The following is a 57,671-nucleotide window of genomic DNA, read 5'->3' as shown; positions in this document are numbered from 1 at the left end:
ACCCGTTCGCACTGACCTTCCCGTCGGTGATGTCGCTGGTGAGCGGGTTCGACTTCCCCTTCGCCGCAATGGGATCCGTGCACGTGGAAAACGAGATCACCCAGTACCGTCCGATCAGGGTGACCGACACGGTCAACGTCGCGGTGCATGCGGAGAACCTGCGTGAGCACCGCAAGGGGCTACTGGTCGACGTCGTCACCGATGTCAGCGTCGGCAACGAGGCGGCCTGGCATCAGGTCACGACGTTCCTGCATCAGCAACGCACCAGCTTGTCCGACGAACCCAAGTCGCCACCGCAGAAACAGCCCAAGTTGCCTGCGCCCAAAGCGATCCTGCGGATCAGCCCCGGCCAGATCCGTCGCTATGCCGCCGTGGGCGGGGATCACAACCCGATCCACACCAGCTCGGTCGGGGCCAAGCTATTCGGCTTCCCCACCGCCATCGCGCACGGAATGTTCAGCGCGGCAGCGGTACTAGCCAACCTGGAGGCCAGCCTCCCCGACGCGGTGAGGTACTCGGTGCACTTCGGCAAGCCGGTGCTGCTGCCGGCCAGCGCCGGGTTGTACGTCGACCAGGTCCAGGACGGCTGGGACATCAGCCTGCGCAACATCGCCAACGGATATCCGCATCTGACCGGGCAACTCAGGGCACTGCAGCCCTAGATTTTGCACGCACGCCGCCACCACCCGCCAGCCAGCGGCGCAGGCCATCCGACGCGAAAGCGCTGGTCAAAAAGACCAGGTGCAACCAGATCGGCGGCCTGGCGATTTCCCAGACGAACATCGCGGCCCAAAGCGGCGCCTTCTGGGTGATCGCCAGCACGCCTGCAGCGCCGGCGAGCGCGATCGCCGGCACGTGCAGCTGCGTTCCTGTCAACGAATTCACAGTCAAGGCAACGATTGACCCCGTCGCCGCGCCGGTGGCTAGCGCCGGTGTGAGCAAGCCGCCCGTCGCGCCACTACGGAGATACAAGCCCGTCAGAGCAGGCTTGAGAACGAGAATCACCGCAGCTGCCAGGATCGTGATATTGGTGTCCAGGCTGACCGCGAGGACGCTTTTTCCGTTGCCAGGCAGTTCGGGCAACCACTGCGAACACAAACCCATCAGCGCACCTGTAGCGGCGATCGCCGGAATCAACCGCCATGATCGCCCGATTCGCGCGACAACTGCCGCGTTCATCAGGCGGTTGAATCCCGTTCCGACGGCTAATGTCAGCGGACTCAACAACAACGCGATGCCGATGAGGCTAAACGAGACATGCAGGCTGGGCCAATCCAGCACCGGCTTATAATGGGTGACCACAGATGACACGGCGGCCGCCAGACTGGACGAAATCAGCGCGGTACCCATCACCTTCGGGTTCCAGGTTTTCAGCATCACCCGAGCGGCGAAAAGTGCCCCGCCGATCGGGACCGCGTAGACCGCAGCGAGACCGGCGCCGGCAGCGCAGGCCAATAGGATTTCACGGTCACGGCGGGACAGTCTCTGCAACCACCCAATGCCGATATCGCCGAGAGCGGCGGCAAGTTGGCGGGGGGCCCCTTCTCGCCCGAGCGACGCACCCGAGCCGACGGCTACAATCTGCACAGCGGCGTCAATACCGAAGGGCGCCAGTGGTATTCGGTCACCACGGGCAATAGCCCCGGCCAGTGGCGGAACGTCTACCCGAGATCGCAGTAACCACCACCCCGAGCCGGCGATCGCACCACCGATCACCGGTCCGAGGGCTCGCCGGATCGGGCTGCTCGCGGCGACGCCCTCGAATAGAGATCCGAAGGCGTAGTGGTAGGTGAGGTGCTCGACGGAGCGCAAAAGCAGTGTCGTCGCCAAACCGGCGAGCCCGGCCAGCAGCCCGACAATCACCACCGCACAGAAGAAATCAGCGTTGCGGCTGCGCATTCAACTAGTCGATTTCGGCGACGGGTTCGGTGACGTCTTTGTCCATTGGTTTGCCCTTCAGGCCGCGCCAGAACAGGTTGATCATCACCTCGGCCGCGCCGTCGACGTCGGTGTCGCCGGTGCTGAGCCGGTTGGCGATCGCCTCACCGGCACCTACCAGCGCGGCCGCGGTCATCTCGAAGTCGGTGTCGGGCTCGGGATTGCGGGTACCGGCCTGCAGGACTCGCACTACCAGTGCAATGATTCGCTCACGCGCCTCCCGGACGGTGTGGGCGAATGCCTGCGAGTTGGTGGCCTGGGTGTACATCACGATCCAGGACGCGCGGTTGGCGTCGATGTAACGCATGAACGCGACAATTGTGTTGTGCAGCAGGTCTCTCGGGCTCTGGTTGAGGTCGATGTCCGCGCGCACCCCGTCGATGAATCGCGCCAGTTCGCGGTCCAGGCATGCACCGAACAGCTCCTCTTTGGAGCCGTAGTACAGGTAGAGCATCGGCTTGGAGATCTCGGCCTTTGCCGCAATGACATCCATCGAGGTGTCGTGGTAGCCGTTGATGGAGAACATTTCGACCGCGGCATCGAGCATCTGCTGCTCACGGACAGCGCGAGGCAGCCGCTTGGTACCACCTGCCATATTGTCCCCTTCTGGCCAACGCGCCCATTCAGACTAAGCAATCCGGGGTCGCGCCGCCGAATCACGGTCCGCAGTCCGACTTGGGGCCCTTGAACTTGGCGATCCGCTGCACCGATGCGTCGACGCCTGCGACCGTCAACTCCCCTGCGGCGACGGCCTTCTCCAGCCGATCCATAACCGCGGGCACCTCGTCGGTGGTGACCCACAGCGCGACGTCGGTGCCGGCCTGCAAGGTGCGCAGCACCGCGTCGGGCACGCTGTAGCGGTCCTTGATGGCGAGCATGCTGGACAGGTCGTCACTGAAGACCGGTCCGTCGAAGGCGGGCGCCCGGTAGCCGGTGCCGGTACGCAGCAACTGCACCGCGGCCCGGCTGACGCTGGCCGGCTCGTCGCCGGTGAGCCCGGGCACCTGCAGGTGGCCGACCATCACCCCGAGCGGGGCCTGAGTAACCAAGGTTCGATAGGGCACCAGATCGTCGGTCTGCAGCTTCGACAGCGGCGGCGTGGCGACCCCGCCGGTGTGTGAATCGCCGGACCCGTGGCCGTGACCGGGGAAATGCTTGATCACCGGCAGCAACCCGGCGTCCCGCAGGCCGCGGGCGTAGGCGGCGGCGTACTCGGTGACTGTCGCCGGTTCCGAGCTGAACGACCGGTCGCCGATCACGGTGTCGTCAGGGGCATCGGTGACGTCAACGTCCGGCGCAAAGTCGACGGTGATGCCGAGGCCGCGCATCTTGTGCCCGCGGTCGAGCGCCATACCGTAGACCTGGTCGGGGGAGTGCGTCTGGGCCAGCTCACGGGCCGACGGCGCCGGTCCGATCAGCTTGGACAGCCGCGCCACCCGGCCGCCCTCCTCGTCGACGCTGACCGCCAGCGGCAGGGCCGTGCTGACGCTGAGGTCCTTGACCAGGTTGGGGCCCAGCATCGACAGGTCGGTCCAGCTGCCGATGAAGATGCCCCCGACGTGGTAGGTCGTCACCACGGCTTTGGCGTCGTCTCCGTTGCGCACGCCCACCATCAACAGCTGAGCGAGCTTGTCGCGTAGCGGGATGGCCGTCGGATCGCCGCATGCCGGCTTGGCCGGCGGTTGCGCTGTGACTGCCGATGACGTCGTCGGCGCGGACTGTTGCGGGGCATGGCTACACCCCGTCATCAGTGCCGCGACGGCGGCGAGCACGGCCAGGATGCGCGGCAGACCCATCAGGCCATGTTGTCATGGGGTTGACCCGGCCGTGCGGCCGGCGACCTCAGTGGCTGCGACCTCGTCTTCGACGTCCTCTGCTAGTTTTGCAGCCATGAATCGCTTTGTTGCGCCCGCCGCCGCCAGTCTCGTGGTCGGCTTGCTGCTGGGTGCAGCCGCGATCTTCGGGATCACGTTGATGGTGCAGCAGGACACCAAGCCGCCGCTCCCCAGCGGCGACCCGCAGTCGTCAGTGCTCAACCGGGTCGAGTACGGCAACCGCAGCTAGCCGCGGCCGCCCGGTGACGATGCGGGCCGAGCAACGGCCCGTTGAGGAGCCGGGCAGTCGGGGGCGGACGATGCGGGCCGGGAAACGACCTGTCGAGGAGCCGGGCAATCAGACTTCCGCCGATGCAATGCCGTTGGCGCGACAGTGGCTGTGGTTGGTCAGCGCGGTCGCGCTGACCCTGAGCTTCGGCTCCGCCCCTGGCCGGATCTCTCCGGACACCAAGCTCGACCTCACCGCCAACCCGCTGCGCTTTCTGGCCCGCGCCACCAATCTGTGGAACAGCGAACTGCCGTTCGGGCAGGCGCAGAACCAGGCCTACGGCTACCTGTTTCCCCATGGCACGTTTTTTGTGGCCGGTCATCTGCTCGGGCTGCCGGGCTGGATCACCCAGCGGCTGTGGTGGGCGCTGCTGCTGACCGTCGGCTTCTGGGGGCTGCTGCGCGTGGCCGAGGCGCTGGGCATCGGCAGCCCGACGTCGCGGGTGGTCGCGGCCGCGGCGTTCGCGCTGTCGCCGCGGGTGCTGACCACGATGGGGTCGATCTCGTCGGAGACCCTGCCGATCGTGTTGGCTCCTTGGGTGTTGCTGCCGACGATCTTGGCATTGCGCAGCAACGATCCAAGCGGCCGCCCGGTGCGGCGGCTCGCCGGTCAAGCCGGGGTGGCGGTGGCGCTGATGGGTGCCGTCAATGCGATCGCGACGCTGGCGGGCTGTCTGCCCGCGGTGATCTGGTGGGCGTGTCATCGGCCCAACCGGCGGTGGTGGCGCTACACCGCGTGGTTGCTGCTCGCCATGACGTTGGCCATGACGTGGTGGCTGGTGGGTTTGATCCTGATGGCCCGGATCAGCCCGCCGTTCCTGGATTTCATCGAATCGTCCGGGGTGACGACGCAGTGGTCGTCGGTGGTCGAGGTGCTGCGCGGGACCGACAGCTGGACACCGTTCGTGGCGCCCACCGCCACCGCGGGCGCGCCGCTGGTCACCGGCCCGGTCGCGATCCTGGCCACCTGCCTGGTGGCGGCGGCCGGGCTGGCCGGCCTCGCGATGAGCGGAATGCCTGCCCGCGGCCGGCTGGTGACGATGCTGCTGCTCGGCATGGCGCTGCTGGGCGTCGGATACAGCGGGGGGCTGGGTTCGCCGGTGGCGCAGCAGGTGCAGGCGTTCCTGGACGCCGGCGGCGCACCGCTGCGCAACGTGCACAAGCTGGAGTCGCTGATCCGCATCCCGGTGGTGTTGGGGCTGGCTCAGCTGCTCGGCCGGGTTCCATTGCCCGGTTCAGCGCCGAAACCGGTGTGGCTGAACGCGTTTGCTCATCCGGAACGCGACAGGCGGGTCGCGGTCGGGCTCGTGGTGCTGACGTCGCTGGCGGCCGCGACGTCACTGGCGTGGACCGGTCGGATCACCCCGCCCGGCACGTTCACCGCGATTCCGCGGTATTGGCATGACACCGCCGACTGGCTGACGGCGCACAACACCGGCTCGCCGACCCCGGGCCGCGTGCTGGTGGTCCCGGGCGCGCCGTTCGCCACTCAACTCTGGGGCACCACCCACGACGAGCCGCTGCAAGTGCTCGGCGACAGCCCGTGGGGTGTGCGCGACTCCATTCCGTTGACGCCGCCGCAGACGATTCGCGCGCTGGACTCGGTGCAGCGCTTGTTTGCCGCCGGAACACCGTCTGCCGGACTCGCCGATACGCTTGCCCGTCAGGGGATTTCGTATCTGGTGGTACGCAACGACCTGGACCCGGACACGTCGCGATCGGCCCGCCCGATCCTGGTGCACCGGGCGATCACCGGATCGCCCGGGCTGCAGAAGGTCGCCGAGTTCGGCGGACCGGTCGGGCCTGCGCCGATGGCGGGCTTCGTCTTCGACAGCGGGCTGCGTCCGCGCTATCCCGCCGTCGAAATCTACCGCGTCGCTGCCATGTCCGGCGATCCCGCCGCTCCCTATCTGGCCGACGTCGACCAGTTGCCGCGCATCGACGGCGGCCCGGAGGCGCTGCTGCGGCTCGACGAGCGCCGCCGGCTGTCCGGTCAGCCGCCGCTGGGTCCGGCGCTGCTGACCGCTGATGCGGTGGCGGCAGGTCTGCCCGTACCGGTCGCCGTAGTCACCGATACCCCGCTGGCCCGGGAGACCGACTACGGCCGGGTCGACGACCATTCGTCGGCGATGCGGGCCGACGGCGACGCCCGGCGCACCTTCAACCGGGTGCCCGACTATCCGGCCCCGGGCAGCGAAACCGTCTACGGCGCTTGGACTGGCGGCCGGCTGACGGCGTCCAGCTCGTCGTCCGACTCGACGGTGCTTCCCGACGTCGCCACCGCCGCGTCGCCCGCCGCAGCCGTCGACGTCGATTCGGCGACCGCCTGGGTGTCCAACGCGCTGCAGTCGGCGGTCGGCCAATGGCTGCAGGTCGATTTCGACCAGCCGGTGACCAACAGCGTCATCACCATCACCCCCAGCGCGACCACCGTCGGCGCCCAAGTCCGCCGGGTCGAGATCGAAACTGCCACCGGAACAACGACACTACGGTTCGACGAGGCGGGCAAGCCGGTCACCGGCGCACTGCCCTACGGCGAAACCCCGTGGGTGCGTATCACGGCGATCGGCACCGACGACGGATCGCCCGGAGTGCAATTCGCGATCACCGACTTGTCGATAACCCAGTACGACGCCAAGGGCTTCGCGCATCCGATCAACATTCGCCACACCGCCCTGGTCCCTCCTCCCCCGCCGAATACCGCTGTCGCACAATGGGATCTGGGGTCCGAATTGCTAGGCAGGCCGGGCTGCGCCGAGGGGCCGGGGGACCCGGTGACCATGCGGTGCGCGCCGTCGATGGCGCTGACCGCCGAATCGCCGGCCACCTTCAGCCGCACCTTGAGCGTGCCCGCGGCGATGTCGGTAGTGCCGACGATCTGGGTGCGGGCCCGGTCCGGACCCAAGCTGGCCGACCTGGTCGCCGAGCCGGACACCACGCAGGCCCACGGCGATGCCGATTCCGTCGACATCCTCGGCGCGGCCTACGCCGCCACCGACGGCGATCCGGCCACCGCATGGACGGCGCCGCAGCGGGTCGTGCAACACAAGACAGCCCCGACGCTCACCCTCACCTTGCCGCGGCCGACCGAGGTGACCGGGCTACGACTGACACCCAGCTCGTCTCCGGTGCCCGCCCACCCGACCATGGTGGCCGTTGACCTCGGCGACGGCCCGCAAGCTCGAACGATGGAAATGTCTGGGCCACAGACCCTTTCGCTACGGCCCCGCGTCACCGACACCGTCACGATCAGCCTGCTGGACTGGCCGGACGTCATCGACCGGACCGCGGTCGGCTTCGACCAACTCAAACCACCGGGGCTCGCCGAGATCGCAGCGCTGGACACCGACGGCAGACCGATCGCCGCCGCCGACGCCGCCCGCAACCGGGGTCGTGCGATCGCCGTCGACTGCGACCACGGTCCGATCATGGCGATCGCCGGCCGATTCGTGCACACCGAAGTGCATACCACCGTCGGGGCGCTGCTCGACGGCGCTCCGGTCGCCGCCCAGCCGTGCGACACGCAGCCGATCGATCTGTCCGTCGGCCAGCAGGAGCTGGTGGTCAGCCCCGGAGCACAATTCGTCGTCGACGGCGCGGACCTGACCGGTCCTTTCACCACCCCGTCAGCCGGTGTCACCCCGGTGCGTACCGGTGCATGGGGCCCGGCCCGCCGCGAAGTGCAGGTGGCGGAGACGAAAACAGCGCAGATATTGGTCGTCCCGGAAAGCATCAACGCCGGCTGGGTAGCGCGCACCAGCACCGGAACTCGGTTGCAGCCGTTGGCCGTCAACGGATGGCAGCAGGCCTGGATAGTGCCGACCGGCACGTCCGGCACCGTCACACTGAGCTTTGCGCCGAACGCGCTGTACCGGATCGGCCTGGCCGGCGGCTTGGCGCTGCTACCGCTGTTGGCTGTGCTGGCGTGGTGGCCGCCGCGACGTCGCCCGGACGATCCCGCGCCGAACCCGTGGGCACCCGGACTCTGGGCCGTGATCCCGATCCTGGCCGTCGGCGCCGTGATCGCCGGGCCCGCGGGCATCGCGGTGTTCGGCGCCGCGCTGGGCTTGCGATGGGCGCTGCGCACACGTCCACACCGACGCGACGCCGTCACGCTGTGGCTGAGCGCCGGCGGACTGATCCTGGCCGGCGCGGCACTATCCCGCCACCCGTGGCGGTCGGTCGACGGTTACGCGGGCCATTCCGCCTGGGTACAGCTGCTGGCGCTGATTTCCCTTGCCGCGCTGACGGCCTCGACAGTTCAGCCAGCGTCGTGGCGTAAATCCGTCCGATAGGAAATTCGGTGAGCGGCGCAACGCCACCCCCGCCCGACCGCTCTCACAGCGTCTCGTCCAGTCGACCCAATCGGTCGGTCAGTCGCATGTTTTCCGAGTAATCAACCGGGCAGCAGATCAGCGTGACACCGTCATCTGCGAGAGCAGCCTTCAACGTGGGCAGCAGTTCGTCGGCGCTTTCGATCCGATAACCCTTGGCGCCAAAGCTTTCCGCATACTTCACGATGTCGGGATTGCCGAACTTCACATAGTGGTGCTCGCCGAGCTCGAGGTCCATCTTCCACTCGATCAGACCGTATCCGCCGTCTTCCCAAATCAGCACCACCAGCGGAATCTTCTCCCGGACCGCGGTCTCTATCTCCTGGGAGTTCATCAGGAACGCGCCGTCGCCGGCCACCGCCAGCACCTTCGACTCCGGTTGAGCCAACTTGACCCCCATCGCACCGGGTAGCGCGAAACTCATGGTGGACAAGCCATTTGAGAGTAGGCAGGTATTGCGCTGGTAGGTCGGGTAGAGCCGCGCCATCCACATCTTGGTGGCGCCGGTGTCGACCAGCACCACGTCGCTGCGGCCCAGCGCGGCACGGGTATCGGCGACCACCCGCGCCGGTGCCATCGGAAAACGCGAATCCTGTTGTCCCCGCTGGAATTCCTCGCTGAGCAGACCGGCGCCGGGGATGTCCGGGTCGGCGACGAAGACGTGATCGTCGAGAGCATCGGTAATTGCATCCAGCGAGGCGCTGATGTCACCGATGATTCCCACGTTGACCGAGTAGTGCGCGTCGACCTCGGCCGGAAACCGGTGGATGTGGATAATCTTCTTGTCGGCCTCGGGGTTGATCCGGACCGGGTCGAATTCCTGCAGTTCGTAGCCGACCGCAAGGACGACGTCGGCGTTGTCGAAGCCGAAGTTGACGTAGTCGTGCCGCATGAACCCCATTGCCCCGATGGAGTTGGGATGGTCGTCGGGCATGACGCCCTTGCCGTGGAACGTGTTGGCCACTGGGATGTCGAATTTCTCGGAGAACCGGACCAGGGCGTCGGTCGCGTCGGCGCGGGCGGCGCCGTGGCCGGCCAGTACCACCGGGCGCTTGGCTTGGCGCAGGATGTCGACGGCCCGTGCCACCTGACGAAAGGCCGGCGCATCGGCGTGAACAACATTGCGTGGCAACGGCTTTAAGTCATATTCGGCGACGTCTGCATCTATCTGCTCGGGCACCGCCAGGTACACCGCGGCCGGACGTTCGGTCTCGGCCAGCTTGAACGCTTTGCGGACCATCTCCGGTATCGCGTGTGCGGTCGGGATGTCGGCGGCCCATCGGGTGATCGGCGCGAACATCGACACCAGGTCGACGTACTGGTGCGATTCCTTGTATTCGCGGTCCTGGCCGACCTGAGCGGAGATCGCGACCAACGGCGTGCTGTTGGTGGTCGCGTCCGCGACGCCCAACTGCATGTTGATCGCTCCCGGGCCCAGCGTGGCCGATACCACTGCCGCCCGGCCGGTGACGCGGCCGTACATCTCGGCCATGAACGATGCCGCCTGCTCGTGGCGGGTGAGCACGTAGCGGATCTTGGACGCGGCGATCGCCTGCACGAAGCGGATGTTCTCCTCACCAGGCAGCCCGAAGACCACCTCGACGCCCTCGTTTTCCAGGCACTTGACTATCAGTTCGGCGGCTTTGCTCATCGGCCCCTCCCTTGTTGGGAACGTTAGTGGCAGGCTAGGTGCTGGAAGATCCAACAACTATCGCAACCGAAGGATGTCAGCGTGCCCATCGCCACCGTCAACCCGGCCACCGGCGAGACAGTCAAAACCTTCTCCCCCGCTAGCGACGCCGAGGTCGAAGCCGCGATCGCCCGTGCTCACGAACGATTCCTCGACTACCGCCGCAACACCACGTTTGCCCAGCGCGCGGAGTGGGCACACGCCACCGCCGATCTATTGGAGAAAGAGGCCGACGAGGTCGGCGCGATGATGACCCTCGAGATGGGCAAGACGCTGCGGTCGGCCAAGGCCGAAGCGCTCAAGTGCGCCACGGGTTTCCGCTACTACGCCGAATACGCCGAGAAGCTGCTGGCCGACGAGCCCGCCGAGGCGTCCAAGGTCGGCGCGAAGCGGGCCTACACCCGCTGGCAGCCACTCGGGGTGGTGCTGGCCGTGATGCCGTGGAACTTCCCGCTGTGGCAAGCCGTCCGGTTCGCCGCCCCGGCGCTGATGGCCGGCAACGTCGGCCTGCTCAAGCACGCCTCCAATGTGCCGCAGTCGGCGCTGTATCTGTCCGACGTGATCGCGCGCGGCGGCTTCCCGGAGAACTGTTTCCAGACGCTACTGGTGTCCTCCAGTGCGGTCGAGGCCATCCTGCGCGACCCCCGGGTCAAGGCGGCCACGCTGACCGGAAGTGAGCCGGCCGGCCAATCCGTCGCCGCCATCTGCGGCGACGAGATCAAGCCGACCGTGATGGAACTCGGTGGCAGCGACCCGTTCATCGTGATGCCCTCGGTCGACCTCGACGAGTCCGTCAAGACCGCGGTCACCGCCCGGGTGCAGAACAACGGCCAATCCTGCATCGCTGCCAAGCGGTTCATCGTTCACACCGACATCTACGACGCCTTCGTCGACAAGTTCGTCGAGAAGATGGCGGCGCTGCGGGTCGGCGACCCGACCGACCCGGACACCGACGTGGGCCCGCTGGCCACCGAGTCCGGCCGTGACGAAATCGCCAAGCAGGTCGATGACGCCGTCGCCGCAGGCGCGAAGGTTCGCCTGGGCGGTACGACGCCCGAGCGGCCGGGCTGGTACTACCCGCCGACGGTCGTCACCGACATCTCCAAGGACATGGCTCTCTATACCGAAGAGGTGTTCGGACCGGTCGCCTCGATGTACCGCGCCTCGGGCATCGACGAGGCGATCGAGATCGCCAACGCCACCACGTTCGGCCTGGGGTCCAACGCGTGGACCAACGACGAAGCCGAGCAGGAGCGCTTCATCGACGACATCGAGGCCGGGCAGGTCTTTATCAACGGGATGACGGTGTCCTACCCTGAACTCGGGTTCGGCGGTGTCAAGCGATCCGGCTACGGCCGCGAGCTCGCGGACCTCGGGATCAAGGCGTTCTGCAACGCCAAGACGGTCTGGGTGGGCTAGTTCTTGCTCTGCCGAGCAGACGCAAAATCGCCCAAAACCCCGTTGCTTCCGGTGATTTTGCGTCTGCTCGGCACACCTAGACCGCGGCCAACGCCCTGGCGTCCTCGTCGGCGAAGGTGTCTTCCAGCTGCACCGGCGAGAAGTCGAGGTCGATCTCGGCGGGCGGTCGCCCGCGGGCGCTGCTGATGGTGCCGAACCGCCGCATCCCCTTGTCCGCGGCGTACTGCATGAACTCGTCCGTCGAGAGGCCGAAGGGCATCGGATCGTACAGCGCGAAGCCCTCTTCGATCATCCGCAAGGCAAGCGGCATCAGCTCGTTCATCCGCGTTTCAAAGACGCCCCAGTTGGAGTCGTCGGCAGCGATGTGGCGCCGACAGGTGAAGGTGCCCCACGCCATGTGACGCCGCTCGTCGTCACCGATGCGCCGGACTAACTCCTGCATCCCGGGCAGGATGCCGCGTTCCACGCAGATCTTGTGCCAGCCGTAGTAGCCGGTCAGCGCCAACATGCCTTCGACCATGTGGTTGTAGGTGACCGACGCCCGGATTTGGGCGGCAGGCGATGGATCGCTCGATAAGGCGTTGAGCGACTCAGGCAACTCCTCGTAGAAGATCGTGCGGTAGGTGGGGACGTCGTCGAGATATTCGTGCAGATCCGCGGTCATGCCCACCGCGTCGAGCCACATGCGGAACACCTGGACGTGCTTGGCCTCCTCGAAGGCGAACTGGGTCAAGTACATCTCGTCGCCGAGCCGTCCTTCGGCCCGCATGGCGGACATGAATGGCTGGATGTCTTCCGTGACGGCTTCTTCGCCCGCGATGAACTCGGCACACAACCGGGTGGCGTAATGGCGCTCGTCGTCGGTGAGCCGCTCCCAGTCGGCGCGGTCGCGGGAGAAGTCGATGTCGGCCGGGTTCCAGAATTTGGCGTTGCCACCGGCGAACAGCTTGAGCGGCAAGCTGTCCCAATTGAGCCCGCCTGCGACCATGGAACGCGTACTCGTCCGTGTCATGTGACCTCCTCAGATCTCTTAGGCTTGAATCGTTGTGCTGTCGAAAGTGGTTCGGAGAAGGCTGCGGACAACACGGCGACCAGCCGACGGACCGCCAGCGCCGGCTGCTCCGGGCTGGGGTCGTCGAGGCCGAGGATCGGGTCGAGCCCGCGCATGTACGGCGCCAACGCCAGGTGCGGAAAGATCAACAGCAGCAACGACATCAACGCCTCGGTGTCGGCATCTTCGCGAAAATCGCCCCGCAGCCGGGCCTCGCGCACCAGCGGCCGCAGCACTTCCAGGTAGTGCCGGTGGATGACGCTGCGCACGCTGATCCGGGCATCGGTGTCGACTTCCAGGCTCGCCGCCGCGTGCAGGGCGCGCTCATGCGGGTGATCGGCGAAATAGGCGATCCACACGTCGAGCCAGTCGGTCAGGAATTCGAAGAACGGCCGAGTCGAATCGAGCTCACCGATCCGGGCCTCCATGTAGGCCCGCACCCGCTGGCTGGCGATGTCGGTGATGAACGCGTACAGGTCCCGTTTGTCGGCAAAGTATTGGAACAGGCTGCCTTTGGCCACGCCTGCCCGACGGGCGATCACATTGAGGCTGCCGCCGGAGAATCCGTGCGCACCGAACTCCGCCTCCGCAGCGTCTATTACGGCGGCGCGGCGCGCGGGGTCGACGCGAGCCCAGGTGACTGTCGGCATCGCCCTCCTCGACTGGATGACCACTGGTCACTTTACTGTGAGCCGCGTCACCATGCAAGGGTCTGGGTCGAACGATCTGGTCCGATGCTGCGGCAGCCACGGTGGCGGATATCGCGCCCGACCAACGGCTGAAGGTGCTTTGCATGCCGAAATCGCCTTGCGCGCATCGGATTGCGGCGCGGACGGTCAGGACAGGGGCTTATCCGAGGGCACGATCGCCGCGGCGCAGTTCTTCGCGGGCAACGTGCTGCCGGAGATCACGGCCAGCCGTGGGATTCTGGCCCGCACCTGGACGGCGCTGACGGACCTCGACGACGAGGCCTGCTGACCCGCAGATCCCACGAACTGCCCACGGCGGCCGATCGGGCGTCCTAGAGTCGGCTACGTGTCTTCGGTGAATACCGCTTCCGGACCTGTCAACACCACTGATCTCGGCGTCACGCTGATGCACGAGCACGTGTTCATCATGACTACCGAGATCGCGATGAACTACCCCGAAGCCTGGGGCGACGAAGACCAACGGGTGGCCGACGCCATCGCCCGGCTCAACGAACTGAAGTCGCGCGGCGTCGACACCATCGTCGACCTGACCGTGATCGGGTTGGGCCGCTACATCCCGCGCATCGCCCGGGTCGCCGCGGAAACCGAGCTGAACATCGTCGTCGCCACCGGCCTATATACCTACAACGACGTGCCGTTCCGCTTCCACTACGTGGGTCCCGGCGCCGAGTTCGGCGGGCCGGAGATCATGACGGACATGTTCGTCCGCGACATCGAGGAGGGCATCGCCGACACCGGCATCAAAGCCGGCATTCTCAAGTGCGCCACCGACAAACCCGGCATCACGCCCGGCGTCGAGCGGGTGCTGCGCGCGGTCGCCCAGGCGCACAAGCGCACCGGGGTGCCGATCTCCACCCACACCCACGCCGGGCTGCGACGGGGCCTGGAGCAGCAGCGAATCTTCGAAGAGGAAGGCGTCGACCTGAGTCGGGTGATCATCGGCCACTCCGGCGACAGCACCGACATCGGCTACCTCGAAGAACTCATCTCCGGCGGCTCGTACCTCGGCATGGACCGGTTCGGCATCGACACCATCCTGCCGTTCGAGGACCGGGTCGACACGGTCGCGAAGATGTGCGAGCGCGGCCACGCCGACAAGATGGTGCTGTCGCACGACGCCAACTGCTACTTCGACGCGCTGCCCGAAGAACTGCTGCCGATCGCCGCCCCTAATTGGCACTACCTGCACATCCACAACGATGTCATTCCCGCGCTCAAGCAGCGCGGGGTCACCGACGAGCAACTGCACACCATGCTCGTCGACAACCCGCGCCGCATCTTCGATCGGCAGGGCGCCTACTCGTGACGGCGCCGGTCCCACCGATCGGCGCCCAGATCTCCGCGCTGGCCGAACTCGCTCCCGACGAGCCGGCCGTCACGTGCGACGGACGGACACTCGGCCGTCCGAAACTCATCGAGTCCGGCGGTGACAGCCGGATTCCGGCGGCGATCGGCTATCCGCTCGGCGCCCAACAGGGCGACATCACGCTGGTCCCAGGTCCGCTGTCGCACAACACCGGTTTCACCACCGCGACCATCGCGCTGTTGATGCGCCACCACCTGATCCTGATGAGCCGCTTCGAACCGGAGACATTCCTCCGGCTGATCAGCGATCATGGTGTCACCTTCCTGACCACGGTGCCGACCATCATGCAGCGCTGCCTGCCGGTGTACCACGACAACCCCGACGCATTCGACCTGTCGTCGCTGCGACGGTTCTGGCACCTGGGCGCGCCGTGCCCGCCCGCGATCAAGCAGGCCTGGATCGACCTGCTCGGGCCAGAGAAGGTCTGGGAACTCTACGGCGGCACCGACGGGTTCCTCTACATTTCCGACCGCCGGGTCGACATGTTCACCGTCGGGGGCCGCAACGTGTACCCGGCCGAGATCGAGGCTGCACTGTCCGAGCATCCAGATGTGTTGTCTTGCTTGGTCGTTGGCGTACCCCACCAGGATCTGGGTCAGGTGCCCTACGCACTGGTTCAGGCGGGGACTGCGCTGGACGAGCCGACCGTGCAGCAGTTTCTGCGTGATCGCATCGCCGGCTACAAGGTGCCGTCCACCGTCGAGTTCGTCGACACGCCACTGCGCGACGATGCCGGCAAGGCGCGGCGCTCGGCGGTCCGCGCGCGGATTATGGAGCGATTGCGTCCTCCTGACGCGGGCTGACGGCCTCTGTGCGCCGAGACTCCCAGCGCCGCAACGCGTCCCGGCACGGCGATTCCACCAGCGCGTAACTCACCGCGGATATGGCGATGGTGAAGATCAGCGTCAGCGTCAGCACCTCTAGCAGGTGTCCGTGGAACGCGAACTGGCCGATCACCGGGAACACCATCGTCAATGCGGCGAGATGCCAGACGAAGATTCCGTAGGACCAGCGTCCCAGCGTCACCATCGGCGCGCTGGCCAGGAACCGGTGGCTGCCGTCGGGCCGGTCCAGGACCAACGGCGCCACCAGTCCCGCGGCCACCAACGCACCCATCGCGGTCTTCACGGTGAATTGCGCGTTGCTGCTCGGGACCAGCCCGGCGGGCCCGGCCAACGGCGAGCCCGCAACCAGGTAGGCCACCAGAACGACGGCGGCCATCAGCAGCCGACGGCGCGCCAGTCGGTGCGGCCAACCGGTCGGGCAGTAGATCCACTCGGCCAGCAACATGCCCGCGGCGAACCACGAGAAGAACGCCGGCGGCCAGGTCAACGGATTGAGGCCCGGCGGAGCGTGGAACGGGATCCAACCCCAGAACAGGCTCGCGACGGCCACTGCGGCGATGGCTGGGATCCGGGCGCGGACCGGTAGTCGGTAGGCCAGCGCCGCAAGGATCGGCAACGCCAGGTAGAAACTGACCTCGACCGACAGGCTCCACATCTGGGTCAGCCCGGCAGTCAGCGTCAACGGCACGTAGACCTGGGTGAGCGACAGATTCGCCAGCCAGACCGTGAGGTTCGGGTGGTTGCCGTCCGGCAGCAGGCTCAGAATCACCACGACCGCAACCAGGTAGGCGGGCATGATGCGGACCACCCGCGATCGCACGTAGTGGCCGGTGGCGGGACGCGGCGCCAGGCCGCGGGCCGCGGCAGCGTGGCTGCGCCACAACAGGAATCCGGACAACGCGAAGAACACCGCCACCGCCAGATCGAAGCGGCCGAACAGCCGACCGTCGAATCCGCTGGCATGTCCGGTATCGAACGCCACGTGGGTGATAACCACACCGATCGCGGCGCACGCCCGCATGCCTTCGACGGCGGGCAGGAACTTCCGAGTGCCGCCCACCAGTCCGGCGGGGTCGGTACGCCGCTGCTGCGTGCCCGTTCTGATCGCACTGCTCTGTTGATCGTCGCCGGCGGGGTTCATGACGACAGTCTGCCCGGCACCCGATTTGCCCAGCAATTCCCTTCTCAGGGGAGGTAAATCGCAACCTTAAATAATGCTGTTAGGGTCGAACGAGTTTTGCTTCGCCGCAGCGCGGTAGTCGGGTGTAACCCCAGGTGGCCGGGGGTACAGGAACCGGACGAGACCAGGAGGAGGTCACGGCAACGTGAACCGAGCAGTCATGTTGCGGATGGCCGCGTGCGGGATCATGGGACTCGGAGCCGCGTTGTTGATCGCCGCGCTGTTGCTGTGGACCTACACCGCCAGCCGGATCACCAAGATTCCGCTCGATCTGGATGCGACGCTGATCGGTGAGGGCAACGGTACGGTCGTCGACCCGGCATCGCTGTACAGCCCGAAGCTGGTCGTCGACAAGAACGTCCCGGTGGTGTCCCAGCAGCAGATCGACGTCGAATCCCCCGCCAACGCCGACGTCGTCACGTTGCAGGTGGGTAGCTCGGTCCGGCGCAGCGACAAGCAGAAGGATTCCGGCCTGCTCCTGGCTCTGGTCGACACGGTCACGCTCAACCGCAAGACGGCGTTCGCGGTGTCCGACGACACCCATCCCGGTGGCGCGGTGCAGAAGCCGCGCGGGTTCAAGGACGAAAGCCCGGCCACCAACATCGCGCTGCCGCACGAGGGTCTGGCCTACCGATTCCCGTTCCACACCGAGAAGCGGTCTTACCCATACTTCGATCCGATCGCGCAGAAGGCGTTCGAGGCCAACTACACCGGCGAAGAAGACGTCAACGGTCTGACGGCCTACAAGTTCACCCAGGACGTCGGCTACGACGCCGACGGTAAGCTCATTGAGCCGATCCGCTATCCGTCGCTGTACGCCGACGACGCGGACAGCAAGGTCACCAACACCGCGTATATGTGGGGCCTGCCGGGCGATCCCGACGAAAAGATCACCTTGACCCGCTACTACGCCGCGCAGAAGACGTTCTGGGTGGATCCGGAGTCGGGGACGATCGTCAAGAAGCAAGAGCGCGCCAACCACTACTATGCGCGCGACGCATTGAAGCCAGAGGTGACGCTGGCCGACTACAAGGTCACTTCCACCGAGGAGACGGTCGAGTCGCAGGTCAGCGCCGCGCGCAGCGAGCGCGACCGATTAGCGCTGTGGTCCCGGGTGCTGCCGATCACGTTCACCGCGGCAGGTGCGATCGCGCTGATCGGCGGGCTGCTGCTCGGGGCGTTCAGCCTGCGGACCGAGACCGCATTGAAGGAATCGGACTCAGACAACGACGATCACGGCTTCTTCGGCCGCGGCGAGCCACCGCCGGCGCGAGTGCCCGGCGCCGAGGCTGAGACCGAGAAAATCCCCACGTCGCCCAAGGACGTCAAGCGAGGCGGCACGTCGAGTTCGGGAGGTCCTTCGACGTCTGGGCCGCCCGACCTCCGGTAGCTCGTCGCAAGCGTGCGCTGGTCTCGGCCCGGGTACGCGCTGGCGTTGGCACTTCTCGTAGTGGCGCCGCTGCTGAGCCCCGGCTATCTACTGCTGCGCGACGCGGTGTCGACGCCGAAGTCGTATCTCACCGACAGCGCGCTGGGGCTGGTTTCGGCGCCACGCGCGACGCCGCAGGACTTCGCGGTGGCCCTGGCCTCGCACTGCATCAACGGCGGCGTGGTGGTGAAGGCGCTGCTCGTCGTGGGGCTCTGGCTGGCGGGCTGGGGTGCCGCCCGACTGGTGGCGCAGCTGGTGCCGGAGTCCGGTACGGGGGGCCAGTTCGTGGCGATCACCCTGGCGATCTGGAATCCCTACGTCGGCGAGCGGCTCCTGCAAGGACATTGGAGCCTGCTGCTCGGATACGGCTGTCTGCCCTGGGTTGCGACGACGGTGGCACGGTTGCGGATTACCGAAAACGGCATTTGGTCAAGTGTTTTCGGAATGGCATTCTGGATCGCACTGGCCGGCTTGACGCCGACCGGATTGATCTTGGCCGCCATCGTCGGATTGGTGTGTGTCGCGGTGCCCGGTGCCGGCACGTCGCGCCGACGTTGCGCCGCAATCACATCGGGCACTGCGGTGGTGGCCGCGCTGCCGTGGTTGACGGCGTCGGCATTGGGTTTTTCGTCGTCGGATGTGTGGTCACATACGCCGGGTATAGCGGCATTCGCCGCCCGCGCCGAGCCCGGTCTCGGCACACTGGGCAGCCTGGCCAGCTTGGGTGGGATCTGGAACGCCGACGCGGTACCAGCCTCACGCACAACGTATTTCACACTGGTGTCCGCTTTCGTGCTGCTCGCGGTGGTGACGGCAGGTTTCGTCGCGCTTGCGGGGTTTCGCGCAGTGCGGCCACTGCTGGTGCTGGCGGTGGCGTCGGTGCTGATCCCCGCCGGGCTGGCGACGGGCCCGGGTTTGGCCGTCTTGCACGCCGTGGTGGAGGCGATACCCGGCTTGGGTGTGTTGCGCGACGCGCAGAAGTGGGTGGCGTTGGCGCTGCCCGGCTACACGGTGGCCGGTGCAGGTGCGGTGCTGACCTTGCGGCGCTGGTTGCGGCCCTGTTCGGCAGCTCTACTGTGCTGCCTCGCTCTGGTACTGTCGCTGCCCGACTTGGCCTGGGGCGTAGCAGGAAGGGTCGCATCGGTGCACTACCCCGGCGACTGGCCGGCCGTCGCGGCGGCGATCAACCGCGAGCCTGCCGAAGTCGCGGTGCTACCCGCCGACACCATGCGGCGGTTCAGCTGGTCCGGGCGGGCGCCGGTACTGGATCCACTGCCCCGCTGGCTCCGCGCCGACGTGCTGACCACCGGCGATCTGACGATCTCTGGTACCACGGTCTTCGGCGAGGGCGACCGGGCGCGGGAGGTGCAGCGAATGCTGTTGGCCGGCGCCGACCCGGAACAGATCCGAGCGGCCGGCGTGGGCTGGCTGGTTGTCGAGATGGGCACACCCGGTGACATGAGCCCCACCACAGAGACTTTGGCGCGGCTGCCGATCGCGTATCGCGGGCGCGACCTGATGCTGTACCGCGTCGGCGGGGTTGGCGCGGGGGTGTCGACGAGTCGGCGGGCGGTGGTCATCGTCGCGCATCTGGCGTGGCTGGCGATGCTGATCGCCGGGGCGGTCGGGCTGGTGGTCGCGAGTTGGCGGCCATGGGTCGCGGTGTCGGACCGACGAGTGTGCGGCTAGCGGAGCGCTCGGCGCACGATGGCCAAGCCGTTGCTACATAACGCCGGCGACGCGGTCGCCGGCGACGACCGACTCCAGCACCGCGCGCATCGCGTCCGCGCTTTGCCGCCACGAGAATTCGGCGCTGCGCGCCTGGGCTTTGACGCCGAGCTGATCGCGCAACACCGGATCGATGAGGAGCTGCTCGAGCCGATTGACCAGGTCGGCATGGTCGTCGACCAGCACGCCGGTCACGCCGTCGATGATCGAGTCGGCTAGTCCGCCCGATGACCGATAGCCGATGGTGGGCACCGCGTGCTGGGCCGCTTCGAGCACCGCCAGACCCCAACCTTCTTTGCGTGACGGCAACAAGTGCACCCAAGACCGTTGCATGACAAGGTGTTTGGAACCGTCATCGATGTGCCCGTGAAATGTCACCGCGCCGCTGATACCCAGCCGTTGCGCGTGGCGGATCAAGCGTTCGCTCCACCAGCCACCGCCGACGACGTCGAGGTGTAGATCAGGCATCGACATCCGCAGCCGCGCCACGGCGTCCAAAGCGTCCTCGATCTGCTTGTGCGGCACCAGCCGTGACAACACCACCACCCGAGGCGTCAAAGCTCGAGGGCCGGTCAACGACAGCGCAGGCGCCTCGTCGAGTCCGTTGCGCACCACGGCAATTCGCCCATTCTCGACACCGAGGCCGACCAGGTCGCGGGCCGACGGCAGCGACACCGTCACGTACTGGTTGCGGCGATTCAGCTTCGGCGACAGCCACGATTCGACGAACCACCCGACCCGGCCGAGGAACCAGCCGGCAACCGGCCATTGCTCGCGATGACAGTGGTGCACCAGCACCACGACGCGCGAGCCATAGATCAGCCGGGCCAGAAAAGGCAGGCCGTTCTGGGTGTCGATGACGATGTCAGGTCGCGCCCGCCGCAGTGGACCGATGCCGATTCTGGCGGCCGCCATCGCCAGCATCGCCCAGATGTAGACCGAGTACCGCCCGCCCGCGCGGTCGATGCGGACGCCGTCGACGACTTCCCGTCGCATTGAGCCGGGATACCGCGCGGTGCGCAGCGTGACCTCGACGCCGGACGCGGCCAACTGCGCGCCGATGCGCTGCAGGTAGGTCTCGCTGCCGCCGCCCTGCGGGTGCCCGGTATCGCGCCAGCACAAAAGCAGCACTGAGCGCACACCGGACATCGGGTCAGCCTAACCGGGTGACGTAGCTCGCCGCGAAGCGGCGAGGGGGCGCGACCGGCAGTCGAATCCAGCGATGCCTGGGCTTTAGTGTTGGCCGGTGGCCGTGACCGAGGTGTTTGCGCGGCGGGCGACCCTGCGCCGCTCGGTGCGACTGCTGGCCAGTTTTCGCTACGAGCATCCCGAACCGGCGCGGTTCTACGGCCCGCTGGCGATCGACACCGTCGACATGGTGGGCGATCTCTGGCAGGGCGTCCACGGCGAACGACCGGCCGGTCGCCGCGTGCTCGACGTCGGCGGCGGGCCCGGGTATTTCGCCGGGGCATTCGCCGACGCCGGGCTCCGCTACATCGGCGTCGAGCCGAACCCTGACGAAATACACGCTGCGAGATCGGTTTTCGCGCGGGAATCCGGGACGTTCGTCCGGGCGTCGGGCATGGCGCTGCCGTTCGCCGACGACAGCGTGGACATCTGCCTGTCGTCCAACGTGGCCGAGCACGTGCCCCGGCCGTGGGAACTCGGCGGCGAGATGCTGCGGGTCACCAGGCCCGGCGGCCTGGTGGTGCTGTCCTACACGGTCTGGCTCGGCCCGTTCGGCGGCCACGAGATGGGCCTGACTCACTATCTGGGCGGGGCCCGGGCGGCCGCGCGCTACGCCCGCAAACACGGCCATCCGGCCAAGAACAACTACGGGTCGTCGTTGTTCGCGGTATCGGCGGCCGAGGGCCTGGATTGGGCGGCGAGTACCGGCGCGCTGATCGCCGCGTTCCCGCGCTACCATCCGAAATGGGCGTGGTGGCTAACCGGCGTGCCGGTGCTGCGTGAGTTCCTGGTGAGCAATCTCGTGCTGGTGCTCCGGCGGCGATAATGCAACGTGTACTCGTTTCGCCGCGGCTTGGGTAGGGTGACCGCCATGAGCCAAGTCACAACGGAGCACGCTACAACGGAGCACGCTATAACGGAGTACGACAAGCTTTTCATCGGCGGCACCTGGGCCGAGCCGTCGACGTCTGAGGTCATCGAGGTGCACTGCCCGGCGACCGGCGAGTACGTCGGCAAGGTGCCGATGGCGGCAGCAGCCGACGTCGACGCCGCGGTTGCCGCGGCCCGCAATGCGTTCGACACCGGCCTGTGGCCCTCGACGCCGCCGAAAGAACGCGCGGCGGTCATCGCCAGCGCGCTCAAGCTGATGGAAGAGCGCAAAGACCATTTCGTCAAACTGCTCGGCGACGAGACCGGCCAGCCGCCGATGTCCGTCGAGACGATGCAGTGGATGAGTGGCATCGGGTGCCTGAACTTCTTCGCCGGCCCGGCCGTCGATCAGGTCAAGTGGCGGGAAGTCCGCAACGGCGGCTACGGGCAGAGCATTGTTTATCGCGAGCCGGTCGGCGTGGTGGGCGCGATCGTGGCGTGGAACGTGCCGCTGTTCCTTGCGATCAACAAGCTGGGCCCGGCGCTGCTGGCCGGCTGCACGGTGGTGCTCAAGCCGGCCGCCGAAACACCGCTGAGCGCGAATGCTTTGGCGGAGGTGTTCGCCGAGGCCGGCCTGCCCGAGGGGGTGCTGTCGGTGGTGCCCGGCGGGATCCAGACCGGACAGGCGCTGACGTCCAACCCCGACATCGACATCTTCTCGTTCACCGGCAGCTCGGCCGTCGGCAAGGAGATCGGCAAGCGCGCCGCCGAGATGCTCAAGCCGTGCACGCTGGAACTCGGCGGCAAGTCGGCCGCGATCCTGCTCGAGGATGTCGACCTGGCCGCCTCGGTCCCGATGCTGGTGTTCTCCGGGATCATGAACAGCGGGCAGGCCTGCGTGGCCCAGACCCGCATCCTGGCGCCACGGTCCCGCTACGACGAAATCGTGGAAGCCGTAGGCGCTTTCGCGGCCTCGCTGCCCGTCGGCCCGCCGTCGGACCCGGGCGCGCAGATCGGATCGCTGATCTCGGCGAAGCAGCGGGCCCGCGTCGAGGGCTACATCGCCAAGGGCATCGAAGAGGGCGCGCGACTCGTCACCGGCGGTGGCCGCCCCGAAGGCCTGGACAACGGCTTCTACGTGCAGCCCACCGTGTTCGCGGACGTCGACAACACGATGACGATTGCGCAGGAGGAGATCTTCGGCCCGGTGCTGAGCATCATTGCGTACGACACCGAAGAGGAGGCGGTCAAGATCGCCAACGACTCGACGTACGGCCTGGCCGGCAGCGTGTGGACCACCGACGTGCCGCGCGGCATCAAGATCTCCGAACAGATCCGCACCGGCACCTACGCGATCAACTGGTATGCGTTCGACCCGTGCTGCCCGTTCGGCGGCTACAAGAACTCGGGTATCGGTCGGGAGAACGGCCCCGAGGGTGTCGAGCACTTCACCCAGCAGAAGAGCGTGCTGATGCCGATGGGCTACACCACCGACTCGTAGCGTCGCTCCCAGAGCGATGCCGTAGCCACGTTTTGGTGACACGCGAGGCCAACAGCCCGGCGGTCCGATGACGAAGGAGAAACATTGCTCGTGAATCTTCGCGGCCCGGACAACCACAGTGTCCGCAGAGCCACTCTCACGACGCGATGACGATCCCCACTGCAGATCCCGATAAGCCCGACGACACCCTGCGGGGTTCGTTACTCATCTATGTCACGGCGATCGTCGCGGGGGTTCTTATCGGCTTCATCGGCGGCGTATTCCGCTGGTGTCTGAAAACAGCCGAGAGACTGCGCATCGATTTGGTCGATTGGGCGCACAAGCTAGCGGGGCCAGGTTGGCTGGTCCCGGTGGCCGCCGCCGCGGCCGGCGCGATCCTTGCCGCCTTGATCGTGCGGTGGCAGCCGCTGGCCGCCGGCAGCGGCATCCAGCACGTCGAGGCGGTTTACGAAGGCGAAGTCCAGCCACCGCTCATCCGGTTGCTCCCGGCGAAGTTCGTCGGTGGCTTATTGGGCATCGGATCGGGGCTCACACTAGGCCGGGAAGGGCCGACGGTGCATATGGGCGCCGCGATCGGAGCCGAAGCGGCGCGGCGCGCCCGGCTGCCCGATTCCCAGGTCCGGATGATGCAGACGGCCTTGGGCGGTGCCGGCCTGGCGGTCGCGTTCAACGCACCGGTCGGAGGCACCCTGTTCACCCTCGAGGAGGTCACGAAGTCGTTCCGGGTGAGAACCGTGCTGGCGACGCTCTTCGCGGCTTCCGCCGCTGTCGCGTGTTCCCGCGTCGTTCTGGGAAACCGCGCCGACTTCCAGGTCGGCCCCATCGGCACTCCGGCGCTCGCGTGGTTGCCCCTTTTCGTCGTCTTCGGCCTGCTCACCGGATTCCTGGGCGCCGTCTACAACGGGCTGATTTTGTGGTTCCTCGACCACGTCGCGGCGATTCGCCGAATCCCGACCCTGGCGAAAGCAGCCGTCATCGGTGCCATCATCGGCCTAGCGATGTTCGTCTACCCGCTCGCGGTGGGCGGCGGCGACCCCCTGACGCAAGAAATACTCGGCGCACGCCACCTCGCACTCTCCGTGGTCGTCGGATACCTCGCGGTGCGGTTCATCGCCGGACCTCTCTCGTACTCGGCTGCCGTACCCGGCGGGCTGTTCGCGCCGCTGCTGGCCGTGGGTGCGCTGTGGGGACTGCTGTTCACCAGTGGCTTCAGCGCCGTGTGGCCCTGGCACGCATCGCAATTGGCGGTTCCGATGGCGCTCGTCGGAATGGCGGCATTCTTCGGGGCCACTATCCGCGCACCCGTGACGGGGATGGTCCTCGTCGCAGAGATGACGGCCACGACCGAGGTGCTCGTGCCGATGATGGCAGCCACCGCAGCGGCGGTGCTCGCCGCGCACGCCGTGAGGTCGCGGCCGATCTACGACAGCCTGCGGGAGCGGATGCCCGATGAAACTTCCATCCAGCGACGCGGTTACGGTTAGCCGACGCGGTGGCGATCAGCTCGAATTCCTCATCAAGGCAAGGGAATTTGTGGTTCGCAACAAGCTGAGTCAATAGCCTTCAGTCGCTGGCGGGCAGCGGCTTGACCTCTTTGAGGTGCAGCTTGGCCTGGCCGACGCTGAGGCTTCCGGCGCCCGGCTTGGTCACCAGCACCTCGGCGCCGGTGTCGTCGACGTAGCGCTTGCCCATCACGGTGCCCTCGCCGAAGGCGGGGTCGAGCTTGCCGGACCGCTCGGCACCCAACTCCACCATCGGCACCCCACCGCAGCGCAGGTCTTCGAGGCTGTCGGCGCTCCGGACGACGATCACCTGGGTGTCGCAGACCTGGCTGGCCAGCCGGGTTCCGTTCTTGATCATGATCTCGATCCTTGCGTTCGTTTACTGCTCGGCCGAAGCGGCGCGAAGCTCTTCGACGATGTCGCGGCGAAGCACTTTGCCCGTCGCGTTGGTGGGCAGCTCGTCGCGAAAGACTACCCGGTCGGGGGTGCGGGACCCCCGCAACCTTTTGCGGACATGCTCGCGCAATTCCTCGGCGTCGGGGTCGGCGCCGACGGCCGGCACCACCACCGCGACGATTGCCTGCCCCCACAGCGGATCCTCGACACCGACGACCGCGACGTCACGCACGGCCGGGTGCTCGACGAGCACGTCCTCCAGTTCGGCGGGGGCGATGTTCTCCCCGCCGCGGATGATCGTGTCGTCGCTGCGGCCGCCGATAAAGAGGTAGCCGCCCTCGTCGAGCATGGCGATGTCCTTGGTCGCGAACCATCCGTCGGCGTCGAGCACCGAGCCGATCCCGGTGTAGCGCCCGGACACCTGCTCGCCACGGACGAACAGCTCGCCGGTCTCCCCGGCCGGCAACACCGCGCCGTCCTCCCCGCGGATCTGCACCTCGACGCTGGGCACCGGCTGACCGACCGAACCCAACCGCCGCAGCACCGCCGGGTCGGCGGAGGCCTGCGCCTCGCGGTGGTCGTCGGGCGTCAGCACCGCGATCGTCGAACTCGTCTCGGTCAGTCCGTAGGCGTTGACGAACCCGACGTGCGGCAACAGTTCGAGGGCCCGGCGTACCAGCGGCAACGGCACCTTCGAGCCGCCGTAGGCCAGGGTGCGCAGCGACGGCAGAGGCTGCCCGCCGCCGTCCAGGGCGCTGACGATCCGGTCCAGCATGGTCGGCACCACGGTCGCGCTGGTGACCTGCTCGGCGTCGATCAGGCGCAGCCACTCTTGCGCGTCGAAGACCGGCAGATAAACCATCTTGCGTCCGGCATACAGATTCGACAGGGCCGCGCTGACCCCGGCGATGTGGTACGGCGGTACACAGATCAGCGCGGCGTCGGTCCCCTCGGCGGACCCGAATTCGACGGTGCCCATGACGTAACTGGTCAGGTTGTTGTGGGTCAGCTCAACGGCTTTGGGCTGCGACGTGGTGCCCGAGGTGAACAGCACGATGCCCACCGAGTCGGGGTCGGCGAACTCGGCAGCCGGTTCGGCGTCGCGGGCTTGGGTCAGGAAATCGTCGGACAGGATGACCTGCTTGGCGGCACCGTCCAGACCGTCCGCCCCACCCAACTCGTCGAGATAGCGGCGGTCGATGACCACCAGCGGCTCGGGCAGCCGCGCGATCAGCGTCTTGATGCCCTCGGCCGAAAGCCGGTAGTTGATCGGCGTGAACGTCAGCCCGGCCCGCGCCGAGGAGAAGATCAGCAGCGGCAGCATGGCGCCACCCACACCGACGTAGGCGACGTGGGACGCATCCGATGCGGCGATGACGCCGGCGCCGCCGCCGGCGAGATCGCTGAGCTGCCGCGTTGTCAGTCGGACATCCCCGGAGACGACGGCCGTCCGCTCGGAATCGCTCGAGCTGGCCATCTCGAGAAGTAGCGAAATACTCACGCTCGCACTTTCCGTGGAGTCGACACGTTACAAAGTTTGGCAAAAGTGTCATGCCAGTCTAGATGACGCCAGAAATTCCGCTGCGCATGGCCGAGCGCCGGAGCTCAGGTGCCGGTCCATTTGGCCGGCCGCTTCTCGGCGAACGCGACCGCACCTTCTTTCGCGTCGTCGGAGCCGAACACCGGCATCAGGATGTTGTTCTGCTTGGCGAACCGCTGGTCCGGGCTCCAGCCACGGGACTCGACGATGATCTGCTTGGTGGCCGCCACCGCGAGCGGCCCATTGGCGGTGATCCGCTCGGCCAACTCGATCGCGGCGTCCAGTGCGCCGCCGGGCTCGGCGAGCACGTTGACCATGCCCAGCGCGTGCGCCCGCTCGGCGGTAAAGCTCTCCCCGGTCAGCGCCAGTTCCATCGCGATCGCGGGAGGGATGCGCTCGGGCAGCCGCAGCAACCCTCCACCCCCGGCCACCAGTCCGCGCTTGACCTCGGGGATGCCGAATGAGGCGTCCTTGGCAGCCACGATCAGGTCGGTGGCCAGCGCCAATTCGGTGCCACCGGCCAGCGCGTAGCCTTCCACCGCCGCGATCAGCGGCTTGACCGGCGGTCGCTCCGTGAAGCCCATGCCACGGCCCTCGACGATGGGCACCTCGCCACGGGCAAACGCTTTGAGGTCCATGCCCGCACAGAACGAGCCGCCCGCACCGGTCAGGATGCCGACCGAGAGTCCGGGGTCTGAATCGAGCTTGTCCATCGCGTCGGCCAGACCGTGGGCCACCGCGGAATTGACGGCGTTCTTGGCCTTGGGTCGATTGATGGTGATGATCAGGATCCGGTCCCGCTGTTCGACGAGGACTTCGGGTTCTGCGACTTCTTCAGTGCTCACGACGCTGTGACGCTCCTTTTGGATCTTGGACAGTTGTCTGTCGAGAGATCGTATCGAGCCATTTCAGCTCGGCTAGCATCACAGCCAAATGGCGGCCACCGATGTCGAACCCAGCGAGATGAACAAGTGGGATCCCGGTCTCACCGAACGGGTGATGGGGTGGCTGCGTCCGCTGATCAAGGGCTATCACCGCGCCGAGATACGCGGCCTCGAGTCCTTCCCGCCGGGCGGCGCCCTGGTGGTGGCAAACCATTCCGGCGGTTTGTTCGCGATGGACGTGCCGGTGTTCGCCACCGGCTTCTACGAGCAATTCGGTTACGACCGTCCCGTCTACACCCTGAGCCACGACATCATCTTCACCGGACCCACCGGCGAGTTCTTCCGTCGCACCGGGTTCATTCGGGCGAACCACGAAAACGCCGACGAGGCACTGCGATCCGGCGGCGTGGTGGTGGTGTTTCCCGGCGGTGATTACGACGTGTATCGACCGACGTTGTCGGAGAACGTGATTGACTTCGACGGACGAACAGGTTACGTGCGGGCCGCGATCAACGCCGGGGTCCCAATCGTGCCGACGGTGACCATCGGCGGTCAGGAGAACCAACTCTACCTGTCCCGCGGGATGGGACTGGCCAAGGCGCTGCGGCTGGACAAGCTGATGCGGGTGAAGATCCTGCCGATCTCGGTGGGCTTCCCGTTCGGGCTGTCCGCGGTACTGCCGGTCAACGTGCCGCTGCCCACTAAAATCGTGATGCAGGTGCTCGAACCCATCGATGTCACAGCCCAATTCGGCGACGACCCCGACATCGACACGGTCGACTCGCACGTCCGGCGCATCATGCAGAAGGCGCTCGACGGGCTGGCAACGCAGCGTCGCCTGCCGGTGCTCGGCTAGTGTTCGGCCCGACAAGTACCTGTGCATCGTCGCAGTGGTTCGCCGCGAAGGTCTCTCTGTGACAAGCGGATTCGGCATGTCGGCGCAGCGTTGCCCGAATCGGGCCGCGCTGATCGACGAACTCGGCTCACTGAGCTAACGCGAACTCGACCAGCGCGCCGACGCGTTGACCGTTGCGCTGCAAGGCTCGCCGACGTGGTCGACCGCGAAGGTGCGGATGCGGTGATCTACGACGAGGAGTTCACCGAGTCGGTTACCGATCCTCCTTCGCAGCACCACATCACCGTCGAGAGTCTGATCTCGAGTCACCTCGGCGGGCGGCCCGTCAAAACAGACCGCAAGGGCAAGATGCTCCTACTAACCTCTGAGACCACCAGTAATCCCAAGGGCGCCAAACATTCCGATGGTGGTGGCGCCGATGTTTCACGCGTGGGGTTTCTCGCAGCGCATCTTCGCCGGAGGTGCCGGTATTGTTCGACCGGATCGTGGACCTGCCCGAGGACGTGCGCCGCCGCTACCGCGGGAAAACCCGGTTTGGGCAACGAGATTCGGATTCTCGACTCCGAGCATCGTCCGGTACCCGCCGGTGAGGTGGGCCAGATCTTCGTGCGCAACTCCAACCGCTTCGACGGTTACACCTCCGGCGACGGCAAGAACTGCCACGACGGCTTCATGGCATCGGGCGACGTCGGCCGCCTCGACAAGGCCGGGCGACTGTAAGTGGTGGGGCGCGACGACGAGATGATCGTGTCCGGCGGCGAGAACGTCTGTCTACCCGATCGAGGTGGAGAAGACGCTGGCCACGCATCCCGATATCGCCGAGGCCACCGTGCTGGGCGTCGACGACGAGCAATACCGGCAACGACTGGCGGCTTTCGTGGTGCTGACGCCCGCCGCGTCGGCGACGGTGGACGACCTCAAGCAGCATGTCCGCGGCAGCCTGGCCAATTACAAAGTGCCTCGCGAGATCATCGTGCTCGACGAATTGCCGCGCAGCAGTACCGGCAAGATTTAGCGGCGCGATCTGCAGAGTCACATCGGCACCAGCAGCACCTGAGTGCGCTGGCAAGCTTTCTGCCCACCTCTGAGCGAAAGCCGAAACCAATTCGCTCGAAGGCGGGCACATCGCTTGGCGCCCGGGTCTGCGGCCAGCGTGACGCAAGCGGCTCAGGCCGGAGCCAACGCCCCCTCGATCACTGTCAGCTTCTCGGAAAGCCCCGCAGCGCGCCGGATTTCGATCAGCTCGTCGATCACGGCCTCGGTGACCTCGTGCGGGTCGTCGACGGTCGCACCGTCGACGAGCACCGAAACGTTCAGTTGGTCAACGTAACTCCACACGGTGATGTTCAGGCCGCTGCCGGCGGTCAACGGACCCACCGAATAGATCTCGGTGACCAGTGCGCCGCCGACCCGGCCATGCTGACGCGGACCCGGGACGTTGGATATCGGCAAGTTGAGCACCTTGTTCTGCCCGTCGCGGGCGGCCAGCCAGCGGAACAGCGACTCCGAGGGTCCCGGCGGGAAGTAGGCCGCCCATCGGCTGACCAGTTCCGGGCCGAGCAACTGGTGGCTCTCCTTGGCGGCGACGGCGTAGTCGTGCGAGCGCCGCACCCGCTCCAGCGGATCGTCGATGTCGGCGGGCAGCGCCACCATCATCCCGGTGAACAGGTTGCCCGACACTCGATCCGGTGAGAAGTCGAAGCTGACCGGCACCGACGCCAGCAACGGGTGGTCGGAGTCGCCGTCGTATTCCAGTCGTAGCTTGCGCAGCGCTCCCGCCGAGAGCGCCAACACCATGTCGTTGATTGTGACCCCGAGCGTCTTGCCGGTCTCCTTGACGTCACTGAGCGCCAAAGTCGCTGTGGCGAAGCGACGTTCGGACGTGAGCAGGTGGTTCATGAAGGTCGGCGGCGGGGTGAACGGCATCGTCAACTCCGGCGAGAGCTTGCGCGAACTCTGCCGCACCCGGTTGATGCCCTTCGCGGTGTAGCCGAGGGTCCCCGGAATCCGGCCGATATGGCGCATGTGATCGGCGAACGCCGAGCGCACCAGTTCGCCGGTCGACGGCGCCGGGTCGGGCGCGTACCGGACGTTACGATCGGGCGGCCCGGGCACCAGATCCATGCCGCGCGCCAGCAGGTTGGCCGCGGCGACCCCGTCGGCGAGCGCGTGATGCACCTTGCCGACCACCGCGATTCGGTTATCCGCCAGGCCTTCGACAAAGTACAACTCCCAGAGCGGGTGGTCGCGGTCCAGTGGCGTGCTGGCGATCTCGCCGACCGCCCCGTCCAACTCGCGACGGCCACCCGGGGCCGGCAGCTTCCATGGCCGCACGTGATAGGTCAAGTCGACGTCGCAGTTTTCCCGCCACATCGGATGATGCAATTTGAGCGGAACGTCAACCAGCTGATAGCAAAACGGCTCCAGCTTGTACAACCGGCTGTGGATCACCCGGCGGAACGCGTCGATGTCGAAATCGCGACGGTCGGGGTCCAGCTCGATCACCGCGACTTTGAGCGTGTGCATGTGCACATTCGGCGTCTCGCTGTAGAGCAGTACCGCGTCCCAGCCGCTCAGCCGCTTCATGGGTCGGACCCTACAACCGCGCAGCGGCTAAATAACCCCTTTGGCCAGGGTTCCGGTGGCCGCGATCATCCGGTCGCGGTAAACCTGGCCCAAAAACAGTCCGACCGCGGTCGACACCGCCCCGGTGCGCATTCCGTCGGTCAGGTCGAAGCCGTGCCCGGCGCCGGGCAACTCGACGTAGCTGACCACCGAGTGCGAGATCGATCGGAGCCGCTCCACGAAGCTGCGCGCCTGCGCCACCGGGATGACCGTGTCGCTGCTGCCGTGGATCACCAAAAACGGCGGGGCATCGCGGTGAATCCGCGCAATCGGCGAAGCATCGCGGAACACCTTCGGGTGGCGGTCGATTCGGCGCTTGACCACCACCCGTTCCAGGAAATCGACGAAGCGGTCACGTTCGAAGGTGGAACGGTCTTCCCAGTCGTAACGTCCGTAGATCCCGACCACCGCGTCCACCGAGGTGTCCGAATCCGGGGGCAGCTTGGTCTGCATGTCGGGATCGTTGGCGGTCAGCCCGGCCAGCGCCGACAAGTGTCCGCCGGCCGAACAACCCGCTACCGCAATGAAATTGCGGTCACCACCGAACTTGTCGACGTTGGCGCGCGCCCAGGCGATGGCGGTTTTGACGTCGGTGATGTGGGCCGGCCAGCGGTTGTGCGGGGAGACCCGATATTGCACCGACAGGCAGATCCAGCCCATCTCGGCCAGTCGCGACATCAGCGCGTAGCCCTGCAGTTGACGTCCGCCGTGCACCCAGGCGCCGCCGGGAACGAAGATCAGCACCGGTGCCGGGCGCACCGGCAGATCCTTACGACGCCACACGTCCAGCAACTGCGACAGGAGCCTGCCGTAGCGCACCGACGTGCGGTGCAGGAAGCGGCGGTGTTGCAGCGCGCGCCAGATCGGCGGGGCCTTGTCGGGCGCCGGCCACTCGATGTCGAGGTCCTGGTCGGATACGACGCCGCGCAGTGCCGCGTCCAAGACCGCATTCGTCTGATCCTGGTCGGCGTGGTGGTTCACATCGACGCGCGGGCTCTGCCACGACGTCTTGAACGCCGCCAGGAATTCCGGCAGGTGCCGGTAGCCCCACACACCCATCGCGGTCAGGCCGCCGAGCGGTTCCAGGTGTCTGCCGACCACGGGCAGCGAAGCCATCGCGTCGCTCCAGGCCAGTGCGTAGTCGCCCGGCCGCGCCCGCAGCAACCATTTCGCCCGGGACGTGAGGGGCGGTCGGCGAGGCCTGCTCGCCGCTGGATCCGTCATCGGGGGATCCTAACCCGACGGATGGCGGCCAAACGGTGAACGCGGTCAGTTCGGTGACGGCGCCAGCAAACTACTCTCTCGCCTGACGACTGACCAGGCCAGTCACAGACCGCGAGTCGATCTCTTCGCCCCCGTCGCCGTAGTAGACGCGGTACTCCTCGGTTGCCGTCGTCTCCTTGTCCGAGACTTCGTTCGCGCCGCGAGTTCTGCTGTCGGTTGTCCGGATGACTTTGATCCATCGGCCAGTCCGCGGATCCTGAAGCATGTCACCCTCGCGGATTTCCGAAAGTGGCACTCGTTCTATTGCATGTTCGGAGCTCATTTACCCTCCGTCAGGTTGGTGAGCAGCGTTCGGCTTCAGGTCAGAGTTCCGGCGATCACCCTCACGCGGCAATCTTTTTTTCTAGCTACTGCTGGTAGCCGACGGTACCGTAGGTTGCAGCACTGTCGGTCTCGCCAGCAAAGCTGCCGTCGTGACGCTCTGCCAATCTTGTCGAAAACCGCAGAAGGAGGCCGGTCCGGTGAGCGAGATGCAGTATCTCGACCTAAACGGTGAGCGGGTCGCCTATCGGGACACCGGGTCCGGCGAGGCTCTGCTGCTGATTCACGGCATGGCGGGAAGTTCGGCGACGTGGCGGGAGGTCACACCTGCGCTGTCGAAGAAATATCGGGTGGTGGCGCCCGATCTGCTGGGACACGGTGAGTCCGCCAAGCCGCGCGGTGACTATTCGCTGGGTGCGTTCGCCGCATTGCTGCGTGATCTTCTTGATGAACTCGGCATCAGCCAGGCGACAGTGGTCGGTCAATCACTCGGCGGCGGTGTGGCCCTGCAGTTCACCTACCAACACCGCGATTATTGCCAGCGACTGGCTCTTATCAGCAGTGGCGGCCTCGGCCCTGACCTGAGCTGGATCCTACGAATGTTGTCGGCGCCGGGGGCCGAGCTCCTGTTACCGGTCGTCGCGCCGCGGCCAGTGTTGAACGTCGGCAACAAGCTGGGGTCATTGCTCACGTCGGCCGGGGTGCAATCGCCCCGCGCGCGCGAAATGTGGAGCGCGTATTCCTCGTTGGCGGACCAACGGACCCGGCAAGCATTCCTCCGTACATTGCGGTCGGTGGTGGATTACCGCGGTCAAGCGGTCAGTGCGCTCGGCAAGATTCACGTCAGTGATGGCCTACCCACCCTGCTGATCTGGGGCGATCAGGACCGGATCATTCCGGTCGAGCACGGCTACGCCGCTCATGACGCGATGCCGGGTAGTCGACTCGAGGTTCTCCCTGGTATCGGGCACTTCCCGCACGTCGAGTCCCCGGCGGCGGTGGTCGACATCCTCGACGATTTCATCGCCACCACAGGCCACGACCTCGAACTCGGGGCTGGTGAACCGGACCAGAATTGAGATAGGCGTTTCATCGGACGAGAGGGCTGTCACTCCAGGACGTAGCCCAGAACCGGGACGCGGTAGGCGTTGGCGATACTGGACCGATGCCGAGCGCCGATTTCCACCCAGACCTACGCACAGTCGCGCGTTTCGCGCCCCGCGCACCGCTGAGCCCGCGCACGTTGCGAGTGATCCGCGCGCTGTCATCGGTCGCGCCGCGCGGTAAGACCCCGGACGGTGGCGAGGCACTCATCCTGGGCTCCGGGGTTCGGGTGCGACTGCACCGCCCGGTCGGCGTCAGCCAACCCGGCCCGGCGCTGCTGTGGATGCACGGCGGTGGCTACGTGATGGGCACTGCGAAACAAGACGATCAGCTGTGTCGCCGATTCGCCCGCGCACTTGGCGCGACCGTCGCGGCGGTGGACTACCGGCTGGCCCCCGAGCACCCCTACCCCGCGCCGCTGGAGGACTGCTACGCGGCGCTGTCCTGGCTCGCCGCACTGCCGGCGGTCGACCCAGCGCGGGTCGCGATCGGCGGGGCGAGCGCCGGTGCAGGGCTGGCGGCGGCGTTGGCTCTGCTGGCGCGCGACCGCGGCGAGACCAAGCCGGCTCTGCAGTTACTGGCCTATCCGATGCTCGACGACCGCAGCGGATCGACGCCGGCGAACCCGAACTACCGGCTGTGGGGACCGAAGAGCAACCGTTTCGGCTGGGCGGCGTACCTGGGCAACGCCGACCCGAACGTCGCGGTTCCGGCGCGCCACCAGGAATTGAGCGGACTGCCGCCAGCCTGGATCGGCGTCGGCACGCACGACCTGTTTCACGACGAGAACCTCGCCTACGCCAACCGGCTCACCGCGGCCGGCGTGCCATGCCAGGTCGAGGTGGTGCCCGGGGCGTTCCATGGCTTCGACCTGGTGGTGCCCAAAGCGTCTGTGTCGCAGTCGTTTTTCGCCAGCCAGTGCGCAAGCCTGCGGTCTGCATTGGCTGCGACGGCGTGATGCCATTCGCGGTGAGCGAGGAACAGCGGGCGCTGCGCGGCGCGGTCGCCGATCTGATGGCCCGTCACTGCGGTGAGCCGCAGGTGCGCGCACAGATGGCCACCGACAAGGGTTTTGACCCGTCGATGTGGCGTGAACTGACAGCCATGGGTCTGATCGGCTTGCTGATCGACGAAGAGTACGGCGGCGCCGGAGCGACCCCGATCGAAATGGGCATCGCGATGGAGGAGATGGGCCGGGCGCTGCTGGTCAGCCCGTTCCTGTCGACGGCGGTGCTGGTGCCGAGCTTGCTGACCGCGATCGGCGACGTCGGCGAGTGTAACGCGGTGCTACCGCGAATTGCCGCGGGTGAACTGATCGCGACCGCCGCCTTCGCCGAAGACGGCTCGGCCCGGTTGCCGGCGACGATCGCCACGTCCGCGGGTCTGATCGGCGACACCTGGCACCTCACCGGTGACAAACACTTCGTGCTCGACGGGCTGTCCGCGGAGCGGATCTACCTGCTGGCCGCCACCGATGACGGTCCGGCCGTGTTCGCGGTCGATGCCGGCGCTGACGGCCTGTCGGTGACGCCGCTGTCTACCGTCGACCCGACCCGCAAGCAGTGCCGACTGCAATTCGTCGACACCCCAGCATGTTTGATCGGCAAGCCGGGTGCCGGCGTTGAGGCGTTCAACGCGGCGCTGGACCACGCGGCACTGGCCCTGGTCGCCGAGCAGGCCGGCGGCGCGCAGTGTGCGGTCGAGATGGCATGCGAGTACGCCAAGACCCGCTTCCAGTTCGGCCGTGCGATCGGCAGTTTTCAAGCCGTCAAGCACATGTGCGCCGACATGCTGTTGGAGGCCGAATCCGCGGTGTCGGCAGCCCGCTTCGCCGCGGCGGCCTTCGCCGCACAGGCGCCGTCTCGTATCGCGGATCTTGCCCTGGCACAGGCCTATTGCTCGGATGCGTTCGTCTTCGTCGCGGCGACCAGTATCCAGGTGCACGGCGGTATCGGGTTCACCTGGGAGCACCCGGCGCACTTGTATCTGCGCCGGGCCCGCAGCGATGCTCAGTTGCTGGGCAGCGCGTCGTGGCATCGGGAGCGGTACATGCAGCAGATCGGAGCGTGACCCGTGCACGACGACGCATTGCGCGCAGAAGTCCGAAACTGGTTGGCGGACAACTGGACTCCCAGCATCGATCGCGCCGGCTGGGCGCACCTCGTGGTCGACGCCGGTTGGGCAACCCCCAGCTGGGAGCCGGAGTTCTACGGCCGCGGTCTCACCGATGCCCAATCCCGGCTCGTGGCAGCGGAATTCGCGGCCGTCGGGGCGCATGGCTGCGGCCACGACCGCGGGAACTTGTTCGCCTGCACGCTGCACGACATGGGAACCGAGGAGCAGAAACGACGACTGATTCCGCCGTCGATACGTGGCGAGACCAAGTGGTGCCTGCTCTACAGCGAGCCTGGCGCAGGGTCGGACCTGGCCGGCCTGCGCACCCGGGCCGAGCGCGACGACGACGAGTGGGTGATCAACGGGCAGAAGGTGTGGACGTCGTTCGCCAACACCGCGGACTACGGCATGCTGGTGGCCCGCACCGACTGGGATGTGCCGAAACACCAGGGCATCAGCTTCTTCATGCTGCCGATGCGCCAGCCCGGCGTGCAGGTCCGGCCGATCCATCAGATCACCGGTGAGTCGGAGTTCAACGAGGTGTTCATCGAAGACGCCCGCGTTCCGGCGGAAAACCTGGTCGGCGAGTTGAACGCCGGCTGGTCGGTGTTGCAGGCCGCACTGGGCTACGAGCGACGGTTCATGGCCGACATCGCCCGCACCGCCAAGGACGTCAAGCGCCCTCGCGACGAGAAGGGCCATCTGCTGGTCGAATTGGCGCGCGATGCCGGCCGACTGGACGACCCCTACATTCGTCAGCAGATCGCCCGCGTCGACGCCCTGGCGACGGTCAACCGGTGGAACACCCAGCGCTCCAAAGCGGCGACTGATCGCGTCGAGTCGGCCACGTTGATGGCGTTGGGAAAGATCGCAATGTCACGGATCCTGCACGAGACCGCGCGCGTCGAAACCGAAATCGTCGGCGCGCAAGCGATGTTGACCGGCCCGGACAACCCAGTCGGCGATGCGGTGACGTTCCGGACGCTGAACGCCTACTTCACCTCGATCGGCGGCGGCACCGACCAGATTCAGCGCAACATCGTCGGCGAGCGCATACTGGGCTTGCCGAAAGAGCCTGACCCGTACAAGAACACACCGTTTCGCGAACTGCCGCACTGATCGGGTGACGCGCCTGGGTCGATGCTTGAACTTTGCCTGCTTCGCAGCCATCCTGGCAGCGTGGCCGCCAACGACAAGCCGTCCCGGGGAATCCTCGATCCCGTCGCGCGTAAGCTACGTCTGCCGTTCGGGACGCCCGAGTTCATCGACAGGGTGATTCGCGGAAGCGTGAACCAGGCAGGTCGGCGGACTTTGTACATGTTGCTCAGCACCTGGGACGTCACCGGCGGCGGGCCGTTTGCTGCCAGCGCGATCGCCACGGCCGGCCTGGCCAAAACGGTCGACATCGCGCAGGGCCTGTTCATCGGGCCGGTGTTCAATCCCGTGCTCAAAAAGCTGGGGGCCGACCACGTGACATTCCGCGCTTCGCTGTGCGCCTCGCAGGTCGTCGGTCTGGGCATCATGCGCTATGGGGTGTGTGTCGAACCGATCCACTCCCTCGATGTCGACACGCTGGTCGACGCGGTAGCACCGACGTTGCAGCGCTATCTGATTGGCGACATCACCTGATTCAGCCGTCTCGGTAGGCGACATGCCCGCCGATGATCGTCGCGGCAACCGTCCCGGCGTCCAGTTCGCTCAGCGCGGTTTCGGGTGCGACGCTCAGCACGCACAGGTCGGCGGGCTCGCCGGGCGCGACGCGGCGTGGCCGGGTGGGCCGGTCGGCGCGGCCGAAGAACATCGTCAAAGCTGTTTGGGCCGAGATGCATTCGCCGCCGCCCAGTAGGACGCCGCTGGGCGTGCGGCGATGCACCGCGGCGCGCATCGCCGCCCACGGGTCGCCATCGCCGAACGGCATATCGGTGGACAGTGCCACCGGCACACCGGCGTCGAGCAGCGACGCCACCCGCCAGAGTTGATCGTGCTCGTCGGCCGGCACCTCGTCGAGGTACTGATCGCCGCGCTCAGCGACGAAGTTGGGCTGGGTCACCACAGTGATCCCGAGGTCGGCCAGATCTTTCAGGCAATCCGACCGGACGACGGCGGCGTGCTCGATGCGATCGCCGGGGTAGCAACCGGTTTCGCGCAGCGCAGCGATCGTCACCAATAGTTGTGCGGCGGTGACGCAGTGGATCGCCACCGGGCGGGCTTCGCTGTGGCGCCCGGCGATCCAGGTTGTCAACTGTTCGAGGTCCAGGTCGTCGTCGTGCAGGATGCGTTTACCGGGGGCCAGGCAGTGCACGTGCTGCCGTAATTCACCGCGTCGATGCAACTCCGCCAGCCCGACGATGTCAGCGATGGCGAGATCCGGTGTGGCGTCGGTGATTCCGATGACACCGTAGCGGCTGAGCCGGTCACTGAGGTCGGCCAGGTTGGTTTCGCTGCGACCCAAGGCTTCGGCCCAGGAGTCGCTGCTGCGAAGTCGGCCGTCGGGGTGGTCGGTGAGGCCGATTCGTCGCAGGCCGGCCGAGTTGAGGATCCACAGCACGCCGCTGCGATGCTGGATGCGCACCGGCGTCGCGGGGGCGATGGCGTCCAGCGCGTCGCGGTCCAGCGGTCCGGCGACCGAGTCGTGGTAGGCCACCGCGCGGATCCAGCCGTCTGCGCCGGCCTCGGCACCGGCCAGTGCTGCGGCCAGGCCGGCGGGATCACGGACCTGCGGCGGGCCGACCCGAAGTGAGGTCGAGGCCGCAGCCGCGGAATAGAGGTGTACGTGGTGGTCGTGCAGACCGGGCAGCACCGCCCCGCCCGCCGCGTCGAGGACGTCCTCACCCGCCCGCAGTGCCAGGGTCTCGGCCACCTCGTCGATGCGGTCGCCCACCCTGATGTCGACGGTCGCGCCGTCGAGCGTCACTGCCCGCTGAATCAGCATCTGGCGCAGAGCTTCTCGGCGACCAGGAGCTCGACCGCCGAGTTGTCGGCGCCGAGCGGCGACGCGGGCGACGTCGCCGGCCGTGCGACTGTCGGCACGTCACCGGTTGGCGCGTAGCGCGCGGCCACCTGGGCCATCGCGACGTCGATCACTTCGCCGCCGCCGCGGCGCAGCGACTCCCCGATGGCTCGCGCCGCCTCCAACCCGCTGAGCGGGTCGGCGATCGCGTCGCCGAAGAACGCCGGTCCGTCACCGACCAGCCCACCGGCGACCGCGGCGTCGTCGCCGAATGCCGGCCTCTCGGGCTGGTCGTGATATCCGTTGATGCGCAACCAGATTCGGCCCGGCGGGCCGGACACGGTCTCGGCATCGAGTCGGCGCCGTCGCAGCGCCGCCGGGCGCGAGCCTTCGATCACGATGTCGGCGACGCTGAGCAGTCGGCGCACGGCATCCGCTTGCGCATCGAAGTGGACTGCATAGGAGAGTTTTCCGGTGTTCATCCAATCGAAGAACGCCGGCCCACCACGCCGGGTGCCGTCGGGCCGGGTCGGGCTTTCCACCTTGACGACGGTGGCTCCGGCACGGGTGAGCAGTTGCCCGCACAGCGGCCCCGCCCACAGCGACGACAAATCCGCCACCAGCAGCCCGTCGGCTCGGCGCGACTCGACGGCGGCACCACCCGACCGCACCGTCGGCGCCGCCGCCGAGGCTTCCCCCAGCCCGGCGGCCGCGATGTCGAGCAGCCGGGCCCGGGCCGTGACCTCTGTGGTGGATCGCGTTGCCGCCCAGCGGGATAGCTCGCCCCAGGGATCGGTGACCGCGTCGATCTCCAACAGCGCGGGCAGCGCAGCGATGTCGTCGTCACGCGGTAACGCGACCGCCCACCAGCCGTCCGCGGTGGGCAGCAGTCGGGTGGCGCCGCCGGCCGAGATAGGGCCGGGCTGGCCGAGGTTCAGTAGCACGGCGCGACCGGCCAGGATCGTGTCGGCGTCGACTGCCACACCGAGCAGCTCGCCGATATCGGCGGCCACGCGGCGGGCTTGCACCAGCATCAGAATTGCAGCGCGGTGAAACGCCAGTCCAGGACGTGCCGTGGCTCCTCGGGGTTGTCGCTGACGGCGTAGACCAGCGACCGCAATCCCAGCACCCCGCCGCCGTCGGTCGGCTCGGCCGACTCGATGCGCAATTCGCTGTAGAGGGTGTCGCCCTCGTACACCGGACCGGTGTGGTCGCAGGACTTCCAGCCCAGCACCGTCGCCAGGTTCGGCAGCAGCTTGCCGGCTTGCGCCAACGCCAGCCCGATGGTGTGGCCACCGTAGACCAGGCGCCGTCCGCCGAGTCGCGAATCATGATGGACGCCAGCGATATTCAACGTCACGCGGGCCAGTTCCGGTGCGCTGCTGACCACGTCGGCGCTGCTGTGCAACACCGAGCCGGCCAGCCCGGTGTCGAAATGCGGCCCGGCGACCCGCTCGCGAAACACGTCGCCGTTCCAGTCCGCGGCCGCCGACGGTGGCGCGGCCAGATCGGCGCCGATCGTCGACAGATCGTCGTCATGGTCGGCGGAGTCGGGGTCGGCGCCGGCGCTCAGCGGCAGCATCGCGCAGCGGTAGAAGTCCAGGATCAGCCGGTCGGCTTGGTCGATGGTGGTGATCCGCAGCGCCATCAGGCCGGTCGGCGCCCGGCCCGGCCGGTGAGAGTTCTTCTTCAGCCCGACGATCTCGGTGCGGGTGAACAGCGTGTCGCCGATCCCCGGGAACCGGAAGAAGGTCAGGCCGCGGTAGAACAGGTTGGCCTTGACGTGCTGGGTGGCCACCGTCGACTGGCCGATCGCGACGTCGCAGACCAGGCCCGGGTGCGCCAGCGGCGCCGGCAGCCCGGTGACCGCGGCAGACAGTTCGGCGTCCAGCGGCAGCCGCAACCGGTCGCCGAGGATGGACTGGTGCACCGCGGCCAGCCCAGGTGTCAGCGTCATCGACGGCGCACCGGTGAAAACCTGGCCGGTGTGCACCTGGTCGAAGTACGGGCCGACGGTCATCGTGATCCCACCCCGCGGCATGCCACCATGGGCCCATGAATGACGACGAGGCGATGCTGGTCGCCACGGTGCGCGAGTTCGTCGACAAAGAGGTCAAGCCGACGGTGCGTGAACGGGAACACGCCAACGAGTATCCCGAAGCCTGGATCGAGCAGATGAAGCGCATCGGGATCTACGGGCTGGCGGTGCCCGAGGAGTACGGCGGCACCCCGGTGTCGATGTGGTGCTACGTGCTGGTCACCCAGGAATTGGCGCGCGGCTGGATGAGCCTGGCCGGCGCGATGGGCGGCCACACCGTGGTGGCCAAGCTGCTGACGCTCTTCGGCACCGCGGAGCAGAAGCAGCGCTACCTGCCGCCGATGGCCACCGGCGAACTGCGCGCGACGATGGCGCTCACCGAACCCGGCGGCGGCAGCGACCTGCAGAACATGTCGACCACCGCGCTGCCCGACGGCGGCTCAGATCTCGTCGTCAACGGATCCAAGACCTGGATTTCCAATGCCCGGCGGTCGGGTTTGATCGCGTTGCTGTGCAAGACCGACCCGAAAGCCACACCACGACACAAAGGCATTTCGGTGCTGCTCGTCGAGCACGGGCCGGGGCTGACGGTGTCACGCGACCTGCCCAAGCTGGGCTACAAGGGTGTGGAGAGTTGCGAGTTGTCGTTCGACGGCTACCGGGCGCCGCAGTCGGCGATTCTGGGCGGCGACGCGGGCCAAGGCTTTTCGCAGATGATGAAAGGCCTTGAGACGGGCCGCATTCAGGTTGCGTCCCGCGCGTTGGGCGTGGCGACCGCGGCCCTGGACGATGCGCTGGCCTACGCGCAGCAACGGGAAAGCTTCGGCCGGCCGATCTGGAAGCATCAGTCAATAGGCAACTACCTGGCCGAGATGGCGACCAAGCTGACTGCGGCCCGCCAGCTCACCCGCTACGCCGCCGAACGCTACGACAGCGGTGAGCGCTGCGACATGGAAGCCGGAATGGCCAAACTGTTCGCCTCCGAGGCTGCCATGGAGATCGCGCTGAACGCCGTGCGAATCCACGGCGGCTACGGCTATTCATCCGAATACGACGTCGAGCGGTACTTCCGCGATGCTCCGCTGATGATCGTCGGCGAGGGCACCAACGAGATCCAGCGCAATGTGATCGCCGCGCAGTTGGTGTCCCGCGGCGGGCTCTGAAGCGAGCGGCCACACGGCGCGCGCTAAACCACCGCGTCGACCAGCCCCCAGGCCAGCGCGGTCTCTGCATCGAGCGTCAGCCCGGTCAGCACCAAATATGCTGTGCGCCAACGGTCTATCCGGCGGGTCACGCTGACGGTGCCGCCGGCTCCGGGAATCAGTCCCAGTCTCAGCTCGGGTAGCCCGAACACTGCATCGGGGGCGGTCGTGATCCGGCCGCAGAAGGCGGCCATCTCCAACCCGCTGCCCAAAACCTGGCCGTGCACCTCGGCGCGGCAGGCCTTTCCGAGTCGGGTGGTCAGCGCGTCGAGCGCCAACGCCGGGCTGTAGCGGGTGCGGGCCAGATGCGCGCTGGCCGGGTCGGTGAACGTGCCGAACTCATCAAGGTCTCCCCCGCTGCAGAACGACGGCCCGTTGCCGGTCAGTACCACCTCGTCGACCGACGAATCAAGTTGCGCCACAGCTAAAGCCTCCAGCAGGGCGGCTCGGGCATCAGTGCAGAACGCGTTGTGGCGCTGTGGGCGGTTGAACGCGATGTGCAGCGTGTCGCCGTCGCGGCGGGTCTGCACGGGATCGGGGATGCCGGGCGTCGCAGCGGGGCCGCGGTCGGCCAGCCAGCGGGCGAACTCCTTGCCCGCCTGCAATGTGGAATAGGCCAGCGACTCGGTCACAACTCCGGCTAGCGTCGAACCCGCCGGATCCACCGACCGCAGCACGTCGTCACAGGTCGCCGCGGCGGTCGGCCAGCGTTCGGCCCGCTCGCTCAGTTGGCTCAGGGCTGTATCGATCGACGGGACGGCGATGGCCCGACGGTCGTCGACAACGTCCTCGGTAAGCGTGAAAGTGGCATTTTGCAACCAGAATTCGGATGCGTGAGCCAGCGACCCGACGGCCACAATCGGATCGCCGAGCAGCGCAGCGTCGAGCGCCGAGTCAGGCTCCGATACCTCGACGACTCGCAGTGTCACACCGAATACTTCTTCACCAGTTCGTGTTTGAACATCTTTCCGGTGTCGGTGCGCGGCAGTTGCGCTTCGAAGGAGATCGACTTCGGGCACTTGTAATGCGCCAGCCGTTCCCGCAGCCAACTGCCCAACTCGCCGGCGAACTCGTCGGTCGCGTCGGCGGGGTCGACGGTCTGGACCGCGGCTTTGACGCTTTGGCCCATCTCGTCGTCGGGAATCCCGAACACCGCCGCGTCCAGCACTTTCGGATGCGTGACGAGCAGATTCTCGGCTTCCTGCGGGTAGATGTTCACCCCGCCGGAGATGATCATGTGGTGCCGACGGTCGGTCAGGAACAGGTAGCCGTCTTCGTCGACGTAGCCGACGTCGCCCACCGTCGTCCAACCGTGCTTGTCGCGCGACGCCGCCGTCTTCTCCGAATCGTTGAGGTACTCAAAGGAAAGGCCGCCCTCGAAATAGATTTCGCCGGGTTCGCCGGGTGACAACTCGTTGCCGTTCTCGTCGAGAATGTGCAGCTGACACATCATCGGCTTGCCCACCGAACCGGGGTGCGCCAGCCACTCGTCGGCGCTGATCAGCGTCGACCCGATCGCTTCCGAGGAGGCGTAGTACTCGTCGACGATCGGCCCCCACCAGTCGATCATCTGCTTCTTGATCTCCACCGGGCACGGAGCGGCGGCGTGCATCACCCGCTCCAGGCTGGACAGGTCGTACGAATTACGCTTTGCCTCAGGCAGTTTCAGCATGCGGGTGAACATAGCGGGCACGAACTGTCCGTGCGTGACCCGGTGGCGCTGGATGGCGTCCAGGCAGCCTTCGGGGTCGAACTTGTCCAGGACCACCGTGGTGATGCCGCCGGCCTGCACCGTCATCGACCACACCGATGGCGCGGTGTGATACAGCGGCGCCGGGCTGAGATAGACCGCGTCCGGGTGCATCCACAACCCGACCAGTGCCGACATCATGCCCGGCGCGTCGGCGGGCGACACGTGCGGCAGCGCCCGTTTGATGCCTTTGGGTCGGCCGGTGGTGCCCGACGAGTATTGCAGTAAATCGCCTTCGCGTTCATCGTCGATCGGCGTATCAGGTTGCCCGGCAACGCATTCCGGATAACGCTGCCACCCGTCAAGATGGTCGTCGGCAATCAGCAGCAGTCTGGGCAGGCCGTCCGGTAGATGCTCAGCGAGGTTCTCGCAAGTCTTACGCAGCGCGGCCGATCCGATGATCGCCTTGGCGGCGCTGTTGTCGATGATGTACGCCGCTTCCGACGCGGTCAGGTGCGTGTTGATCGGCACGTAATACAGGCCGGCCCGCCGGGCCGCCCACATCACCGCATGGACGTGCTCGTTGTTCTCCATCAGGATCGCGACGGCATCGCCCTCGACCAGGCCGGCCTGCCGGAAGTGCTGCGCCAGCCGATTGGCGCGAGCCTCCAACTCATCGAAGGTGATCACCGTGCCGGACGGGTGCAGGATGACGGCGGGCTTGTTGGCACCACCCTGACCGGAGGTGTGCTCGCGAATCTGCATGGGCAGACTGTACCGCCGCAAAACTTGACAGCTGTCAAGAGGGCTGCGGATGTGGGTGTCCGCCGTGCCGCTTGGCCCGGCCGCCGAACGGTGCGGCCAGCGTCGCCGGCAACTCCCGCCGATACCGCACCAGAGCCACCGCGGCGATGGCCGCGTACACGCCACTGAGCAGCAGTCGCCCTGCGGTCGAGCTGAGCGGGAACTGCACGATGAACAACCCGAGCAACGTCCAGGCGGTCCAGCGCTGGAACCGCAGACCGAGCAGCAGCGTCACACCCATCAGCGTCTGGGCCGCGGTCAGCACGATCTCTTCGACTTGGCGGGCGTCCACATGCATTGCGGCACTTCCGCCGCCGAGCATGAACGCCACTGGCAACGAGCCGATCAGCAGCGTCCACTGGTTGACCTTCGCCGAGATCAGCGTCGCGATCGCGACGCCGCCCTTGCCGCGGGAGGCGAAAATGGTCGCGATGATGAATTCCGGCGCCTCCGACGCCAGCGGGGCCAGCCACTGCACCAGCAGGAAGCGGTCGATACCCAGTTTGACTCCGGCGCCGATCAGGTTGTCCGCGAACGGTTTTGCGCACGTCACGATCACGGCTGCGGCGAGCAGGAACAGCGCGGTCACCGCGACGCGGCGCACCCGGTCCGGCAGCGTGCCCAGCACCGCGGCGGTGCCGATCAGCTCGGGTTCCTCGACGTCGCCGCGACTCAACTTGTACAGGTAGAAACCGAACCAGGCCAGCAGCGCGACCCCGAACGCGAGGTGGATGCGGCCGGTGACGGGAATGACGAAGGCGGCCACACCCGCGAACATCAAAAAGCCGATCTCCACCCGGTTGCTGGTCTCCAGCTCCAGCCCGTCGGGCGTACGTCCCGAAGTCCGGCGGGCCACCAGCACGCTGACCAAGACGACGACCGGCCACCCGAGACCCATCAGCAGCCGGTTCGACCCGGTCATGTTCGCCGCCGCGTATTGGGTGTACTCGGGCACGTGGCCGGCGGTGTAGGCGTAGTACAGGTCGACGGCGTACTCGGGCAGCACGGCGATCACGGCCAGCACGGCGACGGCGAGGCCACCCGCTACGTCGATCTGAGCGGCTTCGGCGGCCCAGGCCAGCACAAAACTGGCACCCACGACGGCGGCGCCGTAGGCGATCAGGCCGACAACGGGATCGAGCTGAACACCGAGGACACGCAGCACCAGGGCGGGAACGATGGCAACGCTCACCAACGTCAGCGAACGGAACAACATCAGGGATCGGGCACGCGACTCCGTTACAGCCCCCGCGGTTGCCGTCACGCCGCTAAGGTACCCGCCGACGAACCGTCCAGCAACATAGCCTGGCTACCGAACCGATTTCCGGCACGAATGAAATTTGCTGTTCAGCAAGGTCACATCCGAGATTTCGGCTCGCAAACCTTTCGGATATGGCAACCCTGCCGACGCGGTGACGGCGGCCTAGTCGGACTCGGCCAGACGCTGCTTGAGCGCCTCGAACTCGTCCCGGACGCCGGTCGGCAGCTTGTCGCCGACGAACTCGAACCACTCCTCGATCAGCGGCAGCTCTGCGCGCCACTCGTCGGCGTTGACCGCCAGCGCCCGATCCACGTCCGATGCGTCGACGTCGAGGCCGTCGAGGTCGAGGTCCGCCGAGGTGGGCACGACGCCGATCGGGGTCTGCTGGCCGCCGGCCCGGTGCTCGATGCGGTCGACGATCCACTTCAGCACCCGGCTGTTCTCGCCGAACCCCGGCCACAAGAACTTGCCGCCCTCGCCGCGGCGGAACCAGTTGACGAAGAACACCTTCGGCAGCTTGGACTCGTCGGAGTGCTTGCCGAGATCGAGCCAGTGCTGGAAGTAGTCGCCGACGTGGTAGCCCAGGAACGGCAGCATCGCCATCGGGTCTCGGCGCACGTCGCCGACCGTGCCTTCGGCGGCCGCGGTCTGCTCGCTACCCATGGTCGCGCCCATGAACACCCCGTGCTGCCAGTCACGCGCCTCGGTCACCAGCGGCACCGTGGTCTTGCGGCGAGCACCGAACAGAATGCCCGAGATCGGCACGCCCTGCGGATCGTCCCACTCCGGCGCCAGGATCGGGCACTGCGACATCGGCGTGCAGTAACGCGAGTTCGGGTGCGCGGCTTCGGTTTCCGCCTCGCTACGGAGCCAGTCGTTACCCTTCCAGTCGATCAGGTGTTCGGGCTCGCCCTCCAGGTCTTCCCACCACACGTCGCCGTCATCGGTCAGCGCGACGTTGGTGAACACTGTGTTGCCCACGGCGATGGTCTTCATGGCGTTGGGGTTGGAGTCCCAGTTGGTGCCGGGCGCGACACCGAAGAAGCCGAACTCGGGGTTGACCGCGTACAGCCGGCCGTCCTTGCCGAAACGCATCCAGGCGATGTCGTCACCGAGGGTCTCGGCGCGCCAGCCCGGCATGGTGGGTTGCAGCATCGCCAGGTTGGTCTTGCCGCACGCCGACGGGAACGCGGCGGCGAAGTAGTACGCCTTGTTCTCCGGCGAGATCAGCTTCAGGATCAGCATGTGCTCGGCGAGCCAGCCCTCGTCGTGGGCCATCGCCGAGGCGATCCGCAGCGAATAGCATTTCTTGCCCAACAACGCATTTCCGCCGTAGCCGGATCCGTAGCTCCAGATTTCCCGGGTCTCCGGAAAGTGGGTGATGTATTTCGTGTCATTGCACGGCCATGGCACGTCTTTTTGGCCGGGCTCCAGCGGGGCGCCGATCGAGTGCAACGCCTTCACGAAAAAGCCGTCGTCGCCGAGCTTTTCCAATGCGGCCTGGCCCATCCGGGTCATCACCTTCATCGAGGCGACGACGTACTCGGAGTCGGTGATCTCGACGCCGAGCTTAGGGTCCTCAGCACCGAGCGGGCCCATGCAGAACGGAACGACCCACATGGTGCGCCCGCGCATGCAGCCGCGGTACAGCTCGGTCATGGTGGCCCGCATCTCGGCCGGCGGCTTCCAGTTGTTGGTGGGGCCGGCGTCGACCTCACGCTCCGAGCAGATGAAGGTCCGCGACTCCACCCGAGCGACGTCGGAGGGGTCCGACAGTGCCAGGTAGGAGTTCTTGTGCTTCTTCTCGTTGAGTTTGGTGAAGGTGCCAGCCTCGACGAGTTGGTCGGCCAACCGCTGCCACTCTTCGTCGGAACCGTCCGCGAAGACCACCCGGTCCGGCTGGGTCAGCTTGGCGACCTCTTCCACCCAGGACAGCAAGCCCTGATGGTTCGTCGGGGCAGTATCCAGACCGGGAACGGTCGCTGAAGTCATCAAATCTCCTGCAGTCGCGGTGTGCATGGTGTGCGGCGGCCTCTACACAGGTTATCGCGAGCTCAATACCCAGAAAAAGTCGGGAGCATATTGTTTAACTCACAGGAACGATTCAGAACACGTTATCGACGGTGCCGACGTCGCAACTTTCGTCAATTTTCTCGCCGTTGCCTTCGTCACGCGCCGACACGTCGGACTCTACATTCGCATTGTCGGACTCGGTTTCAGCCTCGGCGTTCGACGGCTCGGCTTTGGACGGCTCGGGATCGCCGAGTGCGGCCCGCACCGCCTCGAGAGCGGCCTGCAGCGTCGGCATCTGACTGCCGCGCAGCGCCGCGGCCCGCGCGCGGGAGGCGGAGTGCTCACGCAGCTCGGTGTCGATCACCCTGACCCGCTCGGCCAGCCGGGTGCTCTCACCCTCGTCCTGCTCGCTCAGTGCGGCGGTCAGCGACGACTCGACGGCCAGCACCCGGGTCGCCACCAGCTGCTCCACCGCGGACTGAACCCGCGCGGTGGCCTCGCCGGCCCACCGATCCAGCAGAGCCCGGTCGCGAAGCAGCCCGCGTATCCCGACCACCCAGACCGTGAGCGCGAGCCCGATCGCCGCGCACGCCACAGCCCCGGCGATCGTGAGCCCGGGAGTCAGGTCGGCCAGCAGCCGGCTCAGCGTCAGCGCCACACCCAGCCCGAAGCCGGCGCCCAGCAGCATCATCAGCCGGCCCTCCAGCTTGCGTGACTTCAGCGGAGGCGACGGCAGCTCGACCGTCGGTCGCGGGGTGGACGCGGGCGGGTCGACCGTCAGCCCCAAGGTCTGCGTCATCTCGGCCAGATGGGTGGTTGTGCCGTCGTCCACCTCGGCGATGACGTCGGTGAGGTGGACGTTCGCCTCGGCCTCGAACTCCGCCAGCTTGCCCCTACTCAGGCTCGCGGCGTCCTCCTGCAGCTCCGATCGCACCGAGGCGCAGCGGTTGCGGGCGAAGTAGGACAGCTGCGTCCGGGCCTGCTGGGTCTGGCTGCGCAGCGCGATCGTCCGCTCGGACCTGGACAACCGTCGCTGCCGCAGGATCTCGCTGCGCTGTTCCCGCAATGTCTCGACCCGCGCGCGGCGCCCCGCGCCGTCGGCGTCGCGGTCGTAGCGGTCGGCGATGGACTGCAGCCGAGATTGCCACGCGCGTAACCTGTTTCGCTTAGCCAGCTCGGCGTCGGCCAGGTGGTCGGACACCGCCGCGGCCAGGTCGTCGATGCGCGGCTCGCCTTCCTCGGGCGCGGCAGCCACCCCGACCCACTGCACGTCGGCGTAGCGCGGCGCGTGCGACGCCAGCACCTCGCGGTCGCCGGCCAGGACCTCTTCCCAGTTTTGGTGCACGTCGATCTTGGACACCGCACCGATCACCACGTCGGTCTCGGCGGTCGCCGCATCCAGCAGCGCACAGTCGGATTCGGTCAACAACGCCGCGGCCGAGACGACGAACACCACCGCCGCCGGGGTTTCGCCGGCCTGCAGGTCCGTGGACTCGACGAACTTCTTCTTGGGCAGCCGCTCGCGCAGCGCGGCGACCACGCCGGTCACGCCGGCCAGCCATGGCCCGGTCACCAGCACGGCGTCCAGGCGCTCGACGCCCGGAGCGCCGAGGGCGGGGCCAATCGCCGCCACCATCGCGTCGACCTCGGCGACCGCCTGCTTGTCGCTCACACCGATCCGCCGGCCTTCGACCACAGCCGCAGCGAACCTGCGACGATGTCGGCGCCGCAGGCGCGCTCGATACCCGCGGCCGGCCCGCGCCGATGACGCTCCCAGTGCGTCGCGCGGCGCAGATGCGCGTCGACCGTATCGCCGCGATCGACGTCCATGCCGATCGATTCGACGGCGTCCACCGCGTCCATCATCCGGGCGACCACGGTGTCGTCGTGGGCCAGGAACTCGCCGATCCGCCGGTCGGTGACGGCCATCGCCTCCAGTTGGGCGACGGCATCGCGCACCCGCTGGTAGCGCAGCGGCGCGCCGAGCGCACCGAGCTTGTCGACGAGGTGGTCGATGCCGCTCAAGCCGCGCAGGTGGACCTCGGTGTCGGCGCGGGTCGCTCCGCGGCGGATCGCGGCGACCGCCTGCCGGACACCGAAGGCGTCGAGGGTCTGCATCAGCCGACGGCCCACGGCCGTCGGCTCGGCGGCCAGCGCCTGCAACTCCGCCCAGAGCGTGTCGTCGAGCGCTGCGACGGCGAGCAGGCCGATCAGCGGTTCGACGGGTGTTCCGACGCGGGCCGACAGCTGCGCACAGCGGGCCCTGGCGGCGCTGGTCGGGCCGTCCGGGTACCTGCCGGCTGCGGTGGTCGAGACCAGGTCGGCCTTGCTCAACACCACGAGCAGCGGCCTGCCGGCCGCGGCGACGGCGGCGCAATCCTCGGGTTTGACGGCGTCGGCCAGGACGTAGACACCGAGGTCAGCCCTGTTCGCGGTGGTCACTGCGACCCCCGCGTGGGCCAGTGCGCGCGCGACGGTGGTGCGGCCGACGCCGCGGCGTCCTGTTACCGCCACCGGTAACGGGGTGGCGAGTCGCTCGGCGATCGCGGCGCAGCGCGGCTCGGATATCGCTGCCGCGAACCGCTCCAGCTCTTCGACGAAAATTCGGCTGCCCCTATCCGCTCGTGCCTTGCAGATGCCGCTGAACCCGCTGACCGTTTATTGTGGCTGAGTACCTGCCGATGACGGCGCAACACCATCGGCTTGTCGGTCGAATGGTGACATTTGCGCAGCGCGGAAGCGAGTCACCGGATACCAAATGAAGGCAACTGTTGGGTATCAATCTGACCCGCGGGCGGCAACATCGCGAGTTGATGGGTCACGATGAACGGATGCGCGCGCAGCCCTGGGTGGACGCGGCCACTCCGCCGACACCTTCCACCGCTCTGCCTGCGGAACGCGAGGTCTCCGGTTACCGCCGGACTACCAGCTTCCGCACCCGGCGCTCGCAACTGTCGGCCGCGCAGCAGCGGACCTGGGAGCGGCTGTGGCCAGAGCTCGGCGCCGTCGCGGTATCGGATCCTGAGGTCCGACCCGAGCCGCTGGACACCCAGGCCTGGTTTGGCCGCGACGCCCCGCTCGTCCTTGAAATTGGTTGCGGCACGGGGACTTCCACGCTGGCAATGGCGCAATCCGAGCCGGACGTCGACGTGATCGCGGTCGAGGTCTACCGGCGCGGCCTAGCGCAGTTGCTCGCCGCGATCGACCGCGAGCACGTCACCAATATCCGGCTGATTCGCGGCGACGCCGTCGACGTGCTCGACCACCTGCTCGCGCCCGGCTCGCTGAGCGGGGTGCGGGTGTTCTTCCCCGACCCGTGGCCCAAGGCCCGTCACCACAAGCGCCGGCTGCTGCAGCCCGCGGTGGTGGCGACCATCGCCGACCGACTGCGCCCGGGCGGGGTGCTGCACGCCGCGACCGACCACTCAGGCTACGCCGCGCAGATCGCCGAGGTCGGCGCTGGCGAACCACTGCTGACCAGGCTCGACCTGGGTGCCGAGACGCCGGTCTGCACCGTTCGCCCGACCACGAAGTACGAGGGCAAGGCCGAGGTCGCCGGCAGTGTCGTCAACGAATTCCTCTGGGAAAGAAAACGCCCATGAGTCTCACCGAAGCAACCGAACCCGATGTCGAATCGACGCTGGCGCCGCGACGGGTGCTTCTGGTCTGGGACGCGCCGAACCTGGACATGGGGCTGGGATCGATCCTGGGCCGGCGGCCCACCGCGCTGGAACGGCCCCGCTTCGACGCGCTCGGGCGCTGGCTGCTGGCCCGCACCGCGGAAGTCTCGGCCAGCCACGACGACGTCGCCATCGAGCCCGAGGCGACCGTGTTCACCAACATCGCGCCGGGCAACGCCGAGGTCGTGCGGCCGTGGGTGGACGCCCTGCGCAACGTCGGCTTCGCGGTGTTCGCCAAGCCCAAACTCGACGAGGACAGCGACGTCGACAGCGACATGCTCGCCCACATCGCACAGCGCTGCCACGAGGGTTTGGCGGCATTGATGGTGGCGTCCGCCGATGGACAGGCTTTCCGAATACCCTTGGAGGAAATCGCGGGTAGCGGGGTTGGGGTCCAAGTGCTGGGATTTCGCGAACACGCGAGTTGGGCGCTAGCGTCGGATACCTTGGAATTTGTCGACCTGGAGGACATCGCCGGTGTGTTCCGGGAGCCACTGCCGCGGATCGGCCTCGATTCGCTGCCTGACCAGGGGGCGTGGCTGCAACCGTTCCGGCCACTGTCCTCGTTGCTGACCTCGCGTGTGGCGACAACTTAACAGCAATGCGCGGGTCGTCGCAGATCCAGTAAGGAGCTTACGTGTTCGCCTGGTGGGGTCGAACTGTATATCGCTACCGGTTCATCGTAATCGGCGTGATGGTGGCGCTGAGCCTGCTCGGCGGCATCTTCGGGATCAGCCTGGGCAAGCACGTCACGCAGAGTGGTTTCTACGACGACGGCAGCCAGTCGGTCAAGGCGTCAGTGCTCGGTGACGACACCTACGGACGTGACCGGACCAGCCACATCGTGGCGATTTTCACCGCGCCGAAGTCGATCAACGACCCGGCGTGGCAGAAGAAGATGGTCGACGAACTCAATGCGTTCAAGTCCGACCACCCCGACCAGGTGGTCGGCTGGGCCGGCTGGCTGGCGGCGCCGACCAGCACCGACCCCGTGATCAAGGGGATGGCCAGCGAGGACGGCAAGCACACCTTCGTCAGCATTCCGCTCAAGGGCAACGACGACGACACGATCCTGAACAACTACAAGGCCGTCCAGCCCGATCTGCAGAAGCTCAACGACGGCAAGGTCCAGCTGGCCGGCCTGGAGCCGATCGCTGGCGCGTTGACCGGAACCATCGCCACCGACCAGAAGCGGATGGAAGTGCTGGCGCTGCCGCTGGTGGCGGTGGTGCTCTTCCTGGTGTTCGGCGGGGTGATCGCCGCCTCCCTGCCGGCGATAGTCGGCGGTTTGAGCATCGCCGGCTCGCTGGGCATCCTGCGATTGATCACGATGTTCGGGCCGCTGAGCTTCTTCGCCCAGCCCGTCGTGTCGATGATGGGTTTCGGTATCGCCATCGACTACGGGCTGTTCATCGTGAGTCGTTTTCGCGAGGAGATCGCCGAGGGCTACGACACCGAGGCCGCGGTGCGCCGCACGGTGATGACCGCCGGTCGCACGGTGGTGTTCTCGGCGGTCCTGATCGCCGTCTCGGCAGCCAGCCTCTTCCTGCTGCCGCAGGGCTTCGTGAAGTCGCTGACCTACGCGGTGATCATCTCGGTGAGCCTGGCCGCGATCCTGTCGATCACCGTGCTGCCGGCGATCCTGTCGATACTCGGCAAGCACGTCGACGCACTCGGGGTGCGCACCCTGTTCCGGATCCCATTCTTGGCGAACTGGAAGCCGTCGCGGGCCTACCTGAACTGGCTGGCCGACCGGCTGCAGAAGACCAAGACCCGCGAAGAGGTCGAAGCCGGGTTCTGGGGCAAGCTGGTCAACGTCGTCATGCAGCGGCCGCTGATGTTCGCGATCCCCATCATCATCGGGATGATCGCGCTGGTCATACCGTTGCACAACCTCGCCTTCGGCGGCATGAGCGAGAAGTACCTGCCGCCGGACAACCCGGTGCGCCTGGCACAGCAGAACTTCGACAAGCTCTTCCCCGGTTACCGCACCAACCAGCTGACGCTGGTGATCGAAAGCGACAACCACAGCAAGGTCACCGACCAGCAGGTCGCCGAGATACGTAATGACGTCGCGTCGATCAGCGGCTTCACCGACAGCACCTGGGCCGAGCGGGCCTGCCCGACGATCGAGGGCAACCCGTGCGTCTCGACCCCGAATGGCAGCCACCCCAAGGACGATTCGGTCCGGGTGATCCAGAACGGTCTGGTCAACTCAGGCGACGCCGCCAAGAAGATCAACGAGTTGCGCTCGATCACGCCGCCGCGCGGGCTGACCGTGCTGGTCGGTGGTGTGCCGGCGCTCGAACAGGACAGCATCCACAGCCTGATCGACAAGGCTCCGCTGATGCTGGTGGTGCTACTGATCACCACGATGCTGCTGATGTTCCTGGCGTTCGGGTCGGTGGTGCTGCCGATCAAGGCCGCCGTGATGAGCGCCCTGACGCTGGGCTCCACGCTGGGCATCCTGACCTGGATCTTCGTCGACGGACACCTGTCGAAATGGCTGAACTTCACCGCGACCCCGTTGATGGTGGTGCTGATCGCCCTGGTCGTCGCGGTCGGTTTCGGTTTGGCCACCGACTACGAGGTGTTCCTGGTGTCGCGCATGGTGGAGGCCCGGGCCCGCGGCATGTCGACGGCCGAGGCGATCCGGATCGGTACCGCGACCACCGGTCGTCTGATCACCGCGGCGGCGTTGGTGCTGGCTGTGGTGGCCGGTTCGTTCATCTTCTCCGATCTGGTGATGATGAAGTATCTGGCGTTCGGTCTGATGGCGGCGCTGCTGCTGGACGCCACCGTGGTCCGGATGTTCCTGGTGCCGTCGGTGATGAAGTTGCTCGGCGACGACTGCTGGTGGGCGCCGCATTGGATGAAGCGTCTGCAGAATCGCTTGGGACTCGGCGAGATTCACCTGCCTGACGAGCGCAAGGTGCCCTCGGCGCGGGCCCGCGCTGCGCGGCCCGCGGCCACCACCCACCCGCCGGTCACGCCCGCCCCCCGCCCGCAGCACGACCCCTCGCACCCCAGCAGCGAGGGCGCACCGCGACCCGGCAGGCCCGCTACCCCGCCGCCGGCTGCACCGCCGCCCGCCGCACCGCGGCCGGACGTCCGGCCGCCGGCCAAGGACGCGCCGCCGGCCGCCGCGGGCGCCAGCCGGCTGTCCGCTCCGGGGCAGCCCGAGCCGAAAGAGGCTCCGACGACCCGCTTTTCGGCTCAGCCGAAACCGTCTGCGAGTCGGCCGTCCACTCCTCCGCAGGGGCCTCCGCAGGGGCCTCCGCAAGGCGAGGATCGCGAGATCGAGTCCTGGCTGGGCAGCCTGCGGACCGGGAAGACCGCCTCTGCACGCGGCGCTGGTCCCCAGCCTCCGCAGCCGTCCGCCGACGAGACCCGCGCGCTACAGATCCCACCGCAGGACAAGCCGTCGGGCCCGCCGCCCAACGACCCACCGGACGACGCCACCACCGCGATTCCTGCCCCGCCGCGGGCGGACAAGGATTCCGAAACCGCCGTCGAAAAGATGAATGCTCGTGGCGATCAGCCCCGTCCGCGCCGCGGTGGTGGGCTCAGCGCTGCGGACCTGCTGCGCCGAGAGGGCCGCATCTAGCCGCGAATTCCCTGCACGCCTATTGGCTTGTGGACTCCAGCTCATCTGCGTCGGCTTGGATCCGCGTGTCGTCGCTCTTCGCGGCCGCCCCGTCCGGGTCCTTGGCCAGCAGCACCCGGAACGCGTTGTTCAAGAACGCGACGGTCGGGACGGCCAGCAGCGCGCCGACGATGCCGGCCAGCACGCCGCCCGTCGAAATCGCCACCACCACTGCCAGCGGATGGATCGACACCGCCCGGCCCATCACCAACGGCTGCAGGATGTGGGCCTCGAGTTGGTTGACCGCGACCAGCAGGCCCAGCGTGATCAGCGCATAGAGAAAGCCTTTCGCCAGCAGCGCGACGATCACCGCCAGGAAGCCGCTGAGGACGGCACCGACCAGCGGGATGAACGCACCGAGGAACACCAGCGAGGCCAGCGGCAGCGCCAACGGCACCGCCATGACCGCCAGCCCGGTTCCGATGCCCACCGCGTCGACCAGCGCCACCAGGAAGGTGGCCCGGATATAGCCGGTCAGCGCACGGAATCCGGCGCCACCCGCGGCGCGCACCCGCTCCCGGTGCTCGGCCGGGAACATCTTGGTGACGTAGTGCCAGATGTTGCGGCCGCCGTAGAGGAAGAAGATCAGCGTGAAAAGCATCATCAATGCGGCGGTGATGATTTCGGTGATGGCGGTCGCAGTCGACAGTGCGCCGCTGGTCAGCGTTTCCTGATTGTGTTGCAACGCCTGGATCGCCGAGTTCCCGGCCTGATCGATCTGCTGACGGCTCAGATGCAGCGGTCCCTCGATCAACCATTTCTTGGCCGAGTCGATGCTGCGGGTGACCTCGCTGACCAAATCCGGGACACCGACGATGAATTGGCTGACGACGAAGGTCAGAATTCCACCGAGAATCGCGAAACCGGCCAGCAGCACCAGCGCGACCGCGCCGCCTCGCGGCGCGCCCCGCCGATCCAGCGAGTCCACCATGGGGACCAGCAATGCGCTCAGCATCAGCGCGAGCAGCAGTGGGACGACGATGATTTCGAGCCGCTCGACGATCCAGAGCAGCACCACGATGGCGAGCAGGATCAACAGCAGCCGCCAGGCCCAGGCTGCGGTCTTGCGGACGATCGGTTCTACCGAGTCGGCGTAATCGGCCGAGGCCTTCGATGGCATACCCGCCAGCCTAAGTGCGAACACCGGCCTGGCGCAGCGATCCGCACACGAGCTGCGGCGTTACGCTGATCGCGTGTCGCACGACGCACCGGCCAGCAACGTCGATGGCTAGGTCCGGTGAGAATGCCCGCGGCAGGTACTGGTGGCTGCGGTGGGTGACGCTGACCGCGGTGGCGACCGTACTGGCCGTCGAGTTGGCGCTGGCGTGGGACCAGTTGGCCAAAGCCGCCCGGAGTCTGTACGCGGCCAACTGGTGGTGGCTGCCGGCCTCCGCGGTGGCGGCCATCGCGTTGATGCACAGTTTCGCCGAAGTGCAACGGACGCTGCTGGCCTCGGCCGGAGTGCCGGTGCACAAGCTGCGATCCGAGGCCGCCTACTACGCGGCCAACTCGCTGAGCACAACGCTGCCGGGTGGCCCGGTGCTCGCGGCGACTTTTCTGCTGCGGCAGCAACGACTTTGGGGCGCGTCGAGGTTGGTGGCGTCCTGGCAGCTGGTGATGTCGGGAGTGCTGCAGGCGGTCGGGCTGGCGCTGCTCGGGCTGGGCGGCGCGTTCTTCCTGGGCGCCAAGAACAACCCGTTCTCGCTGCTGTTCACGCTGGGTGGCTTCGTCGCTCTGCTGCTGCTGGCGCAGGCGGTGGCGTCACGACCGGAGCTGATCGAGGGAATCGGCCGCCGACTGCTGGCGCGGTTCAACGCGCTGCGCGGCAAGCCGTCCGACGTCGGGCTGGCCGACTGGCGTGAGATGCTCTGCCAGCTGGAATCGGTCAGCCTGAGCCGCCGCGACCTGGCGGCCGCGTTCAGCTGGTCGGTGATCAACCGGCTGGCCGACGTCGCATGCCTGGTTTTCGCCGCGTACGGGGCGGGCGCGACGCAGGTGTCGCTGGGCGGGTTGACGGTCGCCTGCGCGGCGGCTCGTGCGGTCGGGACGATCCCGCTGATGCCCGGCGGTTTGTTCGTGGTCGAGGCGGTGTTGGTGCCGAGCCTGGTGTCCAGCGGGATGTCGCTGCCGAGTGCGGTCTCGACGATGCTGATCTACCGGCTAATCAGCTGGCTGATGCTGGCCGCGATCGGCTGGGTGGTGTTCTTCTTCATGTTCCGGACCGAGGACCAGCTCGAAGCCGACGCGGAGCCGACGCCGTGCCATGAGGCCGTCGAGGCACCCGACGAACGGACTACCTAGCAGCGCTCACACCCGGCGCGGCGCTGCTCACCGGCGGCGCACCCGGCGGTCCGGAGACAGCCTGCGCCGCGCCCCCGGTTGCCGGCGAGCCGCTCAGCGCGAACTGTGGGAACCCGAGCACCTGCGGAAGACTGATCGGTGGCGTCTGACATCTGCTCGCCAGGCCCG

General features: G+C 67.2%; 45 protein-coding genes and 3 pseudogenes (1 of these 48 only partly in view). 24 read left to right on the top strand and 24 right to left on the bottom strand.

Going from position 1 to position 57,671, the window contains the following annotated elements; genetic code table 11:
* Positions 1-662 carry the 3' portion of a MaoC/PaaZ C-terminal domain-containing protein gene (locus ABDV69_RS05400; protein ID WP_343572324.1) on the top strand. Its footprint begins 193 nt before the window's first position, so the window shows 662 of its 855 coding nt (coding positions 194-855); its start codon lies off the left edge, out of view; it ends in the stop codon at positions 660-662.
* Here the strand turns inward: ABDV69_RS05400 and ABDV69_RS05395 are convergent.
* The 3 genes from ABDV69_RS05395 to ABDV69_RS05385 form a co-directional block, all read right to left on the bottom strand.
* The gene (locus ABDV69_RS05395; protein ID WP_343572322.1) at positions 643-1,899 is read right to left on the bottom strand and encodes a chloride channel protein; all 1,257 of its coding nucleotides are present in this window, start codon (positions 1,897-1,899) and stop codon (positions 643-645) included. The genes ABDV69_RS05400 and ABDV69_RS05395 overlap by 20 nt on opposite strands.
* Before the next feature lie 4 nt (positions 1,900-1,903).
* Complete coding sequence (locus tag ABDV69_RS05390; RefSeq protein ID WP_343572320.1) at positions 1,904-2,533, bottom strand: TetR/AcrR family transcriptional regulator; 630 nt, start codon at positions 2,531-2,533, stop codon at positions 1,904-1,906.
* A gap of 61 nt (positions 2,534-2,594) precedes the next feature.
* The gene (locus tag ABDV69_RS05385; protein WP_343572319.1) at positions 2,595-3,734 is read right to left on the bottom strand and encodes a glycoside hydrolase family 3 N-terminal domain-containing protein; all 1,140 of its coding nucleotides are present in this window, start codon (positions 3,732-3,734) and stop codon (positions 2,595-2,597) included.
* Positions 3,735-3,828: 94 nt separating this feature from the next.
* Between ABDV69_RS05385 and ABDV69_RS05380 the strand changes: the two genes are divergently transcribed.
* Both ABDV69_RS05380 and ABDV69_RS05375 read left to right on the top strand, forming a co-directional pair.
* Positions 3,829-4,002 (top strand): DUF2613 domain-containing protein, encoded by a 174-nt coding sequence (locus ABDV69_RS05380; RefSeq protein ID WP_343572318.1) that lies wholly within the window; start codon positions 3,829-3,831, stop codon positions 4,000-4,002.
* 127 nt (positions 4,003-4,129) lie between these two features.
* The gene (locus ABDV69_RS05375) at positions 4,130-8,335 is read left to right on the top strand and encodes an alpha-(1->3)-arabinofuranosyltransferase (RefSeq protein ID WP_343572317.1); all 4,206 of its coding nucleotides are present in this window, start codon (positions 4,130-4,132) and stop codon (positions 8,333-8,335) included.
* A gap of 43 nt (positions 8,336-8,378) precedes the next feature.
* Here the strand turns inward: ABDV69_RS05375 and ABDV69_RS05370 are convergent, their stop codons facing one another.
* Positions 8,379-10,025 (bottom strand): acetolactate synthase large subunit, encoded by a 1,647-nt coding sequence (locus ABDV69_RS05370; RefSeq protein WP_343572316.1) that lies wholly within the window; start codon positions 10,023-10,025, stop codon positions 8,379-8,381.
* A gap of 81 nt (positions 10,026-10,106) precedes the next feature.
* Between ABDV69_RS05370 and ABDV69_RS05365 the strand changes: the two genes are divergently transcribed.
* Positions 10,107-11,483: an NADP-dependent succinic semialdehyde dehydrogenase gene (locus tag ABDV69_RS05365; protein WP_343572315.1), complete on the top strand. Its 1,377-nt coding sequence runs from the start codon at positions 10,107-10,109 to the stop codon at positions 11,481-11,483.
* A gap of 76 nt (positions 11,484-11,559) precedes the next feature.
* Here the strand turns inward: ABDV69_RS05365 and ABDV69_RS05360 are convergent, their stop codons facing one another.
* Together ABDV69_RS05360 and ABDV69_RS05355 are read right to left on the bottom strand one after the other, a co-directional pair.
* Positions 11,560-12,495, bottom strand: a complete 936-nt coding sequence (locus ABDV69_RS05360) for a R2-like ligand-binding oxidase (RefSeq protein ID WP_343572314.1) — start codon at positions 12,493-12,495, stop codon at positions 11,560-11,562.
* Positions 12,492-13,184: a TetR/AcrR family transcriptional regulator gene (locus ABDV69_RS05355; protein ID WP_343572312.1), complete on the bottom strand. Its 693-nt coding sequence runs from the start codon at positions 13,182-13,184 to the stop codon at positions 12,492-12,494. Before ABDV69_RS05355 ends, ABDV69_RS05360 begins: the two co-directional genes overlap by 4 nt.
* Here ABDV69_RS05355 and ABDV69_RS05350 point away from each other — a divergent pair.
* The 3 genes from ABDV69_RS05350 to ABDV69_RS05340 are packed head-to-tail and all read left to right on the top strand — an operon-like array spanning position 13,171 to position 15,413.
* Positions 13,171-13,512 carry a hypothetical protein gene (locus tag ABDV69_RS05350; protein ID WP_343572311.1) on the top strand — a complete coding sequence of 114 codons (342 nt, stop codon included), beginning with the start codon at positions 13,171-13,173 and terminating at the stop codon, positions 13,510-13,512. The two genes, ABDV69_RS05355 and ABDV69_RS05350, sit on opposite strands and share 14 nt — an antisense overlap.
* Before the next feature lie 57 nt (positions 13,513-13,569).
* Positions 13,570-14,550: a phosphotriesterase-related protein gene (locus ABDV69_RS05345; protein WP_343572310.1), complete on the top strand. Its 981-nt coding sequence runs from the start codon at positions 13,570-13,572 to the stop codon at positions 14,548-14,550.
* Positions 14,547-15,413, top strand: a complete 867-nt coding sequence (locus tag ABDV69_RS05340; RefSeq protein ID WP_343572309.1) for an AMP-binding protein — start codon at positions 14,547-14,549, stop codon at positions 15,411-15,413. Before ABDV69_RS05345 ends, ABDV69_RS05340 begins: the two co-directional genes overlap by 4 nt.
* Here the strand turns inward: ABDV69_RS05340 and ABDV69_RS05335 are convergent.
* Positions 15,379-16,596, bottom strand: coding sequence for an acyltransferase (locus ABDV69_RS05335; protein ID WP_343572308.1), 1,218 nt, complete (start codon positions 16,594-16,596; stop codon positions 15,379-15,381). The genes ABDV69_RS05340 and ABDV69_RS05335 overlap by 35 nt on opposite strands.
* A 184-nt stretch (positions 16,597-16,780) precedes the next feature.
* Between ABDV69_RS05335 and ABDV69_RS05330 the strand changes: the two genes are divergently transcribed.
* Positions 16,781-18,025, top strand: a complete 1,245-nt coding sequence (locus ABDV69_RS05330; RefSeq protein ID WP_343572307.1) for a DUF3068 domain-containing protein — start codon at positions 16,781-16,783, stop codon at positions 18,023-18,025.
* 12 nt (positions 18,026-18,037) lie between these two features.
* A complete protein-coding gene (locus ABDV69_RS05325; protein WP_343572306.1) occupies positions 18,038-19,753 on the top strand; it encodes a hypothetical protein in 1,716 nt (571 codons plus the stop codon).
* 33 nt (positions 19,754-19,786) lie between these two features.
* Here the strand turns inward: ABDV69_RS05325 and ABDV69_RS05320 are convergent, their stop codons facing one another.
* Positions 19,787-20,941 (bottom strand): glycosyltransferase family 4 protein, encoded by a 1,155-nt coding sequence (locus ABDV69_RS05320; protein ID WP_343572305.1) that lies wholly within the window; start codon positions 20,939-20,941, stop codon positions 19,787-19,789.
* 97 nt (positions 20,942-21,038) lie between these two features.
* On the opposite strand from ABDV69_RS05320, the gene ABDV69_RS05315 reads away from it, so the two are divergent.
* The 3 genes from ABDV69_RS05315 (at position 21,039) to ABDV69_RS05305 (ending at position 24,835) form a co-directional block, all read left to right on the top strand.
* The gene (locus ABDV69_RS05315) at positions 21,039-21,806 is read left to right on the top strand and encodes a class I SAM-dependent methyltransferase (protein ID WP_343572304.1); all 768 of its coding nucleotides are present in this window, start codon (positions 21,039-21,041) and stop codon (positions 21,804-21,806) included.
* 45 nt (positions 21,807-21,851) lie between these two features.
* Positions 21,852-23,351 carry an aldehyde dehydrogenase gene (locus ABDV69_RS05310; protein ID WP_343572303.1) on the top strand — a complete coding sequence of 500 codons (1,500 nt, stop codon included), beginning with the start codon at positions 21,852-21,854 and terminating at the stop codon, positions 23,349-23,351.
* Between the two features lie 146 nt (positions 23,352-23,497).
* Positions 23,498-24,835 (top strand): ClC family H(+)/Cl(-) exchange transporter, encoded by a 1,338-nt coding sequence (locus ABDV69_RS05305; protein ID WP_343572301.1) that lies wholly within the window; start codon positions 23,498-23,500, stop codon positions 24,833-24,835.
* Positions 24,836-24,914: 79 nt separating this feature from the next.
* Here ABDV69_RS05305 and ABDV69_RS05300 read toward each other — a convergent pair whose 3' ends face one another.
* The 3 genes from ABDV69_RS05300 to ABDV69_RS05290 all read right to left on the bottom strand — a co-directional run bounded on the left by ABDV69_RS05300 (position 24,915) and on the right by ABDV69_RS05290 (position 27,634).
* Complete coding sequence (locus ABDV69_RS05300) at positions 24,915-25,211, bottom strand: hypothetical protein (protein WP_343572300.1); 297 nt, start codon at positions 25,209-25,211, stop codon at positions 24,915-24,917.
* 21 nt (positions 25,212-25,232) lie between these two features.
* Positions 25,233-26,750 (bottom strand): AMP-binding protein, encoded by a 1,518-nt coding sequence (locus ABDV69_RS05295; protein ID WP_343572299.1) that lies wholly within the window; start codon positions 26,748-26,750, stop codon positions 25,233-25,235.
* Between the two features lie 104 nt (positions 26,751-26,854).
* Positions 26,855-27,634: a crotonase/enoyl-CoA hydratase family protein gene (locus ABDV69_RS05290; RefSeq protein WP_343572298.1), complete on the bottom strand. Its 780-nt coding sequence runs from the start codon at positions 27,632-27,634 to the stop codon at positions 26,855-26,857.
* A gap of 88 nt (positions 27,635-27,722) precedes the next feature.
* Here ABDV69_RS05290 and ABDV69_RS05285 point away from each other — a divergent pair, with 88 nt between their 5' ends.
* Positions 27,723-28,529 carry a 1-acyl-sn-glycerol-3-phosphate acyltransferase gene (locus tag ABDV69_RS05285; RefSeq protein ID WP_343572297.1) on the top strand — a complete coding sequence of 269 codons (807 nt, stop codon included), beginning with the start codon at positions 27,723-27,725 and terminating at the stop codon, positions 28,527-28,529.
* Positions 28,525-29,544: pseudogene (locus ABDV69_RS05280) on the top strand (acyl-CoA synthetase); the annotation flags it as partial. The gene ABDV69_RS05285 and the pseudogene ABDV69_RS05280, both read left to right, overlap by 5 nt.
* A gap of 152 nt (positions 29,545-29,696) precedes the next feature.
* Here the strand turns inward: ABDV69_RS05280 and ABDV69_RS05275 are convergent.
* The 3 genes from ABDV69_RS05275 to ABDV69_RS05265 all read right to left on the bottom strand — a co-directional run bounded on the left by ABDV69_RS05275 (position 29,697) and on the right by ABDV69_RS05265 (position 32,700).
* On the bottom strand, positions 29,697-31,115 hold the full coding sequence (locus ABDV69_RS05275) for a wax ester/triacylglycerol synthase family O-acyltransferase (protein ID WP_343572295.1): 1,419 nt from the start codon (positions 31,113-31,115) through the stop codon (positions 29,697-29,699).
* Between the two features lie 27 nt (positions 31,116-31,142).
* A complete protein-coding gene (locus ABDV69_RS05270) occupies positions 31,143-32,378 on the bottom strand; it encodes an alpha/beta hydrolase (protein ID WP_343572294.1) in 1,236 nt (411 codons plus the stop codon).
* A gap of 70 nt (positions 32,379-32,448) precedes the next feature.
* Entirely contained in the window at positions 32,449-32,700 is a 252-nt protein-coding gene (locus tag ABDV69_RS05265) for a hypothetical protein (RefSeq protein WP_343572293.1), read from the bottom strand.
* Positions 32,701-32,908: 208 nt separating this feature from the next.
* Between ABDV69_RS05265 and ABDV69_RS05260 the strand changes: the two genes are divergently transcribed.
* From ABDV69_RS05260 to ABDV69_RS05240, 5 genes are all read left to right on the top strand, one after another.
* On the top strand, positions 32,909-33,778 hold the full coding sequence (locus ABDV69_RS05260; RefSeq protein WP_343572349.1) for an alpha/beta fold hydrolase: 870 nt from the start codon (positions 32,909-32,911) through the stop codon (positions 33,776-33,778).
* 86 nt (positions 33,779-33,864) lie between these two features.
* A complete protein-coding gene (locus tag ABDV69_RS05255) occupies positions 33,865-34,761 on the top strand; it encodes an alpha/beta hydrolase (RefSeq protein WP_343572291.1) in 897 nt (298 codons plus the stop codon).
* Complete coding sequence (locus tag ABDV69_RS05250) at positions 34,761-35,873, top strand: acyl-CoA dehydrogenase family protein (RefSeq protein WP_343572289.1); 1,113 nt, start codon at positions 34,761-34,763, stop codon at positions 35,871-35,873. The genes ABDV69_RS05255 and ABDV69_RS05250 overlap by 1 nt, the downstream gene beginning before the upstream one ends.
* A 3-nt stretch (positions 35,874-35,876) precedes the next feature.
* A complete protein-coding gene (locus ABDV69_RS05245) occupies positions 35,877-37,037 on the top strand; it encodes an acyl-CoA dehydrogenase family protein (protein ID WP_343572288.1) in 1,161 nt (386 codons plus the stop codon).
* Between the two features lie 60 nt (positions 37,038-37,097).
* Positions 37,098-37,547, top strand: coding sequence for a hypothetical protein (locus tag ABDV69_RS05240; RefSeq protein ID WP_343572285.1), 450 nt, complete (start codon positions 37,098-37,100; stop codon positions 37,545-37,547).
* A gap of 1 nt (position 37,548) precedes the next feature.
* On the opposite strand, the gene ABDV69_RS05235 is transcribed toward ABDV69_RS05240, so the two are convergent.
* From ABDV69_RS05235 to ABDV69_RS05225, 3 genes are read right to left on the bottom strand one after another with little or no spacing between them, the layout of a single operon-like run.
* Positions 37,549-38,850 carry an amidohydrolase family protein gene (locus tag ABDV69_RS05235; protein WP_343572283.1) on the bottom strand — a complete coding sequence of 434 codons (1,302 nt, stop codon included), beginning with the start codon at positions 38,848-38,850 and terminating at the stop codon, positions 37,549-37,551.
* Positions 38,844-39,902: a CoA transferase gene (locus tag ABDV69_RS05230; RefSeq protein WP_343572281.1), complete on the bottom strand. Its 1,059-nt coding sequence runs from the start codon at positions 39,900-39,902 to the stop codon at positions 38,844-38,846. Before ABDV69_RS05230 ends, ABDV69_RS05235 begins: the two co-directional genes overlap by 7 nt.
* The gene (locus tag ABDV69_RS05225; RefSeq protein ID WP_343572279.1) at positions 39,902-40,888 is read right to left on the bottom strand and encodes a MaoC family dehydratase; all 987 of its coding nucleotides are present in this window, start codon (positions 40,886-40,888) and stop codon (positions 39,902-39,904) included. Before ABDV69_RS05225 ends, ABDV69_RS05230 begins: the two co-directional genes overlap by 1 nt.
* Positions 40,889-40,923: 35 nt before the next feature.
* Here ABDV69_RS05225 and ABDV69_RS05220 point away from each other — a divergent pair, with 35 nt between their 5' ends.
* Positions 40,924-42,069: an acyl-CoA dehydrogenase family protein gene (locus tag ABDV69_RS05220; RefSeq protein ID WP_343572277.1), complete on the top strand. Its 1,146-nt coding sequence runs from the start codon at positions 40,924-40,926 to the stop codon at positions 42,067-42,069.
* 23 nt (positions 42,070-42,092) lie between these two features.
* On the opposite strand, the gene ABDV69_RS05215 is transcribed toward ABDV69_RS05220, so the two are convergent.
* From ABDV69_RS05215 to ABDV69_RS05190, 6 genes are all read right to left on the bottom strand, one after another.
* The gene (locus ABDV69_RS05215) at positions 42,093-42,968 is read right to left on the bottom strand and encodes an enoyl-CoA hydratase/isomerase family protein (protein WP_343572347.1); all 876 of its coding nucleotides are present in this window, start codon (positions 42,966-42,968) and stop codon (positions 42,093-42,095) included.
* Between the two features lie 65 nt (positions 42,969-43,033).
* Positions 43,034-44,563 carry a fatty-acid--CoA ligase FadD4 gene (gene fadD4, locus ABDV69_RS05210; RefSeq protein ID WP_343572276.1) on the bottom strand — a complete coding sequence of 510 codons (1,530 nt, stop codon included), beginning with the start codon at positions 44,561-44,563 and terminating at the stop codon, positions 43,034-43,036.
* A 34-nt stretch (positions 44,564-44,597) separates the two neighbouring features.
* Positions 44,598-45,818 (bottom strand): sodium:proton exchanger, encoded by a 1,221-nt coding sequence (locus tag ABDV69_RS05205; protein WP_343572345.1) that lies wholly within the window; start codon positions 45,816-45,818, stop codon positions 44,598-44,600.
* Between the two features lie 207 nt (positions 45,819-46,025).
* Positions 46,026-47,855: a phosphoenolpyruvate carboxykinase (GTP) gene (locus ABDV69_RS05200; protein WP_343572275.1), complete on the bottom strand. Its 1,830-nt coding sequence runs from the start codon at positions 47,853-47,855 to the stop codon at positions 46,026-46,028.
* A gap of 112 nt (positions 47,856-47,967) precedes the next feature.
* Entirely contained in the window at positions 47,968-49,512 is a 1,545-nt protein-coding gene (locus ABDV69_RS05195) for a hypothetical protein (RefSeq protein ID WP_343572344.1), read from the bottom strand.
* Positions 49,513-49,544: 32 nt separating this feature from the next.
* Complete coding sequence (locus ABDV69_RS05190; RefSeq protein ID WP_343572343.1) at positions 49,545-50,513, bottom strand: hypothetical protein; 969 nt, start codon at positions 50,511-50,513, stop codon at positions 49,545-49,547.
* A 275-nt stretch (positions 50,514-50,788) separates the two neighbouring features.
* Between ABDV69_RS05190 and trmB the strand changes: the two are divergent.
* The 3 genes and pseudogenes from trmB to ABDV69_RS05175 all read left to right on the top strand — a co-directional run.
* A pseudogene (gene trmB, locus ABDV69_RS05185) lies at positions 50,789-51,478 on the top strand (tRNA (guanosine(46)-N7)-methyltransferase TrmB); the annotation flags it as partial.
* Complete coding sequence (locus tag ABDV69_RS05180; RefSeq protein ID WP_343572273.1) at positions 51,475-52,152, top strand: NYN domain-containing protein; 678 nt, start codon at positions 51,475-51,477, stop codon at positions 52,150-52,152. The pseudogene trmB and the gene ABDV69_RS05180, both read left to right, overlap by 4 nt.
* Positions 52,153-52,193: 41 nt before the next feature.
* On the top strand, positions 52,194-55,163 hold the full coding sequence (locus ABDV69_RS05175) for an MMPL family transporter (protein ID WP_343572271.1): 2,970 nt from the start codon (positions 52,194-52,196) through the stop codon (positions 55,161-55,163).
* Positions 55,164-55,182: 19 nt separating this feature from the next.
* Here the strand turns inward: ABDV69_RS05175 and ABDV69_RS05170 are convergent, their stop codons facing one another.
* Positions 55,183-56,322 carry an AI-2E family transporter gene (locus ABDV69_RS05170; RefSeq protein WP_343572269.1) on the bottom strand — a complete coding sequence of 380 codons (1,140 nt, stop codon included), beginning with the start codon at positions 56,320-56,322 and terminating at the stop codon, positions 55,183-55,185.
* A gap of 73 nt (positions 56,323-56,395) precedes the next feature.
* Here ABDV69_RS05170 and ABDV69_RS05165 point away from each other — a divergent pair.
* A pseudogene (locus tag ABDV69_RS05165) lies at positions 56,396-57,428 on the top strand (YbhN family protein); the annotation flags it as partial.
* Positions 57,429-57,671 lie beyond the last annotated feature (243 nt).

It is taken from the genome of Mycobacterium sp., from assembly GCF_039583785.1.
GTDB lineage: Bacteria > Actinomycetota > Actinomycetes > Mycobacteriales > Mycobacteriaceae > Mycobacterium.
This window is presented reverse-complemented; position numbering and strand designations above follow the sequence as displayed.

Coding starts and splice junctions, on each gene's coding strand:
- ABDV69_RS05170 (WP_343572269.1), bottom strand. CDS start 56,322: ATGCCATCGAAGGCCTCGGCCGATTACGCCGACTCGGTAGAACCGATC.
- ABDV69_RS05395 (WP_343572322.1), bottom strand. CDS start 1,899: ATGCGCAGCCGCAACGCTGATTTCTTCTGTGCGGTGGTGATTGTCGGG.
- fadD4 (WP_343572276.1), bottom strand. CDS start 44,563: ATGCAGATTCGCGAGCACACCTCCGGTCAGGGTGGTGCCAACAAGCCC.
- ABDV69_RS05205 (WP_343572345.1), bottom strand. CDS start 45,818: ATGTTGTTCCGTTCGCTGACGTTGGTGAGCGTTGCCATCGTTCCCGCC.
- ABDV69_RS05305 (WP_343572301.1), top strand. CDS start 23,498: ATGACGATCCCCACTGCAGATCCCGATAAGCCCGACGACACCCTGCGG.
- ABDV69_RS05310 (WP_343572303.1), top strand. CDS start 21,852: ATGAGCCAAGTCACAACGGAGCACGCTACAACGGAGCACGCTATAACG.
- ABDV69_RS05200 (WP_343572275.1), bottom strand. CDS start 47,855: ATGACTTCAGCGACCGTTCCCGGTCTGGATACTGCCCCGACGAACCAT.
- ABDV69_RS05250 (WP_343572289.1), top strand. CDS start 34,761: ATGCCATTCGCGGTGAGCGAGGAACAGCGGGCGCTGCGCGGCGCGGTC.
- ABDV69_RS05265 (WP_343572293.1), bottom strand. CDS start 32,700: ATGAGCTCCGAACATGCAATAGAACGAGTGCCACTTTCGGAAATCCGC.
- ABDV69_RS05230 (WP_343572281.1), bottom strand. CDS start 39,902: ATGCTGGTGCAAGCCCGCCGCGTGGCCGCCGATATCGGCGAGCTGCTC.
- ABDV69_RS05390 (WP_343572320.1), bottom strand. CDS start 2,533: ATGGCAGGTGGTACCAAGCGGCTGCCTCGCGCTGTCCGTGAGCAGCAG.
- ABDV69_RS05320 (WP_343572305.1), bottom strand. CDS start 20,941: ATGTCCGGTGTGCGCTCAGTGCTGCTTTTGTGCTGGCGCGATACCGGG.
- ABDV69_RS05270 (WP_343572294.1), bottom strand. CDS start 32,378: ATGACGGATCCAGCGGCGAGCAGGCCTCGCCGACCGCCCCTCACGTCC.
- ABDV69_RS05380 (WP_343572318.1), top strand. CDS start 3,829: ATGAATCGCTTTGTTGCGCCCGCCGCCGCCAGTCTCGTGGTCGGCTTG.
- ABDV69_RS05355 (WP_343572312.1), bottom strand. CDS start 13,184: ATGCCGACAGTCACCTGGGCTCGCGTCGACCCCGCGCGCCGCGCCGCC.
- ABDV69_RS05375 (WP_343572317.1), top strand. CDS start 4,130: ATGCCGTTGGCGCGACAGTGGCTGTGGTTGGTCAGCGCGGTCGCGCTG.
- ABDV69_RS05300 (WP_343572300.1), bottom strand. CDS start 25,211: ATGATCAAGAACGGAACCCGGCTGGCCAGCCAGGTCTGCGACACCCAG.
- ABDV69_RS05335 (WP_343572308.1), bottom strand. CDS start 16,596: ATGAACCCCGCCGGCGACGATCAACAGAGCAGTGCGATCAGAACGGGC.
- ABDV69_RS05225 (WP_343572279.1), bottom strand. CDS start 40,888: ATGACCGTCGGCCCGTACTTCGACCAGGTGCACACCGGCCAGGTTTTC.
- ABDV69_RS05385 (WP_343572319.1), bottom strand. CDS start 3,734: ATGGGTCTGCCGCGCATCCTGGCCGTGCTCGCCGCCGTCGCGGCACTG.
- ABDV69_RS05220 (WP_343572277.1), top strand. CDS start 40,924: ATGAATGACGACGAGGCGATGCTGGTCGCCACGGTGCGCGAGTTCGTC.
- ABDV69_RS05360 (WP_343572314.1), bottom strand. CDS start 12,495: ATGACACGGACGAGTACGCGTTCCATGGTCGCAGGCGGGCTCAATTGG.
- ABDV69_RS05275 (WP_343572295.1), bottom strand. CDS start 31,115: ATGAAGCGGCTGAGCGGCTGGGACGCGGTACTGCTCTACAGCGAGACG.
- ABDV69_RS05260 (WP_343572349.1), top strand. CDS start 32,909: ATGCAGTATCTCGACCTAAACGGTGAGCGGGTCGCCTATCGGGACACC.
- ABDV69_RS05370 (WP_343572316.1), bottom strand. CDS start 10,025: ATGAGCAAAGCCGCCGAACTGATAGTCAAGTGCCTGGAAAACGAGGGC.
- ABDV69_RS05285 (WP_343572297.1), top strand. CDS start 27,723: ATGGCGGCCACCGATGTCGAACCCAGCGAGATGAACAAGTGGGATCCC.
- ABDV69_RS05195 (WP_343572344.1), bottom strand. CDS start 49,512: ATGGTGGCGGCGATTGGCCCCGCCCTCGGCGCTCCGGGCGTCGAGCGC.
- ABDV69_RS05255 (WP_343572291.1), top strand. CDS start 33,865: ATGCCGAGCGCCGATTTCCACCCAGACCTACGCACAGTCGCGCGTTTC.
- ABDV69_RS05235 (WP_343572283.1), bottom strand. CDS start 38,850: ATGCTGATTCAGCGGGCAGTGACGCTCGACGGCGCGACCGTCGACATC.
- ABDV69_RS05180 (WP_343572273.1), top strand. CDS start 51,475: ATGAGTCTCACCGAAGCAACCGAACCCGATGTCGAATCGACGCTGGCG.